This is a genomic window from Vibrio sp. TRT 21S02, assembly GCF_050113675.1.
GTDB lineage: Bacteria > Pseudomonadota > Gammaproteobacteria > Enterobacterales > Vibrionaceae > Vibrio.
This window is the reverse complement of record NZ_JBNJOI010000014.1, coordinates 1-57671: the sequence shown is the minus strand read 5'-3', so window position 1 is coordinate 57671 and position 57671 is coordinate 1. Positions and strand designations below refer to the sequence as shown.

Genomic DNA, 57671 nt, shown 5'->3' with positions numbered 1-57671 from the left:
AATGGGTTCACAAGTAGTGGAATTAGGCCCTGTGAATGCCACCATCCATAAAGTCAATGAGTGCGTCAGTATTGCAGATATTGAAAAGCTGGCAGACATGTACGAAAAAACGTTGGAGAATTTACTCGCGTGATGACCCCACAGCAGCTCACCGGAAAAACCACCTCACACCTCACCGAAGTACTATTCGGTCAAAAAGTATTTCTGATACATCGTGATGTTGAGCAAGATCTACTTGCGCTCCGAACGGCTGCTGTAAGCGCAGGTTTTAACCTTAATATTGCCAGCGGCTTTCGCGATTTTGAGCGGCAAAGAGCAATTTGGAACAATAAGATGGCTGGTAACACAGCCATACTTGACAGCAATAGCCAACCGCTTGATCAAAGCGCCCTCACTGAAGAGCAAAAAATCATGGCGATTTTACGCTGGTCTGCGCTTCCGGGGGCCAGCCGACATCATTGGGGTTGTGAGTTTGATGTATTTGATCGCGATGCCTTACCACAAAATACCCAGTTAAAATTAGAGCCATGGGAATACCTATCCGGACATCAAAGTAAGTTCTATCAATGGTTACAGGAAAACCTGAATCAGTTTGGTTTCTTTTTTCCTTACGCAAACGATCTTGGAGGGGTTGCACCAGAACCTTGGCATATCAGCCACCAATCCGTATCGCAGCAAGCCATGGAACGTTTTTCGTTAGCAATGCTACGTGACGAATTGATCCAATCTCCCATTTGCGGTCAGCAAAGTGTGTTGGATCGACTGGAATCGATCTACAATCACTACATTACTAACATTCACTATCCGGAGTCAGAATGATTGAACTGCTGACGAATCCTTGGGTCATTATTGTGATTGTATTAAGCGTCTTAATCGGTAATATCGCCGCGCTCAAATACACTGCGAAAATGAAATTTCCACTCAAAAAGCCAGATCAAACCTCGTCTTCAACCGAAGAGAGTGAAAGTACAGAACAACAAAAAACGGACAAGCCGTAACAGCTTGTCCGTTTTACAATCTAGCCCTGCATACAACGGCTATTTAAGGTGGTCCCAAGAAATATTCGATACTATGCGACAATCGTCGCACTTAAAGTGGAAAATATCATGCAGTGGTGCGTCTAGTAACCACTCTCCACCACACTTAGGGCACTTACGTGCTTTTTCCGTCGCTAAGTCCTGTCCCCCAACTCGGTATTGATAGTAGTACGTCGGGATCTTCGTAATGTATTCAATGCGGCCCCGTAAATCCCAGCCTCGACGAAACAGCACACTCTCGGTATCGCAAATCTCGTGTAATGCAGCATGTTCAGCACGACACGCCCCCGCCATTTGTAACTCATCACACGCTTGCCATTCCGTTTGCCACTTGATCACCGCTTTGTGATCACCATTGAGTGTCGGTGCATTGCGATAAAGCGGTATCGGTAGTAACGATTCACCACTACGCAGTGGTGAACAGGTATGAACATAGGTGGTATAGAGGACTTGCCAGCTTGGCGTTTCTTCTTCCGCAGCTTGCTCGGAGTTTAAGTCACGCCCAAGTAACCGGACCTTTGGCGCCAATAAACTCGCATCCGCTAAGCGGTTAAGACAAACTTTAACAAAATCGGAGTGATAACGTGGGTGCAAGCTGTCTTGCTCTGGGCAAACCACACGAACAAAAAACTCCCCATCCCCCATAACTACCGGAAATTCACGTCCCAGAACTTGTCCGTTATAGCGCAACGCATCCATCAAACCATTGATGGCTTTATCAACTGCAGATACGGTAGTGTTATCAAAACACTCAAACTGTAGCTCAACAACAAACATCCAATTACACCACTGGCTCTAATTTGGTTAAAAAGTCAGCCAGTGTTTCAGCTAATACGTCACGTTTATCGGTGCCTAATCGTTCAAGCACAACATTTCCTGTGATATTACAGATGGAAATAACATCGAGCTCCGCATCTGTCGCGGCAATAAAGACCGTCGGTTTGAGTTTAAGGCGACGCTGAGTGACCAAGTGGCCAAGTATATTCTCTTGCAAACGAACAAAGTCGTCGTCATTCCATACCTGTAATAAGGTTAACTCATTCCCCTGCCAAGTCGCGTTCATATCGGCACTATATTGGCAGCCGTAGAACGCTTTAATGTCTTCGTGCAAGGTTAGCTCAATACCCTTTTCAACATTAGTGAAATCCGCTTGCTGCTCTCTTGCGTATGCTTGCCACTCCACGCCTTCATCTCGCTTGTTTTCAATGCAAGGTGAGATAAGATCAGCCAATTCTTCACTCACGGGTAGCGACGCATGAGTTTTCTGATACGCTTCTGTGAATTTTTGACTGAATTCGGTAAGGGCTTGGATCGCTTGCTGCGTCATTCGACACTCCAACTGTGATTTGTCCGGACACACTCAGGCAAGAGTTAATGACAGCCTGAATGGGATTGCGTAAAATTCTCGGTATTCTAATCCAATTCGCGATAAAAAATGAGCAAATATTCTGACGCTAAAGAACTTGCTGGCCTAACGCTGGGTCAAAAGACTGAATACGCAAATCAATACGACCCTAGCCTACTGCAACCTGTACCGCGTAGCCTAAATCGGAACGACCTCAACCTAAATGAAACGCTACCTTTCAAAGGTTGTGATATCTGGACGCTGTATGAGCTATCTTGGCTCAACTCTAATGGCTTACCTCAAGTGGCAATAGGGGAAGTCGCGATCCCTGCTACTAGCGCAAATTTGATTGAATCAAAGTCATTTAAACTCTATCTCAACAGCTTTAACCAAACTCGTTTCACTACGTGGGAAGAGGTTCAAGCCACCTTAACCAAAGATTTATCCCACTGCGCAGGTGAAACCGTAGAAGTACTAGTGAAGCCAGTAACTGATTACAGCAATACGCCAATTGTTACAATGCAAGGGGAATGTATCGATCAACAAGACATCACCATTACAGGTTACGAATTCGATGCAAGCTTACTTGAATGCTCAACAAGTGATGAAAAAGTGACCGAGTCACTTCATAGCCACCTTTTAAAATCAAACTGTCTGATTACCAATCAACCAGATTGGGGAAGTGTCGAAATTCAATACTGCGGTAAAAAAATCGACCGAGAAGCTTTGTTACGGTACATTGTTTCTTTCCGTGAACATAATGAATTCCATGAACAATGCGTTGAGCGAATCTTTACGGATATCATGCAATATTGCCAGCCTGAAAGCTTAACGGTTTACGCTCGCTACACGCGTCGAGGTGGTTTGGACATCAACCCTTACCGTTCGACTGAACAAGTGAAACCGGAACACAATCAACGCATGGCTCGTCAATAAGGAAATAAGAATGCGAATTCTGCGCTGGGAGCTTTGGCTCTGTTTGCTTTTTGGACTACTTTCAACCTCTGCTACGGCGGCCAACATCTACTCATCTCAAATGTTGACGGAAGCCGATAACCTAGTTGAAATCGTACCCAATCAAGCCAAATTGCTCACAACCACTTACCTAACTCAGCGCAGACTTTCCGCACGCGGAGAGAAAAGTCCTTCTTCGATTTCTCGAGACGAAACCGACAGCCGCCTTCGCACTCCCGGTAGCACCATCGATGCATTAAAAATTCTTGCCCAAGCAGAATTTAACTTAGGCAATACAAGAAACGCATTACTCAGAATTCAAGAGGCAGAACAACTAACCCAAAAATACCAGCTCCCCTACTTAAGCCTTGATGTTCAATTGCTTAAAATTCGGCTTCGCTGGCTCAATGATCATGACGCATTCAAAGCCAATGTCGCCATCGATGAACTAGAACAAGCATATCAAAACATCCGAAATCCTGAGCAACTGGCTAAGGGCCTTCGTTATGACTTAACCATGTTCAAGGCAGAAGTGGCTTCAAGAGATGGCGACCTCGCTTTGGCGAATCAGCTCTATTCGTCGCTTAAAGGTTATTTGACCCAATCAGACTCCGCAACACGCCTGATCGATTACCATACCCAAGTCGGCAAACACTATCTCATCAATAAACGCTACAACCGTGCGTTGTTTGAGCTATTAATCGCTTACTGGAAAGCGATCGAAGAAAATGCTAGCCGTGAATTAGCAAAAGTTAACCAGCTACTTGGTCAGTTGTTTTATGAGCGCAGAGTCCTTGATAAAGCCAACGATCACCTTTCTCAGGCAGCCGACTTTTACGATAACTATGAGCACTCCCCTGTTCTACCTACCATTTTAAAAATGATGGGAGACACTTATTACCATCAGGGTAAATTTAATTTAGCACTGGTCCATTATTTTAACGCTATCGACCACGAGCGTATTCAGCAAAACTTAGAAAGTGTCATTGAGCTTCGCCTTGCATTAGCTGCGACCTATTTGCAATTGGTCAACTATCCGTTGGCTGAACAGTACCTCGTTCGAGCACAAGACTTGCTTGAATTTACTGATATTCCTTCCTTAAAATCACAAGCTTTATTGTTGGAAAGTGGCCTCGCTTATCATCAAAAAAAACCTGAATTAGTGACAGATAAAGCACGCCAAGCCTTAGCCATTGCGCAACAAGTCGATGATATATCCAAACAAAAAGATGCATATCAATTGCTGTACTTAGGCTATGAGCTCAGTGGTAAATACGATCGCTCCTTAACTTACCTCAAAAAGTTCAATGCACTAACCAATATCGAGAAAAGACAACTCGACTTGATCAGTGAAGATGCATTCCGGCAACAAAAAGAATTTGTAGAACAAACGCTGCACTTAGTTGGCCAGAAAGAACAACTTGCCCAGACGCAAAGTGAATTCCAAAAATTCCAACAAATCTCCTTTGCTCTCTTCCTGTTCTGTGCCGTTTTATTTATGTGGGTACTGAGACGTGGCCATGTAATGCGGGTACAAAAAGACGAAATCGCGATTCTAAATGAAGACCTGTTTACCCATTCTCGTTCCGGACTGCGAAACCTACGTATGCTCAATGCAAAGCTGCCAGCTTCATTGGAACAAAGTAGTCATAAGTTTGAAAAGTGGCACGTCGGTGAATTGATCCATGAACCTCTCAATGACCGATTGCGCTTTGTTATGATAGACGTACCTTTCTTACGCAACATGTATCTGCAATTTGGCTATGCCGAAGGGTTAAAATTAGAGAAAGCATTTGGTGATTACCTTAACGAGCGTGTAGAAGCACCTGCGAGAATTTATCACTTCTCGGATGCAAACTTGCTTTACGTAGAACCCAATGCAGACGGCAATACCGATCCAGAAGTCATCTGTAACAAGATTCAGCAATGGATTTTAGAGTTTGCACCAAAACGCTCACTCAATAGAATTGTTCGTATCGGTATGGCTGATTATCCATTCCTACCTCGCGCCTACACAGCCATTAATGATAAGGAACTAGTTGATATTCTACTTATGTCGACAGGTGCCGCGCGAACATTGAGTATGAAAGAGCACTCAAGTCAGTGGGTTTATCTCAAAGCAATAGAAAACGCGCCCGCCGCGAGTCTTGCTACTGGTAACATACGCAAGGCTTGTAAACACTCGATCAATCAAGGGCTGATCAAGGTGCATTCCTCCTATAAGAATGAGGAGAGCATCAAAAAACTACTAAAAGATGAATAAAAGCTCATCAAACGAGTGTTGTAGGCAGTGACGTAGTTATTTTATTTGATATTATCAACAGATTAATAAATAAGATCGACACGGATCCGTTAGTCGTAAAGTTTAGGTTTCATGGGCGTTCTCGAAACAGATATCCAGTCTCAACTACACAACCTTAAGTCTCAGTTAGAGCAGGTTCGTTTGACACAAAGAGACACCTCGTTCAAGTTTAAGCGAGAGCAAGAAGTATTGAGGCGTATTGTCGCTTCTCTGAGCACGGCATGTTCCAGTGACAACCCAAAGCTGACACAAGGCTTAGTGGATCTACGTCAATCAATAGAACAACAAACTGATGTCAGTTCACTGGTACCCAAACTTGCGGTGCTCGAACGTCTCTTAAAACAACAGACTTTGGCCATGGAAAAACAGACGCTCCACCTTGATTCCCAAATCAAGCACAGCGGAGAGACCTTACTTCGTGTAACGGGCCTACCCGCCAAGATCAAACGTGATCTTAGAGATTTACTCAGCTATTCCGGCGGTATTGAGCAGCCGAAGACAGAACAAGCCTTAAAACTGCTGGCCATTTATGAGCGTGCCATAAAAATTATCACGGCAAATCCAGATACCTCATTAAGCGAAATTAGCGACAACGCTGATCGGGAATTGATGCTCCGCCTTTCAGAAGAGCTACAGCATTTGATCACTGAGCTGGATTTTGAAGGAGAGTCTGGTGATTTATTAATTGATATACGCGCGAAGCTTTTGCTTGGTGTCAGTACTAAAATGCTACTAGAGCTGACTCTGCAAACTCTGAAGCTGGTGATTGATGGCACAAACTACGAACGTAAAGCTTCAGAACAGTTTCTAGAGCAGATTAATACTTCCTTATGCTCTAACCTCAAAGCCTCAGAACAAACCGTCGATCAAAGCCAAAGCTATTTCTCTCATCGTCAGGAAATGAATCAGGAGCTACAAGCACTGATTGGCGATACACAGCACACCGTTAAACAATCGGAAACACTCAACACTCTGCAACACAATCTTCATCCTATATTGGAACAGCTTTCTTCTTTAGCAGAGCGTCTTCATCATGCTGAGCAACGCGAGCATGCACTGATTGAAAGAATGGCGTACAGCAAAAATCAGCTGGAAGCGTTATATGAAGTGACCCAGGATTATCGCCGTCGGCTTGAAGATCAGGCACAAAGAATGTTGCTTGACCCACTAACCAAAGTCTATAACCGCAGCGCCTTTGGTGATCGTCTAGAACTGGAATACCGTCGATGGATACGCTCTCAACATAACCTTCGTGTTGTCTTACTCGATATCGATGGATTTAAAAAGATCAACAACAGCTTTGGCTATACTGCTGGTGATAAAGCCCTAAAAATCATTGCTCGAACTATTCATAAAGAGCTGCGCGACAGCGATACATTAGCAAGGTTCTCAGGAGAAGAGTTTATTATTCTGCTGCCAGAACAAGCTGATAAAGAAAGCTTCAACGCTATACAGCGCATTCAACGCCAAGTCTCAAAATTACCGTTTAAATTCCGCGATCAGCACCTGACGATCACTCTATCGGCCGCAAGCACTGCCTTTAAGGAGTCAGACACGCCTGAAGAAATTCTTGAGCGGCTTAACCTCGGCCTCTGTGAAGCCAAACGGATTGGCCCAAGTCAACTCATCTGGAAATAGTGACTTTTCTTATTGCATCAATCGCCCCACAATATGATTGATGCAATAAATTCAAACAGTTAAGTTTTCTAACCACGTTATCTCTGCTAATCTTAATTTTACCGAAACCAATTTATTCGGTTTCTAATTCGTTTGTTTCCTCTCGATAAGGAGGTCTTTATGATCACTCATATCAGTCCTGCCGGTAGCATGGATTTGCTTTCTCAACTAGAAGTTGAGCGCCTTAAAAAAACGGCTTCCAGTGATCTGTACCAACTGTACCGAAACTGTACATTAGCTGTCTTGAATTCCGGTAGCCATACCGACAACTCAAAAGAACTTCTTGATAAATATAAATCTTTTGACGTTAACGTGGTACGCCGTGAACGGGGGATCAAGCTTGAATTAAGCAACCCTCCAGAACATGCGTTTGTCGATAGTCAAATCATCAAAGGCATTCAGGAACACCTGTTTTCTGTGTTACGTGACATCGTTTATGTCAACATGCATTTAGCTGACAACCAGCGTCTGAATCTCACCAATGCTATCCATATCACCAACCTTGTCTTTGGTATTTTGCGTAATGCTGGCGCGCTTACTCCCGGTATCGAGCCTAATTTGGTGGTTTGCTGGGGAGGACACTCAATCAACCCCATTGAATATCAATACACACGCGAAGTCGGCCACGAGCTTGGTTTACGTGAACTCAATATCTGTACGGGATGTGGCCCTGGTGCGATGGAAGGACCGATGAAGGGGGCTGCAATTGGCCATGCGAAGCAACGCTATGATGAGCAGCGCTATTTAGGTTTAACCGAACCATCAATTATTGCCGCTGAGCCACCAAACCCAATTGTCAACGAACTGGTGATCATGCCTGATATTGAGAAGCGCCTTGAGGCCTTTGTGCGCATGGCCCACGGTATTGTGATTTTCCCGGGGGGCCCAGGGACAGCGGAAGAACTGTTGTACATTCTTGGCATCATGATGCATCCAGACAACGCAGAGCAGCCTCTGCCTATCGTCTTAACAGGGCCAAAAGAAAGTGAAGAGTATTTCCGTTCAATCGATCGTTTTATTGGCGATACATTAGGGGAAGATGCTCAAAAACATTATGAAATTGTGGTCGATGACCCCGCCCGAGTCGCTCAAATAATGAAGCAGGGCATGAGTGAAGTTCGCCAACACCGTAAAGACAGTGGTGATGCCTACAGCTTCAACTGGTCCCTCAAAATTGAACCAGAATTCCAGTTGCCATTTGACCCAACCCACGACAACATGGCAAGCCTCGATTTACATATGAATCAACGCCCAGAAAATCTTGCCGCTGCATTGCGTCAAGCCTTCTCGGGCATTGTTGCTGGTAATGTTAAAGCCGAAGGTATTCGAGAAATTGAGCGTAAAGGGCCTTTCATTTTAGATGGCGACGCTACCTTGATGAAGAAAATGGATAAGCTATTAAAAGACTTTGTTGAACAACATCGTATGAAGCTTCCAGGTGGCAGTGAATACGAGCCGTGCTATAAAATCGCCAACACCGATTAGCAGTAGCAATCTACTACTGATTCATTACAATAAGGGCTATTCAGCCCTTATTTTTTATCACTATGTCTTTACATCTGGTCATTATTGATGCCCTCAACCTCATTCGTCGAGTTCACGCTGTTCAACCAGATCCAAACAACATAGCCCGTACGATTGAAACCACCTCTCGCACACTGAAAAAAATCATTAAAGAAGCCAAGCCGACCCATATCGTCGCTGTCTTTGATCACCACCTTCAAGATCGAGGTTGGCGAGTTGAAATCCTACCTGAGTACAAACAAAACCGAAAACCGATGCCAGAGCCGTTACTTAACGGTTTAGAATCAATTCAAGATGCGTGGTGGGCATTGGGGATCGACTCTCTACTTTCTGATGGGGATGAAGCCGATGACTTGGTTGCAACATTAGCCGCTAAGGTCGCCAGTCATAATGAGAAGGTAACCATCATTTCAACTGATAAAGGGTATTGTCAGCTTCTTTCTCCCACACTACAAATTCGCGATTACTTTCAGCATCGTTGGCTTGATAAACCTTTTATCGAAAAAGAATTTGGTGTTAAGCCAGAACAACTCGCTGATTTCTGGGGCTTAACGGGAGTAAGCTCAAGCCAAGTACCTGGCATACCCGGAGTCGGGCCAAAAGCGGCTAAAGAAATACTGAATCAATTCGATACCATTGAACAAGCGAACGAATCAACATCACTTGCGGCTAAGTATCGTAAGAAATTTGATGAGCATTTTGCATTAGCGCAAAAATGTAAGCAGGTGTCCGCATTAAAAACGGATATTGAACTGGGTTTCAACTTACAAGATTTACGTTATACCGGTGCAAATATTCAAGATTAAAGTACTGTATACGTATTGAGGCGTTTATAGTGCTTTTCCTGAAGATTATAAACTCGTCATATCTATAAAAGTTACTTATATATCAATCAATTAAACTTTTTCTTTTTCCGAGTTCAGAAAATGTTCTGCTTCTTCAATCGCTTTATTTAAATAACCTTCAAGTTCAGCGATTAATAAAGAAACGCTCTCAGACTCATCTTCAATTGCTTTTTCAAGTCGACAAGCAACATCGCGTAACTGATGGGCGCCTAAACTACCACCCACGCCTTTTAAACTATGCGCTTTGCGTACCGCTGAACCTCGATCTTTCTCCAATAAGATCTCAATATCACTGACATCAGACTTGTGGTCTTGCACAAACACATCTAACAACATGCGAACTGAATCGGTGTCACCATTGAGTGACTCCAACATCTTGCTAAAATCGATTTGTCTTCCAACAGCAAGCTTAGGTTCTAAAGCGGTAACAATTGCCGGTTCCTGTTTGTTCACATCCTTGTGTTCATAAACCTTAACCTCTACTTCCGACGGCTCATTCAATGTCGCTCTTGTATGCAGTTGAGTGAACACATTGGGACGGTAATTAATAATGAGTTGTAAGAGTAAGCAAAATAGACTCACGGCTAATGATGCAAGTAGGAAACGCGCTAGAATCGCGTGATATTTTTCTTCGAGCTGCGCCATCTCTTTATGGATAGAGTGTGTCACTAGCTTCTCTGTCAAATATTTCCCTTGTGCAAAACCACCTAAAACAGATGACGTTTTCGCAAGTAATTGTTGTAAATCTTTTCTCTCTAACTCTGGTAATGTCTGTGAAAGATTAAACAAACTATCCAAAGCTCGATAGACTTCCGGACTAGATTTCACAGAGCTAAACATGGCTTCAAAAACAGAGGCACTTAATTGTAAGTACACGCGCTGCAGTTGTGGATCATCGCGGTACTTTTTCCTGACAAATTTCACCTCGTCCGTCAGCTCTACGAGAGCAAGATCATTGGCAACAAAGGCGCGCGCCTGCTCAAGAAAACGATCTGTGGTGTAGATTAGCTGATTAACATCAGGGGCTAGGAACTTAGTTTCGTATTCACTTTCGATTTGAAGGCGCAGCGCATAAATTAACTGAAGCTGTAATTCATGATCATCTGCGGAACTTGATCGATAAGGGGTATCAAATGCCATGGATGAACGAAAGTCAGCAATACTATTGCCCAACTCTTCGACTGAACGCATCGCTGACGCATTAGAGTAATACAATGCACCCAGAATGCTCATACTGGTAACCCAGATAAGCAAGACAAACCAACTGAGCTTTAGATATTTTGATTCCATTATGTACCTGCGATAAATCCATCTGATACAAGCATATAATGAAAATTGAGGATATGCAGGGTCGAAACGTTAAAACTGCCGTTACACTTCAAACCCTGCAAAGATAATGCGGATACAATTAGCGATTTCGCGTTAGCTGATCACGAAGGTTTGGTGGCGTTCCTTTAATGGTTAACGTATCAGTTTCAGGGTCGTAAAACACTCGTTCTCCCAGAAGGAGGCTATCGAAATTAATGGTTAGTCCACCACCAGCACCAACGAACTTAGTCAGTTTTCTCACGGTAGAGCGGTCTCCCGGAAAACTCTCTTCTAACTCGTACCCTTGCTCTTGTGTGTAGTCTAAAAAGCTCGTGCCATCTTGTGATGGAGGTAACTCTCCAGACAACTCTCTCACCTGAACTTCTTCTCCAGATTTGATCTGTTCATTACAGTAGTCAAACACTTGCTTCTTATACTCATTAACTTCTGATTTTTCTAATTTCGCATCAGAGCAAAAATCTTCAACTGCTTGCATCAATACTTGGTTTTGTTGTTTGGTATCCAAACCCACTTCTGCCTGAAGAAAATCGAGGAAAAAGTCTGCAACTTTACGGCCAACTCTCCCTTTAATGTAGGTAAGATAGCGGTTTGACTCTTTATCATTCTCGTAACTGGACAGGTCAATACGAGCAGCAATATCCATCTTGCTCAAATCCAAGTAATCAGTCGCACTAATTTCAAGTCCTTCAGTGACTTTAAGGCTTTGGTTTGAAGGAATAATGCCCACAAACAAGTAATCAGTGGCTAATGCCTGATATTCAGCAAAAACCAAAATACCTTCGTCTGCAAAGGGATATTTAGATAACTCATCTTTCAAGCGATTAGCGCTCATTTGTGAGAAACCATAAAAATCTTGATTGCCTTGGCGAAGTTCTTGCAACCAGTTTTGAAAATCGCTGTCAGACTGGAAAGAACCAAAGCCTTTACCAGCCTTTGAGTTGAAAACGCGATGCAGCTCAGCAACTAGATTTTCAGTTGACGTATCATTGCTTAAAGATTCCGCACGGAAGTTAACCATCAACTCGTCTGAATCATTTTTGCGAAGCTGATGAAGAATAACGTTTGATAAGTGAAGGCTCATGATGAAAATTATCGTCGTTCTAGGTTTCAGTTGTCAGGCATTGTAGGTTATCATAGGCCGCTTTACTATCATCATTAGAGTCTTTATGCCGATTACATCTAAATACAGCGACGAAAAAGTTGAGTCGATCCTGACTGAAATTGCAGCCGTTCTTGAAAAGCATGGCGCAGGTCCAGATCTTTCGCTGATGATCGCAGGTAATATCGCTACCAACGTTTTAAACCAAAACGTAGCGGCCTCTCAACGCAAGGCGATTGCTGAAAAATTTGCACAGGCTTTGATTTCTTCTATCGAAGAAAACATCCACTAAATTTAAAACCGGATAACAGAACAATACATGGTAGATAACGGAAACACATACGGAGAACGCGTATCCCGTTTAGTTGGTTGGGGGCACTGGTTTGCCTTCTTTAATATTATCGCAGCGATGCTGATCGGTACCCGTTATATCACGCAATCACCTTGGCCTGAAATGCTGCTTGGACAGTTTTATCTCGCGCTATCTTGGGTCGGGCATTTTGGGTTTCTGGTTTTTGCACTTTACCTGTTAGTTCTGTTCCCGCTTACCTTCTTAATACCGTCACGCAAGCTCTTTCGCTTGGTGGCGGTATGTTTTGCCACCGTTGGTTTAACCCTATTACTCATTGACACTCAAGCTTATCAAACCATAAATCTGCACTTAACACCTGTGGTATGGGAAGTATTATTCAATGATGAAACCAGCACGGTAAGTGCCGATCTTCAGCACCTATTTGTCGTACTTCCGCTGATCTTCTTATTGCAGCTCGCGCTATCCGAATGGGTATGGCGCAAACAACGCAAACTTTCACACAAGCACGTTGGCCGTCCTATCGCTGCTATTTTCTTTGTTAGCTTTATTACCAGCCATCTGATTTACGTTTGGGCCGATGCGTACTTTTACAATCCAATCACGGCGCAAAAAGCTAACTTCCCACTTTCTTATCCGATGACTGCCAAATCGTTTATGGAGCGTCATGGTTTACTTGATCGCGATGAATATCTCAAGCGCCTACAAGAAAGTGAAAGTAACGTTGATTTAGTCAGCTACCCTCTCGAAAAGATTGAGTTTGACCGTCGTGCAAACCCACTCAATGTTTTAGTGGTCAGTGTGAATAACCTACGTGCGGATTCTCTAACTGAAGAAACGATGCCAAACACTTTTGGCTTCGCTAACAATAATCAAAACTTCGTTAACCATTACAGCTCTAGTAACGACAGTTTTGGCGCGTTTGGACTCTTCTACGGCCTGCCAAGCAGCTACGCGAGTAGCATCAAAGCGCAAGCATCTAAGCCAGTGTTAATTGATACCTTAGAAAAACAAGACTATCAGTTTGGTTTGTTTAGTGGCGACAACTTTGAAGAAAGTCTCTATGCAGAAACCGTGTTCCGCGGTATGAAGTTTACTGGTATTGCATTCACTGATGTACAAACACCAGACGAGCAAGCGATTGAAGCATGGGCGGAATGGGCTCAAGACGCCAACAAACCGTGGTTTGGTTTTATTGAGCTAACAACGCTTGATAACTTTAGCCAGTATGCCAAAGGAACAGGGTCTACTACCGATAAGCTTATCGCTGGTTATCAAGCCTCTGCACAAAGTGCAGATAAAGAGCTCGAAGTCTTATTCGATAAAATCGCTCAGCTTGAATTAAGCGAAAACACCGTGATCATCATTACCTCTAATCACGGTACTGAATTCAATGAAACGAAGACAAACAGCTGGGGCTCAAATACCAACTACAGTCGCTATCAACTACAAGTACCGATGATTATCCATTGGCCAGGAAAAGTTGCCGCGACTTACAGCCACCGTACAAGTCACTTAGATTTTTCTGTCACCTTGTTGCAAGATTTGTTGGGCGTCTCTTCAAACCCGAATGACTTTAGTAGCGGACGCAACCTATTTGATGAACGCAGTCGCAAATGGATCTTGGCAGGTGATTCTCGTGAACTGGCTCTGATCACCAATAAAGACACGACTGTGATTGATAAGTTTGGTAACTACAAACTGTACGACAGCCAATACAAACGCTTAAAAGATGAGAACCCGACGCTGCCAGTATTAATGCAAGGTTTGACTGAACTGCAGAGATTTTATGCGAAAAGCAATTAAATCAGTGCATTAGGTCAATTCAATATTGACCATTACGGGTTTGTTGTTTAGATTAGTCTTCATCGGACTGTAGCGCAGCTTGGTAGCGCACCGTCATGGGGTGTCGGGGGTCGCTGGTTCAAATCCAGTCAGTCCGACCATTACACCTAGAAAAGAGAGCTTTGGCTCTCTTTTTGTCTTTCTATACCTTAGTTTTCATCGCCTAAATTCCTTTTTGTTTTCAATTGTTATTGTTCGGCTTTAAAACGTTTAGGAGTGGTTCCTGCATGCTTCTTAAACGTTAACGTAAATGCTCGCTCTGACTCATAGCCAACCTGCTCCGCAACTTGGTCGATTGATAACAACGACTCTCGCAATAGCTCTTCCGCTTTTTGCATTCTAAGGTTGGTCAAATATTGAAACATTGGCCGTCCAACCAATGCAGCAAAGCGATTTGCAAATGCCGCTCGTGACATACCTACTTGATTTGCAATTATCTCTAGTGTCCAGTTTTTATCGGGCCGATCATGCAGTAATCGCAATGCATGTGAAATGCGCCTATCTGTCAGAGCTTCCAGAAACGGACTTGCTTTCTCTCGACCAAAATTAATTCGGATGAGCTCAATCAGAATAATTTCGGTCAGCTTGTTAACAATAAGCTCTGAGCCCGGTCCCTGTGCCATATATTCCGCACTTAACTGATCAAACGTACTTCTCAACCATACATGCTGTGCTAAATCCTTACTGTGTACGATTGTTACACGCGGAAAGACATCTAAAAGAGGGGTTGTTGCCGTACGAGTAAAGCTGAATGAGCCACATAGTAACAGAGTCGGTTCTTCATGATTCTCACCGTCTACGGGCGACAAACTCGACAAGACATGATCTTGACCTGGCCCGAGAAAAATTAAATCTCCAGTTTTTAACCGTTCGACATCATCACCGACTCTTGCCCAGCAGGCTCCTTTTCGAATCATGTGAAAACTTGCATGCTCCAAGCCATGAAACTCTTTGCGCCAAGGCGCCTCTACTTGACTACAAAAATACACACTGCCAGCAACGCGAATTGCTCGCAAGATATCACTCATGACTTCCATCAGCACCACACCCTGTACGATCAATGTATTAATTAGAGATTATCATGCATAGATAGTATTTCATACAAACGATAAATTACTCCTACACCAACATCACGGAGTAACAGCATGAGCCAAATTATCCTTTACACCAAACACTACTGCCCTCACTGCAAAGCCGCAAAACTCACCTTGAAGAACATGGGGCTAGCCTATCAAGAAATCGACGTAAGTGATTCACCTTCACTCTTTAACGAAATGACCAAACGCAGCCAGCGTAAGACTGTTCCTCAGATCTTTGTTGGCACTCAACATATCGGTGGTAATCAAGACTTGAATGCCAGTATTCACAACGGACACTTTGAACAGGTGTTGGCTCGTGAAGGCGTTAACCGATAACAAATCAGATTATTACGGAGAATTTATTATGAATCATATTCACAGCACACAAGCCAGACAAAGCGATTGGGCTTATTCACTTGACCACTTTGCCAACCAAGCGATTCGTTACTCAATTATTATTGTATTGGCATGGATTGGAGGTATGAAATTTACAGGTTACGAAGCAGGTGCTATTGAAGGTTTAGTTGCATCAAGCCCACTAACTAGCTGGCTTTACCATGCTTTTAGCTTGCAAGGCGCCTCTAACCTGATTGGTTCAGTTGAAGTCGCTACCGCTCTGGCTCTATTACTTGCCCCTTACCACAGAGTATTTGCGCTAGTTGGCGCTGCCAGTGCCGCGATCACTTTCGCTGTAACCACGAGTTTCCTGTTCACGGCACCGGTAACCGAAGCGAGCCTCGGCGGTTTTCCAGCAATATCAGTCGTTCCAGGACAATTCCTATTAAAAGATATTGTGCTACTGTCTGCAGCCTTATCCCTGCTCGCAAAAGCCCTTCTACGCGATAACTAAACTCACTGAACCTAGAGAGCTACGGCCCTCTAGGTTCTAAATATAGAAAAATAACATCAAACCTCTCTCACATTATCATTCGCAAATGACGTTACTTCCTTGTACTACTGACTCTTTTAGTGCTTTCAGACCGCCAATCTAACAAACTGGAGCATAGAAAAGATGGATGCTGGTTACTAAATATCCGGAATGGTTAATGTAGACCTTTATTTATCTAAATGTGCTTACTATTAAAGCAAACAGTAACTTTAGGGGTTTACAAGTGTTTCAAAGCTTTATATTATGCGCCCCACACGGAGAGATGGCTGAGTGGTTGAAAGCACCGGTCTTGAAAACCGGCATACGTTAATAGCGTATCTAGGGTTCAAATCCCTATCTCTCCGCCACATTTGAAAAGCCCGCTAAGCAATTAGCGGGCTTTTTGCATTCAGATGAAAACACCACATCAATATCAAATCCCCCTAAAATTACGACATATTAGACTGTCTTATATTCGATATTGAAATCATCCACACAAACGCTAAAAGAGTCTTTTGTTTTCATTTATCCCTATCTAAGCTAGGTTACAAACCCATATAAAAACACAATAAATTGTATGAAATTTGGTATAACACGCCAGCACTTATTACAGATGAGAAAAATACATGCATGAAGAAATGATTGGCTTAACGCTTGCGGGCCTTGGTGTTCTTGGTCTTGGATGCCAGTGGCTAGCATGGAAGCTAAAACTTCCAGCCATCTTATTGTTATTAATAGCAGGGTTAACCATTGGTCCTTTTACTGGTCTGTTTGAACCTAACACACTTTTTGGTGATCTTTTATTCCCACTCATTTCCTTATCTGTAGCAGTCATTCTATTTGAAGGCAGTCTGACGCTGAACTTCAAAGAAATACGAGAAGTGAACAAAACGGTCCAAAGCATTGTGACACTGGGAGCTCTAGTCACTTGGGTAATTACTAGCTGCGCCACGCATTATATTCTTGGCTTTGATTGGGCCTTAGCTTGGTTATTCGGTAGCATGACCGTGGTAACGGGGCCGACCGTTATTGTGCCGCTACTCAGAACTGTACAACCGAAAGCAAAACTAGCAAATATTCTCCGTTGGGAAGGAATTTTAATTGACCCAATCGGCGCTTTATTCGTCGTGATTGTGTACGAATTTATTGTATCAAGCAGTAAAGTCCACAGTGTTGAAGTCTTTGGTATCATCATTGCTGTAGGCTTAATCCTGGGAGCGCTCGCTGGCCAGTTCATTGCCGTTGTGCTGCGAAGACACATGCTGCCAGAATATCTTCAACCTTTTGCTGTTTTAGCTGTGGTACTGGGTGTATTTGCAGGCTCTAATGCCATCGAATCAGAAGCCGGGCTTTTAGCCGTCACAGTGATGGGAATGTGGCTAGCGAATGCTAAAGACGTCAACATCCAACACATCCTCCACTTTAAAGAGAACCTGACTATTTTACTGATCTCAGGCTTATTTTTATTGCTTGCTTCTCGGATTACATTAGATGACTTCCATGCGCTAGGCTGGGCTGCCGCATTGCTCTTTGTTGTGATTCAATGCATTGCTCGCCCAGCTTCTATCTTTATTTCAACATTCCGCAGCCAACTGAGCTTCAAAGAGAAAGCCTTCCTAGCATGGGTCGCACCTAGAGGTATTGTCGCTGCTGCAATTTCTTCTCTTTTCGCCATTAAACTCACTCAAGCCAATGTCGAAGGAGCCCAACTATTGGTCCCCCTCACCTTCATGGTGATCATCGGCACCGTTGTTCTACAAAGTATTTCCGCAAGACCAATGGCTAAAATGCTCGATGTTGCAGAACCTTCGCCGCGTGGATTTATGATTGTAGGTGCCAACGATGTGGCAAGAACGGTTGGTTTAGCACTGCAAAAATACGATTGTCGAGTTGTGGTGACAGATTCAAACTGGGATTATATCAGCCAAGCGCGCATGTCTGGGCTTGAGACTTACTATGGTAACCCTGTGTCGAGCCATGCCGATGAATACCTTAACTTAATTGGTATCGGTAAAGTCATGGCGATGACACCAGACAAGCATTTAAATGTGATGGCAGGAATGCATTTCCTCAATGAGTTTGGTGAGCAGAGTGTTTACGGGCTGAATGGCAATAAAACAGGGAATGATAAACATATTGCAGCAGAGCAACGCCATGGTCGAACCTTGTTTGCAGAATCTACCAGCTACAAAAAGTTAGCAAGCCTAATTAACCAAGGCGCAGAGATAAAGCACACAAAAATTAGTGATGCATTTAGTTTCGAGGATTATCAAAACCAGTATAAAAATGCACTCTTGCTACCGCTATTTGTTGTTGATGCCCGTAATCAAGTGGCGCTGTTCAGCACAGCCAAACAACCTGAGGTTAACGCTGGATCAACCATTGTCGCTTTGATCAAAGAGAACGAAAGCAAAGACGAGCTTCGTTAGTTAGAAAATCGATTTTCTCTATACGTGTGTTTCATCATCAACCTACAGCTGGTTGACCTTTTCTTGAGCACCTTGGATATAACACCCAAGGTGCTCACTATATTGATTGCTCATCACTTGATTCACAATAAACAGCATGTCAGAAGGGAAAGTACGCAGCCCTGAAAGCTGATTTAAATCGACCCATTCAATACACTGAATGAACTCTTCATCATTCATCCCATTCAAGTTGCTCAGCGTAATCTCCCCCTGATAAGACTCAACGTGATAAAAAAACTCAGCGTTAAATCGCTCTAATGTCGTTTCATGAAACTCACGCACAGCAATAAGCGATCCGACATTAATCTCTAATCCTGTTTCTTCTTTAAATTCTCTTTGTAAACACCCTTTGGTACTAATATCAGTTGCTTTAAACCCACCACCCGGGGGAATCCAATATTCGCCAGAAAAATCTCTGACTTTCAAAAGCAGAATCTTGTTGTTTTCAATCAAAATACCCGCAGCACGAATGCGATGTTGCATATCCACTCTCAATTAAATCCATACAATGTCATTGGTGTATTTATTGATATAAAAACACAGATAGCAAGTTGTTCCAATTGTTTCGCCAGCGTCTAAGATCTTATTCAAGATTACATCTCAATATATAGAATACTCATTAAAAACGTCCGCCTCATCCCCTCTCTAAAAGTCACACTGATATGATCCGCCGCAATACGTAATCGAGTTAGCCAAGAGAGAGTAAACGTGCATTTTAGATATGATATAAATGGTCTCAGAGCCATAGCAGTTATAGCTGTGGTTCTTTTTCATTTTGAACCTAGTTGGATTCCTGGAGGATTTGCTGGCGTTGACGTCTTTTTCGTTATTTCTGGCTTTTTGATGACAGGAATCATCTTTCGCGGACTTCAAAATAATGACTTCTCGATAGCTAAATTTTACGTTGCGCGTGCGAATAGAATCATACCTGCATTGGCTACTCTATGCTTGTTTTTGTTAATTTTTGGTTGGTTTTATCTAACACCAGGAGACTATGAAGTACTCGGGAAACATATTGCGAGCAGTGTTAGCTTCCTATCGAACGTCGTCTACTGGAAAGAAGCCGGATACTTTGCTTCTTCTTCACACGAAAAGTGGCTATTACACACATGGTCTCTGTCTGTCGAGTGGCAGTTTTATATTATTTATCCAATCGTATTAGTACTGCTATCTAAACTAATCTCTTTAAATAATATCAAGCGTCTATTAGTTATTGGTTCAGTCATCAGTTACGGCTTAAGTGTTTATGCAACACATAGATGGCCTGACCCTTCATACTTCTTACTCCCTACTCGCGCATGGGAGATGATGTTAGGTGGTGTTGTTTTTCTTTACCCAATAACCAATTTACAAGATCAGAAAAAACGCTGGATGGAGTGGGCTGGATTAATGCTCATTTTGCTCTCTTACGCTTTGGTTTCATCTGATATTCCATGGCCAGGCCATTTTGCTGCAATTCCAGTATTAGGGGCATTTTTAATCCTTGCTGCCAATAGACAAAATAGTCTAATTACTAACAACATCGTTTTCCAAAAACTAGGTAAATGGTCTTACTCTATTTACCTCTGGCATTGGCCAATCGTAGTTGCTGGCTACTATTTTGGTATCGAAAATTGGTGGGTATATGGACTACCGCTATCAACTTTTTGTGGTTACTTGAGCTTTAAATTTATCGAATCGATCAAATTTCCATCCTTTAGCCAATGGCGTAGCTTATTTAGTGTAAAACCCGTATGGATGGCAGCCTTCATTTTTGCACTTAGCTTACCTATTTTCTTAACTCAAGGTCTTAATATTAAACAGAGATACGCAGCGAACACACCAGAAGCTCAGCTAATTGATAAATACCAAAGATCCAATTATGCCACCGACTTTTTCTATCAAGAAATGAGGCATGAATGTAACTTTTTTGATGGTGTTCATGTCAAACCTGAAGGCATTTCATCTAGCTGTACACAGAGCAGTGATAAACAAGTTGGCCTATTTGTATGGGGAGACTCTCACTCACAAGCACTGGCTCATGGGTTTAGAGAAGAGTTTAACGGAAACAACTTCTATCAAGTGGCAAGTTCTGGCTGTCAACCATCGTTGGAATCGGATAATCGTACGATGGGAGAAGCAAAGTTAGCGTGTGATCGCTCAAATAAAAAAGCGCATGAGGCAGTTATCCAATTAAACCCTAAAGTCATTCTATTTGCTCAACGAAACGAACATGATAAGAATGACTATCTAGAAATTATTCGCCAACTTCGTCAGGAAGGTGTTACCTCCAAATTTGTGTTAGTAGGCCCTGTACCACAATGGCAACCTTCACTACCAAGGACTATAGCTAAACGCCACATGGACCTGAATGAAACTAAATTCAACGATATTGGTTTTGAAAAAGATTTATTGAGAGTCGACGACTACCTTGAAAAACAATATAAAAACAGTGAATTAGACTACATTTCTATCCTCAATCAGCTTTGTGATGAAAACGGTTGTTTGGCAAAAGTCGACCAACAAAATACGCCATTGGTGTGGGACTATGGGCACCTTTCCTATAAAGGGTCTGAATATGTTGTAGACAACATCATCTATCCAAGAATAAAACAGTATCTCTAACGCTAAAGCCCACTACCATTTGTAGTGGGCTTTTTTCTTAGCTGAAACACGGCTTTAATCAACTGCATATGGAGCGGGACCAACGCTCTGTGATCACTGCGATACCCTCCCCCGACAACACAAGCAATAGGTATTTCTTTCATCTTGGCAAGATTCAACATAAATTCATCACGAATGTAGATCCCCTGCTGTGATACGTTGAAATAACCTAATTCGTCATCAATATGAATATCTACGCCAGCATCATAAATGATGAGATCAGGTTGGTGGATATTCACTGCCATTTCAACCACAGAACGAAAGTGCGGTAAATATTCATCATCGGTAACAGCTTTTGGCAAAGCAATATCGAGATCAGAGTTCGGCTTTCTTGCCGGAAAGTTTTTTTCACAGTGGAAAGATAAAGTCACAATGTCATCATTGTCTGCGCACAACGTCGCAGTCCCATCACCATGATGAACATCACTATCGACAATCAAGACCTTATCGACGCCATCTATGCCCAATGCATGATTTGCCGCTAAAACCAAGTCGTTAAATAAACAAAACCCACTGCCAAAATCATAATGTGCATGGTGGTAGCCACCACTTAGGTGAATTGCAATCCCACGTTCTACAGCTAGCTCTGCTGTTAAACAGGTTCCACCTGATGAGAGCAGTGTTCGCTCAATCAAACATTCACTCCACGGAAAACCAATTCGACGCATTTTTGCCGCGGGAAGTAACCCTAAACTCAGAGCATCGACGTACTTAGAACAATGCGTTTTAGATACCGTATCGATTGTCAGTGGCAAAGGCTCAACAAAAGAGAAAGTATGACACCAAGCAGGGTTGTCTTTACTCACCAAACAAATTTCGTCGTACAACAGTCGGTACTTGTTTATTGGATATCGATGCCCTTGAGGTAACGGCAGTTGAGAATAAATGGGGTGGTAAATTAATGGGATCATGAAAAAGTATTGCACATCTCAGTTATACGCATGTTATCAGCTTGCTAAACGATAGCAATTATGATTTATTGCTAACAATTATCATTTACACAACCGTATTATTATGACTCCTTCTCGGTTTTTTCTAATTTTAGGTGTGTTAACCGGTAGCTTAGCCGCTATCGGCCTGTTTTCGACCATGCTTATCTCTTCTTGGCTGATGATTGACCTTGTAATCTTGAATTAAGACAATAACGAAAATTTCAAAAAGCGGAACTAGACCATGAGTACTGTCTTTATCACCGGAGCAAACCGAGGTATCGGCTTTAGCCTTGCCAAAATCTATCTAGAAAAAGGTTGGCAAGTTCATGCAACTTATCGAAGTAACACTCATGCTAACGAGCTGTTGAGCCTCATTGATCAGTACCCTAAACTACATTGCCATCAACTCGATATTACCAATTATAAAGAGGTAACAAAGCTTTCATCGCAGCTTCCTCAAATCGATTTATTGATTAACAACGCAGGATACTATGGTCCAAAAGGGTACGGTTTTGGTCATACCAATGTCGATGAATGGAGAAAAGTATTCGAAATCAACACCATTGCACCACTCAAACTGGTGGAGTCCTTCTGTGAAAATATGCGAAATAGTCAGATAAAGAAGATTGCTTGTTTGTCTTCAAAAGTCGGTAGCATGACCGAGAATACTTCTGGTGGGGGCTATATTTATCGCTCTTCAAAAGCGGCTTTAAACTCTGTGGTTAAGAGCTTAAGTAATGATCTTACACCTCAGGGCTTCACGGTTTTAGCTCTTCACCCTGGCTGGGTACAAACTGAGATGGGTGGACCAAATGCATTAATCGATACTGAAACGTCTGCGAGCGGTTTAATAAAAGTCATAGATAACGCGACAATCCAACACTCCGGTGAATTCTTAAATTATGAAGGCCAGACGATTCCTTGGTAGTCTCAAGCTTGCCTCGTTAATGTGTCGTAATTTCGGTACTTTCTGCTGATATAACGTTAACTTGATTGAAATTAGAACATTTTGTTGCAAATTGGATCATGCACATTATCTAGTTACATAAGGAGAACAATAATGTCCGCAGATAAAGATCTCGTTAATTTCAGCGAAGAACACGAGCTAAACTACTGCCTGAGAACAGCAGAAAAACGTCAAACTCAAGCAAACCGTGATGCATTAATTGAGCTAGGTAAAAAAGTGAAAGAGAAGCTGGATAAACGCGTTCTTTCACCACAAGAAGTGATTGCTGCCATCAAAGAAAATTCGGCTGACTTCGAATAATGATGTTAAGCCAGCCAATTATTTGGCTGGCTCAAACCCAAACTACTTCTTTGAACTTCCTTTTCTCGCATAAGTCCGTTTTTTCTTTTTGAATGCAGGCCGTTCTACTTTGGGCAGGTATCGCAATGATTCAGGTACGGGGCTTGTTTTGACTTGTTGCATCAAAGTCGTGATTCTTTCATGAAGCGCTTGCATAAATGGCTGATACGCGTGGTTTCTCTCAGCCATGCCTTGAAGTTGGTGCTCCCAATGTGCTGTCATATCAGGATACGTCGACTCTACTGGCAAAGCATGAATTAATCCGCGCCCGGCTTCGCTACTCAAAATACTTTTCCCTTGTCGCTTCAGTAACTGGCGCTTAAACAAGGTATCCAGAATACCAGCTCGTGTCGCTTCTGTGCCCAAGCCATCTGTTTCTCGGAGGATCTTTTTCAGCTCTTTATCTGCAACAAAACGAGCGATCCCCGTCATCGCTTGTAATAATGTCGCCTCAGTAAAATGCTTTGGTGGTTCTGTTTTTCGGTCTTTAATTTCACCTTCACGGCACGTTAATACTGTGCCTTCAGCAAGAGGAGGAACGGTGTCAACACCAGTATCTTCGTCATCCACCTTTCCCATCAGTTCTTTCCATCCCGCCGACACTAGTTGTCGCCCTTTAGCAATGAATGTACCGCCAGCAATATCAAACACTAACTTAGCTTCAGCATAAACCGCAGGCGGATAGAACTGCATTAAATACTGCCTAGCGATCTGTTGATAGATTTTCATCTCATTGCCAGATAAGCCATTCATCGCCGCTTTTTTTGGAGTCGGAATGATCGCATGGTGCGCGTCCACTTTTTTGTCGTTCCAAGCTTTCGATTTAAGCGTTAAATTCGCACCATTAACTGCACCACTCAGCTCTTTCGCGTTATTGTTAATGGCATCACACACACTTGCCGCTTGGCTATAATGCTCTAATGGCAAATAGCGACAATCTGAGCGTGGGTAAGTGATCAATTTGTGTTTTTCATACAATGCCTGACATGTATCCAATACTTGTTGGGCACTCATGCCAAAACGTTTAGCAGCATCAATTTGCAACGCCGAGAGGGAATAAGGTAACGGCGCAGACTGTTTTGTTTGTTTTTGCTCTGACTCCACTACTTTCGCAGGTTGGTTGGCAATTCGACTAGCAACATTTTCCACCAGTTTTCGATTGAGTATCCGCCCTTCTTCATCTTGCCAAGGCTTACACGCCTCGCTTGGTTTCCATCGTGCGCGAATGTCAAAAGATGAACTTCCGTCTTGATAAGGGATCAGCGCATGAATTGTGAAATAATCTTTGGGGATAAAATTTTCTATTTCTTCATCACGACGAACCACCAGCCCCAGAACCGGTGTTTGGACTCGTCCAACCGACAGCACGCCTTGATAACCCGCTTTTTGCCCAAGTAAGGTATAGGCACGAGACATATTCATACCATACAGCCAATCAGCACGAGAGCGTGCTAATGCCGAAACGGAGAGTGGAATAAAATCACGATTGCTGCGCATTTGCGTTAGCGCACGTTTTACCGCAGGTAGGTTAAGATCGCTGATCAGGAGCCTTTGGGTGGCTTCTTTTTTGGTTTTACTGACTTTGCAATAATCCAACACCTCATCAACCAGCAATTGTCCTTCTCGGTCAGGGTCTCCCGCATGAATGATTTGCGAACTCTCTTTTAAGAGCTTGCGAACCACGGTGAGCTGCTTACTGGCGGATTTTCTCGGACGAAGCTGCCACTGTTCTGGAACAATAGGCAAGTCAGCCATATTCCACTTTTTGTATCTCTCGTCATAAGCGTCTGGTTCAACTTGTTCTAGCAAGTGACCAATGCACCAAGTAACCACATCACCGTTACCACAACGTATGAATCCTTGATCGTTTTTCTTTGGCCCAGAAAGTGCAGCAGCAATCGCGCGGCCAAGGCTTGGTTTTTCGGCAATAAACAGACGAGACATAAACAAGTGGTTATACAGATACAATAAGGGCCACATTATCGAATGTGGCCCTTAGAAATCAAGAAAAACTGTAAATTTAAACAGTATTATTCTTCATCAGATGCTGTGCGAGCTGCCGCTTCTTTGATTAATGGTTGAAGCTCACCTTTTTGGAACATTTCGATGATGATGTCACAACCACCAATTAGCTCACCTTCAACCCATAGTTGTGGGAAAGTAGGCCATTGTGCGTATGCCGGTAGCTCTGCACGAATATCCGGGTTTTGAAGAATATCAACGTAAGCAAATTTTTCGCCACATGCCATTAGGGCTTGCGCCGCTTGAGAAGAGAAACCGCAGCTAGGAAGTTTTGGTGAACCTTTCATGTACAAAAGGATCGAGTTCTCTGCGATTTGCTGTTTGATTTTATCAATAGTTTCCATTGCTTCCTCTTAATGGAGTTACTGCAAGTATCCCGACATATTAAACCATTCAGCAAAAATAAAAAAACTTAGATTCTGTATGGTTTTATGCCATAAAGAAATTTCATATATAAAATTACATTTCTATCTTTTAATAAAGTAAAAACTTGCTAAACTGTAGCGCAAGTCAGTCAAATTGACAGTGCTGGGCCAGAAAGCCGAGCATCAAATAATAACATTTGGAAGCAATCGGAAAGAGTCCAACTCTTTCATACATAATGGAGAATCGAGCAATGGCATTTGAACTACCAGCTCTTCCTTACGCGAAAGACGCGCTAGAACCACACATCTCAGCTGAAACTCTAGATTTCCACCACGGTAAGCACCACAACACTTACGTTGTGAAGCTAAATGGCCTGATCCCTGGCACTGAGTTCGAAGGCAAAACACTAGAAGAAATCATCAAAACTTCGACTGGTGGTGTATTCAACAACGCAGCTCAAATTTGGAACCACACGTTCTACTGGCACTGCCTAGCACCAAATGCAGGTGGTGAACCAACAGGCGCAGTTGCAGACGCAATCAACGCAGCATTCGGTTCTTTCGAAGAGTTCAAAGCGAAGTTCACTGATTCTGCAATCAACAACTTCGGTTCTTCATGGACTTGGCTAGTTAAGAAGGCGGACGGTTCTCTAGACATCGTGAACACTTCTAACGCAGCAACGCCACTAACAGAAGAAGGTACTACTCCACTTCTAACTGTTGACCTTTGGGAACACGCTTACTACATCGACTTCCGTAACGTTCGTCCAGACTACATGAATGCTTTCTGGGCACTTGTTAACTGGGACTTCGTTGCAGAAAACCTAGCGAAATAATTCCCTCTCCTTTAGGATTTGGATTTAGTCGATTAAAAAGCCAGCACTTAGCTGGCTTTTCTCTTTTCTATCGGGTATTTAATCTCAAGTTCCTCATCACTGTGTCGATACATAGGCATCAAGCGAGGAAACATGCAAACTCAGATTCATACTCTAGATAAAGCCAGCATCATTAGCGAACTTCAGTTCGGTAACGGTATCAACCATGCCGTGCACGAAGGACGCCGTGCTGATTTTTCTCTGATTATGTCGATGTTTTCTGATGACGTTCGTGATAACACCCCCGTCGAATTAGTTGATGAGCAGGAAACTACTGAGCAGCTGTTACGAAAACGTTTCGAGCTACAACCACCACAGCAACTCCGTTCAGATCAACAGTCATACCCAGTTTCCGCTAAGCAAGCTGAACTGTTTCACAACAGCGGTTTACCCGGCGCAAAACTTCACCATTATTTGGCACCTGAAGTACTCGCATACATGCCAGAAGAAACGTTTAATCTCCCTGAAGAAGTTTATCACAACCTATCTGGCCACCAACGTCGCCACCTAGCAGAGAAAGAGCCCCGCACTGTTATTCCCGCAGATTTATACAATCAACTAGTGAGCGCACAACGTAGCTTCCATATTCAAGCTCAGGCCTGATATTCGTCTCATTTCTTCATACTTATTCAATTGCAAATCGAGTTTATGTGAATAAGTGCAAATAATTGCATTAATTCGCAGTTCATGCACAAGTTATTTGAGCTTATTCACACCTAAAACACAGCTATTCAACCATGATATGTGGACATATTGAGGACAGGGAAGAAACGCGAGAGGATGCTATGGACATAAAAAAAGCCGTAATATTAATAACTTCCGCTGGTTCACTGTTAGGAGGCACTCTCGCGATGCATTTTGCTTCACTCGGAGCCAAAGTCATCCTATGTGATAAAAGCTCAAGCCAACTAAAAATGAATTTTAAACACTGCCGAAGTGTCTCTGAAGAGGTATATCAATACGCCATCAAAGATTATTCGTTGCAATCGATTCATCAGTTGTTCGAATTTATCGATCGAGAATTGCAGCATTCACCGGACGTACTGATCAACAGTCTCACCGCAAATCCGATGCCGCGAATTCTTGATCACAACACTGAATCCGCCTTAGCCTTTACCCTAAAACTTTCGAATATGGCCAGCACTCTGTTCACCTTTGGTCAGGCAACAGCTGAAAGGATGCGATTGGAGAAAAAGCAAGGTGTAATAGTGAATGTGATCTCCCATGAGGATTATCACGATCTTTCAGGGTTTGATAACGCAACATCAATGGTTGCAGGCTTTACTCAAAGCTGGGCTAAGGAACTCACTCCTTTCAACATTCGTGTTGGTGGCGTGATCCCTTCCCTTAACTTGCAAGATGAAGAGGTTAAGTGGGCAGAAATTCAAGATGAACTGATCCGTAATACAGAGTACATCGTTTCCAATGACTATTTTAGCGGCCGGGTGATGGCCGCATAAATCACGAAATCAGATTTTAGAGGCGACGAAGCAATGACATTGATGCCTCTTCAATTAAATCGAGCACTAATTCAAATCCCTGATCTCCACCATAATATGGGTCAGGGATTTCTTCATAATCTGACGCGGCATGAGAAAGAAACAGAGATAACTTGTGTTGCAAGTGTGATGGGCAATCTGCTTTAAGATCGTCTAAGTTGGCACGATCTGCCGCTAAAATAAAATCAAACTCTTCAAAATCCTGTGGAACAACTTGCCTTGAACGAATTCCTTTAAAAGAATACCCCCTTAGCTCACCAGCAGCTTTAGAACGCGGATCAGGTGGATTGCCTGCGTGATAACCGATGGTTCCAGCCGAATCGATTTCTACATCGATACCGAGTTCTTTCGCTTTTGCACGTAACACAGCCTCGCCTGTCGGTGAGCGGCAAATATTGCCCATGCATACCACCAAAATAGATACTTTTTTCTTTCCTTTCATTTGAGTCAATCCATATTTAAACGCATAGCGAAATCAAAGGTGCCATATGCTCTCGCATTAAAATTAGTCCGTTGAATTTTATTTTGGAGCGCTATTTTATACTAAAACTTCATTGTATAAGCAGCCGCTAAAAGCCTACATCACTCTCAGTAAATGCAAGATGTAAACCTCATCCTTTGGGCTTAAAATCTCTGATTTACTTGTATGCTACAAGTTCGCAGTAATGTCCTCTGTACTTACAGCTTTCGACACGTTCCACATTTTTAAAGCCAGCTTGTTTTAACATATCAATAAATACATCTTCCTGAATCAGGTGGGAATATTTTGTAAATTGGTATACATCACCAGCAATTGAAATGTTCACATCCCACTTGCGCTTCATCATTTCTTCATCATGGGTAATCTTTTCTTTTACATGAACAGGAATACAATTAATGGTCTTCTCTTCGTGCTCAATCACAAGAGGATCATCGAAATTGAAGTGTTTATCTGAAGGAATATCGATATATAAACACCCTCCATTTTTAATCGCTTTATATATCCCATTGATCGCCTTTTTAACACTATTTAGATCACTAACACTTTGATGCGATTCCCACATATCTGAGTATACGATTGAGTTTCCTCGACACAACACCAAATCAAAGGACTCTGGTAGCTTATAGCCCAACTCATCCCATTGAATTTTCAATGGACTCGTTTGAACATCATCTATCAATGCGTTTTCACTAAATCTGCGTAACATATCTTTGCATGCATCTGAGCACACAATGTTGTAGCCAGTTCTTATTAAATCGATGACTCCAAACCCAGTGCCCACTGAACAGTCTAAGACACTACCAAAACGATACGGCTTGATGATTGACTCTAATGAATCGACAAGCGTATCTCTACAAGTGACGGCATCTAAGTAATAGTCAATTTGAGCGGGAAATGACAAAGGCTTCATACAGTAACTCCTAGCTCTTCAGATTTCAGCGCACTATCAACCCAAGATTTCAACTTATCTCTGTCTATTTTACTGTTATGCCTTTTGTCAGTTGGTAACAATGTCGGATAGTACATAATATTCGATAGCTCATAGCCTAAGCCAACAAGCTTATTTATGATTAATTCTGGTTCAAATAGGCCTTGCTCAGATTTTGGTATTACTACCGTAATTTGTTGTTCGTTATTCCAAATCACAGCACAAGAACTAATTCCACTGTGCAAATTGATAAATTGCTCGATTGCATCTGGGCAAAAATAGCCATTCTTGGTAGCAATGGCATACTTTTTACGAGTCATAAACCAGACCACTCCATTGTCATCAACGTAACCAAGGTCCCCCATTTTATGCCAAATATCCGGGCTTTCAGGAATTTGTACCTTTGTCAGTTTCGTTAAATCGGGTCTCCTAAAGTATTCGCTTGTTACCCGCTCTCCCGTCACAATTATTTCGCCAATTGTATTGGTACTAAGAGGTCGAGCCACAGGCGATTCACAATCTGCTGATATTATTCTCATTTGAATACCATCGCATACAGTGCCCAATGGAATGCCTTCACCTAACGCAGTTTTACTCCGCGATAAAGCCCTAAAATCACGATAATGGATCAAGGTGAGCGGTAACAGTGCTTCCGTGCTCGCGTATGGTATATATATATCCCCTTGAGTTAGTAGCGCATTCAACTTGCTCAACATGTTCAAACTCAATGATGCCCCAGCGGTAGAGATGATTTTTATGAAGTCTATACAGGCAGACTTGTTCTCTAGGTGCTCAATGACGCGCTCCCAAAAAGCTGGTGAAGCAAAGATATAATCGCATCCATACTGTTCCATTTGACTTAAGATGCTACCAACGGGCATTAGGTTAGGTTGAAGGGAGTTTGTCTCAGGAATGATGGCCTTTCTACCGTTGTATATGGTCGCTAACGCCAAATATGGAAAGAGCACAAATTCTGTCTCGATTATCGAATGAAATCGATTTAACTCTTGAGCCTGTGATTTCAATTGTCCAATGGTCCACGGCACACCCTTAGGACGCCCTGTTGTTCCTGTAGTGTATAGCAATAAACATACTGCTGAATCAGAAACTATCGCTTCAGAGTAAAGAGCTGGTTCAGTAGTTAATAATTCCTTTAATGAACACGTGGTAAAGCCATCAATTTTGTTATCGCTCAGCCACAATACGGGCTTTAATTCATCAACACACTCTACTAGCTGACTCTTTTCTTGAGTAACATCCACTAGGCTTGGAATTGCTCCGATCATAAAACAACCATATAAAACAGCGTAATAATCCGGTGACGCGGCCAATGACATGATTATATGGTCTTCTTTACGCACGCCTAATGCCCACAAGCGGCCAGCCACTTCTCTACTCGCTGCTAATAATTCAGAAGCTGTGATTGTGTTACCTGAGGCTCCCTCTACAAGAACAATGGCATTGGTTTCCGTGGAACGAAGTGCAAGAGATTCAATAAACGGGTTCATATATTACCTATACATTAAATTTAGCTGTGAACCTTATACTCACTTGCACACATATTCTGCTTGTTATTTTTAGACCTTGTACGTACCTAAAAGAAAAGAGGAATTAATACTTTAATGAATTACAAAATAGCTTATAGAGCGAAATAGTCAGCATTTTAAAATACCAAGAGTATTCATCTGCCATTAGTGATGAATACAGATACGGAGCACCATATGAAAATCAAAATAGTATTTGATTTGGTTTTTACTACTAATACAACGAGATCACTAATTCGTGGCAAATAACAGAACAAAGTTAAACATGCTTTTGGCTAACGATGCACTACAGAGCTATCCATACCATCACTAGGTTTCTCATCTTTTATCCCTGATTAATCGAAGGTTTTTGGCCCTGCTGACTTCGGTTATCATAAAGCTAGCTATTCTAAGATAAAAAGGATTTACCGTGACAGAACAACAGAATAAAGATGAAAGGCATAAGGCTAGGCAGCAGAAAGTCAAAGAGAAAGTTGACGAGAAAATTGCAGCAGCTCAGGAAGAAAAAGGCCTACTTTTAGTCATTACTGGCAATGGCAAAGGTAAATCAACCTCTGGGTTTGGTACTGTTGCTCGCGCTGTTGGTCACGGGCTTAAATGCTCTGTCGCTCAGTTTATCAAGGGGACATGGGATAACGGTGAACGCAACTTACTTGAGAAACTAGGCGTTGAGTTCCAAGTGATGGCGACTGGGTTTACGTGGGAAACACAAAACCGCGATGCCGACACTGAAGCTGCACAGAAAGTCTGGCAGGAATGTAAACGCATGCTTCAAGATGAGTCAATCGATGTGGTTTTGTTTGATGAGCTGACCTACATGGTGAGCTACGACTATATTGATCTTGATGAAGTGGTTAATGCCCTCAATGCACGTCCTAAGATGCAATCAGTCGTGATTACTGGCCGAGCGGCTCATCGCACACTAATCGAAATGGCCGACACGGTTTCTGAAGTGCGCAATGTCAAACATGCTTTTGAATCCGGCGTTAAAGCCTTAAAGGGTGTTGATTGGTAAAACTCGGCTTCAACAAGCAATAAAAAAGCTGGCTCTCGCGCCAGCTTTTTTTAGTTTCATTCAAACGAACAAGACTTAGGCTAGTTAAATAAACCCTTGATTAAGCTATTTACGGCTTCTTTCGTCTTCTCATCTTTGATCTTTTCACCCAATTTTTCATCGAGCTTTTTAAGACCACGATCAATCTCTTTTTCTGCTTTTTGTTTTAACACATCATCCAAGACTAATTTGAACTTCGGCTCTGCCCACTGACCAGACACATTGATTGGGATGGTAATGTCACGTAATTCATCAATATCTTTACCTCCCTGCCCTTCTAGAGAGCCAACAATCGAGGTACTGATAGTGAAATCAACCGTTTCATTGATGTAGTTGGCGCTGCCCTTACCTCGAATACGCAGTAGAGGCGATTGCATGTTCAGGTTGTCTGTCGAGACGTTCCCTTTATTCAGTTTCAACGTCGCTGTCATTGCACTGAAATCGGTTTTCTGAACACCTTGTTTATCATCCAGCGACTTGCCTTTGATCTTGGCGTAGTTTTCACGAATCATCTGCGCAACGTTGATACCATGCACTGCTCCATCTGCGAAATTAATCGCAATCGTTCCTACTAGGTTTTTCTTAATACCCGTTGGCGTTAAGCTGCGGCCTTGAACATCAACATCAATGTTACCAGTACCTTCCAGCTTGTCGTTGTCAACCACATCTTTGAGTAGTGGCAAAACCTGCACACCTTTGATGCGTTTTTTGGCTGTGTAAGACGCAGGAGACTTACGTGCATCAAGTCTGGCATTCGCGCTGATTGAACCTTGATATAAGTTAGAGGTAAATGACTTCAGCTCTGCAATACCACGATTAACCGAGAAGCTAGCCTTCACATTTTGCATCTTCGCGTTATTCGCTTTGAACTTATCGATGGTGATATCACCCATAACATCTAACGTTTTCAATGCAGAAAGGTCTGGTTCAACTTCTTGAGCTGGTTTTTTAGGTGATGTTTGAACGGTTTTAGACTCACCTGATTCAGAGTTCGCTTCAGTTGCTTTACTTTCTTGCGCTTGACCTAAACTTAGGAATTCATCCAAATCAATATTCGGACTGTGCAGTGAAAAGCGAACCTTTGGAATCTCTGCCAGTGTAATATCAGCTTTACCATCCAGTGCAATTGCGTTTGCTGTCAGTTTTTCTAACACAAAACTCAAATGGCTTTTGTTCAAATCAAACGTAAGATCTGACGCCATATCCACCTTCATTGGCGACTGAGGTAGAGTATCACCGACCAATTGCCCATCCAGTGTTAATGTATTAATTGCAACTTTAGAGATTGCTTTATCAACGTTCAGTTTCGCCGCACCTTTGATATCAATATCTAAGCCCGACGCCTGACCTTTCACGGCATAGCTTAATGAATTAGCTTTATCGAACTCGAAGGTATCCAGCGTAATGGCCGCACTATCAATTCGAGTTGTGGGATCAGCAAAGGTGGTGTCCAATTCGATATTACGCAAAGCGTATTCCTGCATCCCTTTTGCCAATTTAAACTCGGCTTGACCGGAAGCAGTGAATGTTTGTTGATTGTTGTTACCTTTGACTGAAAATTCCGCCTTCGTCCACTGACCAAAAGCAAATTCAGACAGAGACAAAGAAACATTTTCCAGCTTAGTAAAGCTACCAGCCTGCTTGTCTTGCAGTTCAAGCAGTGCATTACTTGCCGTGATACCTGCAAGGTTAATTGTCCAATCGGAAGCCGCTGAAGCACCGCCTTCTGATTGCGGACTTGCAGCAGCTTCAGCTTGGGTTTCAGTAGCAGGCTCTGGTTGCGTAGATTGAGCTTGAGTTAAGACATCAATATTTCGACGCCCATCTTTCAATGTTTCAAGGTAAAACTCTGCGCCGTTTAGTGTCACGTTACCGATTTCCAACGCTTTACTCAGCAATGGAGTAACAGAAACATCAATTCCAACCGAGTCGACTTTGAATAGATTTGGTTGGCTGAACCCTTGCGGATTCTTCAGTTCGGTTTTACCAAGCTCAAAACCAATCGACGGGAAGAATTGCCAACTGATATCGCCTTCAATGACAAGATCGAGCCCGGTTTGTTTTTTCGCTTGTTCAACAATCAGCGGTTTAAATTGATTTGGGTTAACAAGCAAGACCAGTGCAAGCAGAGCAGCAATAATTGCAACTACTGGCACGGCAATGAAAAGGAATAATTTCTTCATTTCGCATTATCCTTGCTGAATATGGAACCTATTAATTAAAGTAGCGCCCCAAAAAAAGAAAGTGGCACTTAAAGTGCCACTTATCTATGAAAAAATAAAGTTTTGCGGTCTTAATATAAATTAAGCTTTCAGAAGTTTTGCAATGTGAGCTTTTAGTACATCAATCGCAATACGGTTTTTGCCACCACGAGGAACAATGATGTCTGCATACTGTTTAGACGGCTCAATAAATTGCATAAACATTGGGCGAACCGTTTCTTGATACTGTTTCAGAACTGACTCCATGGTGCGGCCACGCTCTTCTACGTCGCGTTTCACACGGCGAAGCAGACAAATATCCAGCGGTGTATCCATAAATACAGTCGCATGCATCAAATCGCGAAGACGAGGATCGGTTAGAAGAAGAATACCTTCTAGGATGATCACTTTTTTCGGTGTCATCGTCGAAGTGGTCTCTATGCGGGTGTGCTCAGAATAACTGTATTCAGGAACCTCAACAGCTTTGCCTTTCGCCAATTGTTCTAGGTGCTGACAAAGCAAATCATGGTCTAGTGCGCTCGGGTGATCGTAGTTGGTTTTTACACGCTCTTCCATGCTCAGGTGGCTTTGATCGTTGTAGTAGCAATCTTCCTTAATCACACCGATTTGGTGATCGCCTACTTTTGCGCGGAGTTCGTTATAGATAGTACTCGCGATAAGGCTTTTTCCAGAAGCTGACGCGCCAGCAATACCGACGATGATACATTGATTATTATCAGACATTATTCTTGCACCCGATGATTAAGAATGGTGGTGGCTAAGGGTTTGCAGGCGCAAAACATTGGCCTAATAGTTCTGAGCAAACCCCAAATAAACCGCCTGATTATAGGGAGTTCATCCCACAGATACCAGCCGCAATCAGATTAAAATGCCACGTTTTTTATAATTGGAATAACCAAACAAAATGCAAACGTTTTCGTTGCATAAAACGTTATTGCACCATGGTAAATAAAATCGATTCTGGTTTCGCTTTTCCTTGCCAATAGAGCCGGCTGCACACATTCTGAGCCAATTCGAGATACTGTTTCGCATGCTCAGATTCCGGTCTCGATGCCACCGTTGGTTTACCGCAATCAATATCTTCACGCATGGCAATATGCAATGGAATTTGTGCAAGTAAGGATAAACCATAATCTGCGGCCATTTTTTCAGCGCCGCCAGCCCCAAAAATGTGCTCTTTTTCGCCGCAATGACTGCATATATGATAGCTCATATTTTCGACCACTCCGACAACTGGCACATCCACTTTGGCAAACATCGCCGCTCCTTTACGTGCATCCGCCAACGCTAGATCTTGCGGTGTTGTTACAATGACCGCTCCCGTCACTGGAATTTGCTGAGCAAGAGTCAGTTGGATATCTCCCGTTCCTGGCGGCATATCAATAACTAGATAGTCCAGTCCGGGCCAATCCGTTTCGTTGATCAGCTGTGATAGCGCCTTTGATGCCATTGGACCACGCCAAATAGCCGCTTCATCTTTAGAAACCAGATAGCCAATAGAATGCGTATAGATCCCATGAGCCTCAACTGGCTGCATCCACTTATTATCGCGAACCTCTGGAGTGGCTTGAGTTTGCCCCATCATTAGCGGGACAGAAGGTCCATAGATATCGGCATCCAACAGCCCAACTTTTGCCCCCGATGCAGCAATCGCTAACGCTAAATTCACTGACGTCGTTGACTTACCAACACCACCTTTTGCCGAAGTGACTGCAATGATGTTTTTTACCCCTTTAACCGTCGTTGCAACATGGCTTTCTAACGCTTTAGGCAATACTGAAATTTGAAAGGAGAACGGAGCAACCTCCCCTTTTTGCTGGGCGACTTCAATCCATGTGGATAAAACTTGCACTAATGTATTTGCTGCAAAAGGGAGTTCAATCTTAAATTGATTGGCTTCCACCGAAATAATATTCGCAACCGATGCCCACTCCGGTGCTAAATTTGGGTGCTCGAATTGATTTAACCAATCACAAAAATCTTGCTTTGAATTGAATTGACGCATAGGTCCTCCTTATGCACCTAATCGTAACACTCCACCTAGGGATACTGAACCCTGAAAAAACTAAGGTAATCCTTACTTTGACACCTTGGAGTCACTGGTGGGATAAGGTAGTATTACTCTCTATTTTTTTATACACCTCAAGAAGCGAATATTAAGTATGGCAAACGATCCACGCAAATTACTGGTAACTTGTGCCCTTCCGTACGCTAACGGTTCGATTCACCTAGGTCACATGCTTGAGCACATTCAAGCTGATATCTGGGTTCGCTACCAACGCCTACGTGGCAACACTGTAAACTTCATCTGTGCTGACGATGCTCACGGCACGCCAATCATGCTAAAAGCACAACAGATGGGAATTACGCCAGAAGAGATGATCGCTGCAGTAAGTGAAGAGCACCAAAAAGACTTCGCTGGCTTCGATATTAGCTTCGACAACTATCACAGCACACACTCTGAAGAGAACCGTGAGCTGGCTTCGCACATCTACCTAGAGCTTAAGAAAAACGGTTTTATCTCTAGCCGTACCATTTCTCAGCTGTTTGACCCAGAAAAAGAGATGTTCCTACCGGATCGTTTCGTTAAAGGGACTTGTCCTAAGTGTAAGTCAGACGACCAATACGGTGATAACTGTGATAACTGTGGTGAGACTTACAGCCCAACTGAACTGATTGATCCTAAATCAGCGGTATCTGGCGCAACACCAGTAATGAAAGACTCTGAACACTTCTTCTTCGACCTGCCTCAGTTTGAAAGTATGCTAAAAGAGTGGACTCGCTCTGGTTCGCTACAAGCTGAAACAGCAAACAAGATGCAAGAGTGGTTTGAGTCTGGCTTACAGCAGTGGGATATCTCGCGTGATGCGCCTTATTTTGGCTTTGAGATCCCTGGTGAGAAAGACAAGTTCTTTTACGTATGGCTAGACGCACCGATTGGCTACATGGGTTCATTCAAAAACCTATGTGACAAACGTGACGATCTAAACTTCGATGAGTACTGGAAAAAAGACAGCACGGCTGAGCTTTACCACTTCATCGGTAAAGACATCGTGTACTTCCACTCGCTATTCTGGCCTGCAATGCTAGAAGGTAGCGGTTTCCGCAAGCCAAACAACGTATTCGTACACGGCTACGTAACAGTAAACGGCGCGAAGATGTCTAAGTCGAAAGGCACCTTCATCAAGGCGGCTACATACCTAGATCACCTAGATCCAGAATGTCTACGTTACTACTACGCAGCTAAACTAAACAGCCGTATTGATGACCTAGACCTTAACCTTGAAGACTTCACTCAGCGCGTTAACGCTGACGTAGTGAACAAGATCGTCAATCTAGCTTCTCGTAACGCAGGCTTCATCACTAAGCGTTTTGAAGGCAAGCTATCGGCAGAATTTGCTGAACGTGAACTTTATAACGAGTTCGCTGCGGCAGCTGATCGCATCGCTGAGCTTTACGAAACCCGTGAGTTCGGCCGAGCAATCCGTGAGATCACCGCACTAGCTGACAAAGCAAACCAATACGTTGATGAAAAAGCACCTTGGGTTGTGGCGAAAGAAGAAGGTAAAGACCAAGAGCTACAAGACATTTGCTCTGTGGGTATCAACCTATTCCGCGTTCTGATGACTTACCTGAAACCGGTAATGCCAGAGCTAGCAGCACGCACTGAAGCCTTCCTAAACCAAGAACTAACTTGGGAAGGTGTTGCTGCACCACTAACTGGTCACGAGATCACTAAGTTCAAAGCACTGTTCAACCGCATCGATCCTAAGAAAGTTGAAGCGATGGTTGAAGCATCTAAAGAAGACGCAGCAGCAGAAGTTGCGGCGAAAGAAGCGGCAGAAGCAGCAAAGAACAAAGCAAGCCAAACTGAACTAGACAAAGATCCAATCGTAGAAGAGATTGAATTTGACACTTTCGCAGCCGTTGATATGCGTATCGCACGTATCATCTCTTGTGAAGAAGTGCCAAAAGCAAACAAACTGCTTAAGTTCCAACTCGACATCGGCGGCGAAACTCGTCAGGTATTCTCTGGCATCAAGTCAGCGTACAAACCAGAAGAGTTAGAAGGCAAGCTAACGGTGATGGTAGCAAACCTGAAACCGCGTAAGATGAAGTTTGGTATGTCTGAAGGCATGATCCTAGCTGCGGGCCCTGGTGGCAGCGACCTATGGATTCTTGAACCGCATGAAGGTGCTCAGCCTGGTATGCGTGTAATGTAAGCAAGGCTTAGCCTTCTACAATACGACCGACTTAATCCCCGAAGCAGAAATACTTCGGGGATTTTTTACTTCTGTTGAAATTGCCTATTCTCTGTTAGAGTCGCCTCCAAAATCGACTATCAACCTAAATCCGCCGACGAACGGTTCTTCGGCGCACTCCCTTACTAGGATCCCTTGTGACTAATAATGAAATCTTACGCCGCATCCAGCACTCACTAAATTTGAAAAACACTCAAATCATGAAGACTTTTGAGCAAGCAGAGACTACAGTAGCGCCGAACCAAGTTAACGACTGGCTAAAAGCAGATTCGGATAAGTCTGTGACTAAGATGAAAGATAAAGAGCTGGCTCTGTTTCTGAACGGTTTTATTAATTTAAAGCGTGGTAAGAAGGAAGGCGAACAGCCAAAACCCGAACAAAAGCTTACCAATAACATGATTTTCATGAAGCTGCGTATTGCACTGAACATGAAAGCGGAAGATGTATTGGACGTGCTTGAACTGATGGGTGTGAGTCTGAGCAAGTACGAGGTTGGCGCATATTTCCGTAAACCAAACAATAAGAATTACAAAGCGTGCGACGATCAACTGCTGTGCGACTTCTTAAACGGTGTGCAATTTACTAATCGTCCTGATTCAGAAGAGTTTGTGGCATAACGAAGTCTTTCATCCAAATACAAAAAAACCTCAATCTGGTCAGCCATGATTGAGGTTTTTTCTATTAGAAAGCGCCGACTAGCGCCCTACCCTTAAAGCATTTTACGAGCCGCTTCTACCACCACTTTGATTGAGCGTGCTTCAGTCTCTTTTAGTGTTGAATGATCTGGGATCTCTTTTTGCGTGCGGTTGATGATAACACCAGCCACACAGCCCGCTTTTAGACCAGAGCTTGCACACATAGTAAGAAGAGTTGCAGACTCCATTTCGAAGTTCAGTACGCCCATGTCTTGCCATTCTTGCATAGAACCTTGGAAACGCTTCACAACGCGGCCAGAAAAAGTATCGTAACGCTCTTGGCCTGGGTAGAAGGTATCACTTGAAGCCGTAACACCCATATGAACAGTTGCACCAGATTCTTCTACTGCTGCTTTCATTGCAGTAGCAACATCAAAATCAGCCACTGCTGGGAATTCCATTGGAGCAAAGTGTAGGCTTGCACCATCTAGGCGAACAGAACCTGTCGATACAATCATATCACCCACATTCACGTGCGGCTGGATTGCACCGGTTGTACCAACACGTAAGAAAGTACGAACACCAAGCTGCGCTAACTCTTCAACAGCAATCGACGTAGAAGGGCCACCGATACCAGTAGAACACACAACAACAGGTTTACCTTCAAGCTCAGCACGATAAAGCGTGTATTCACGATGGCTTGCTAGAAAAACTGGATTTTCCATTTCTTCCGCAATTTTCTGAACACGCGCAGGATCGCCCGGGATGATCGCCAATGTAGCACCAGCAAGATCGGCTTCTGTTACACCAAGGTGGAAAACAGCTTGAGACATAAGGAAACTCTCCATTATTGTGGCGAACTGATACAGTTTTTATTCACTCTCTGTATGGTTTCGCTCTTAAGATTCATAGGGTACAGACATACTCTAACGAACCTACACAGAATAAAGAGTGATTAAGATCTCACTCAGAGCAGCAATAATTCATCGCATTTCAAATAAAAACGGTTTACATCACACTTTATCGCAAAGAGTGCGTATTCATTACATATGAAACGAGGTAGCCAGAGTACGAAGACTCTGGCTAGATTTGGGGAGGTTAGGTTCTGTTGCAATTAATCATTTCGAGATTTGAATTGGAGCAAGCGAAGTGCATTGAGCGTCACCAAAGCAGTTGCCCCACTATCGGCCAATACTGCAACCCACAAACCTGTGATCCCAAGCAAGCTGGTCACAAGAAAGACACCTTTAAGGCCAAGTGCTAACGTGACATTCTGCCGAATAATAGAGAGTGTTGCGCGAGACAGCTCGATCATCGCAGGCAACTCCACCAGCCGGTTGTGAGTGATAGCGGCGTCGGCTGTTTCCAAGGCCACATCCGTACCACCACCCATGGCAATCCCGATACTTGATGCTTTCATTGCTGGAGCATCATTGATACCGTCTCCAACCATCGCGACATAAGAATCACTGGACAGTTGCTCTACATAGCGGACTTTATCTTCAGGCAACAAACCTGCTTTAAAATCGATACCAATTGCAGAGCTCATCGCGCGAGCACTTCTTGGGTTATCTCCCGTCAGCATAATCGACTGAATACCTAATTGCTTGAGAGCATTTACAGCATTGGCAGAATCTTCACGTAGCGTATCTTGCCATGCAATAAGTCCGATGACCTCACTATCCGCTTTGATCACAAGAACAACCGTTTTTCCCTGTTCTTCAAGAGTCTCAACGCTCGTAATCAAAGCGTCTGATAAATCAAAATCAATTTTGCTTGGAGCCAGAATTCGGTACAAAACACCATCGACTTTACCAGACACACCACTTCCAACAAGCGCTTGTTTTTCGGTGGCCTCTGGAATATCGATACCAGCAGATTGTACTCGTTTCACCAAAGAAACGGCCAAAGGATGACTAGAGCCCATTTCAATCGCAGCACTTACTCTTAAAACTTCATCAACTTCTAGCTCACCTTGTGACAAGACGTCCGTCACCTGTGGTTTACCTTTGGTTAATGTGCCCGTTTTATCAAATGCAATCGCTTCAATTTTACCAAGCTGTTCTAAGGCCGCTCCACCTTTAATCAACGCGCCTCTTTTTGCTGCAGTGGCTAAACCTGAAGTAATTGCCGCAGGTGTTGAAATCACCAAGGCGCAAGGACACGCAATCAATAAGAGGGCTAAACCACGATAAATCCATGTTTCCCATGGCTGAGCGTAAAGTAACGGAGGCACAACAATCACTGCTAACGCAACAAGCATCATCAATGGCGTATACCAACGACTGAACTTATCTAAGAAACGTTCTAGTGGCGCTTTACGGGATTCCGCTTCCTCAATTAGGTGCAAAATGCGATCGATTGCGTTCTCACCTTGCTTTGAAGTGATGGTCAATCGCACGACTTTATCGACAACGACAGCACCAGCCATAACTGACTCACCTTCATAACGCTCTACAGGAATCGATTCGCCAGTCAGTGCACTTTCATCAAAACTCGCTAATGCATCATGTAATTTGCCATCTGCTGGCATGCGACTTCCTGGTGATACTTCAATAATATCGTCAGGTGACAATTCACTTACGGCCACTTCAACACGTTGTCCATCGATGATCTTAGTCGCCTTTTCAGGAACCAGCTCCATCAACGCTTGCACGCCGCTTCGCGCTCTGGATGCTGCAAAAGCTTCTAGCTGCTCACCGATAAGAAATAACAGCAATACCATTGCCGCTTCAACGGTTTCACCAAGATACAAAGCACCAATGGCTGCAACACTCATCAAGGTCTCAATCGCAAATGGCGTGCCTGATTTCGCTAATGCAATGGCTTTTTTACCTATCGGATAGAGGCCTGCTAAACAGGTAAAAATGAACAACCATTCGCTAACTTGGGGAAGACTGGGTTTCAAAATAGCGGCAATTGCCATCGCAGAGGCAATAGAAAGAATATTGGCATTTTGCTTGATGAAATGACGCCAACCCTTTGGTTGAATCGTTTTCTTTCGTTGGGAAGTGGTTGTAAAAGTGAAACCAGTATCGACAATTGTTTGCTCAACAGCATTCGCTACATCGACATGATTCGATTTGATCACCAGTTTTTCTGTTGCGAAAAGTACTTTTGCTTCAAGAACGCCTTCAACTTTGTTAACTGCGGTTTCAATTTTTCTCGCGCAAGATGGGCAATCCATCCCCACGACAATCCAACTGTAAGTAAACGATGCACTAGAAGAACTTAAGGAGTCACTTTCCTCATCGGCTGGGTCAGTACTCGTTCCGCACGCCGATGATGAACAGCAACCCGAGCTTGCTGGCTCTGCTCCTGCCATCTGGATAGAACTGATTTTCGGGCTCGAACATGAGCCATGTTGAGATGGATTCAATGTCACTTTATCAGAGCGACATGCTTCGTGTTTAGTACACATTGTTAGGCCTCCTTAATTTGCTGACACTGTCATCATAAACCTTGGAGCCTACTCTAAGGTCAATTGTTTTTATGTCTTTTATGGTAGGGAGACGTCAAAACATCGCTGTCTGCACCCGCTTCATCAATTAACACCGCATCATGCGTACAGAAAGGCTGTGTGTTCACACAAGTCACGGAAGGATCATCTTCCCGCACCATATCTTGCCCTGGCATTAATTCAGCAATATGTTTTTTCAGCACCACCAATGAAATTAAGCCAAATACTACTGTGCCTACAGCCTGACCATACAACACTCCTAAGGCGCCAAACCATAAAGCGCCAAAATAGACAAACGGCAAAGTTCCTAGTGTTGCTTTACCTAAGTTTAATGCCGTTGAGTAAAGTGGCTTACCCAAATTGTTAAACGATGTATTGGCCACAAACATCATGCCATTGAAGATAAAGCTGAGTGCTACATAGGTACAAAAGGCTGTCATGATAACAGCAGCATCACCCTGTAGATTGAACATCTCAATCACTAAACCTTGAGCAAAATAGAGCACAGCGCAAACCAACAAGGTGTATATCGTGGTTACAAGTAAAGAGTTGTTTAGCGTTTCTTTGACGCGATCAAAACGCTCTGCACCAAAATTCTGCCCAATGATGGGCCCAACGGCTCCAGAAAGAGCGAAGATAACAGCGAAACAGACAGGCGTTAAACGGCCAATAACAGCAAAGCCAGCGACAAAATCTTCACCAAACTTAGCGATAGAAGAAGTAACAATGGCATTACCAACAGGCGTCGCAAGGTTAGTAACAATCGCAGGCAGGGCGATGGTTAAAATGGATCGAATATTTTGATTCCAAGTCACAAACGAAGGAATCGCGACTAAATTGTGATGCTTAATAAGTGGGTAAAGCGAGAAGAATAGAACAGTAAAGCGAGCAAAAACAGAAGCGGCGGCGGCCCCTTCCACATTCCAGCCAAAGCCAAAAATGAATAGCGGGTCAAGCAACGCATTTGCAATCCCTCCGGAAAGCGTCGCCCACATCGAACGCTTAGCATCACCCGCAGCACGTAGCCCTGCCCCAGCCGCCATTGCTAGCGCAACAACCGGGCCACTAGGCAATAGAATTTCTAAGTAGGCTTGCGCTCGCTCCGCAGCAAAACCCTGTGCCCCAATAGCGGCAAGCAGTTCTGGGATGTAAGCATACATAACCGCAGCAACAATACAGCTAATCAAAAACGTGGTCATCAATACGCTAACGGTAAGCTGGCGTGCCTCATCAAGCTTCTTTGCGCCCAAAGCTTTTGATACCAGTGCGCCCATAGCAATGGAAGAACCAATAGAAATGGAGGTAGAGAAGAATACCAATGTACCAGCAAAGCCGACGGCTGCGGCTAATTCGACTTGCCCTAGCATACTGATAAAGAGCATATCGAGTAAGTCGACGACAAACAGAGCCATTAAGCCAACGGACCCAGCACCTGACATCACCAAAATGTGCTTCATGGTTGAACCTTGAGTAAATTTGGCATCTTGGTTCGACATACTCTCTCCTACAGATAAAAGAAAAGGCGCTCAATGCGCCTTTTTCATCAATTCACCGTATCACACCGGATGTTGGAAGCATTCATCAATGTTCTTCCCTATCGCTTTTAAGACATCACGACGCGTGATCATTCCCACTAGTTTACCATTATCAATCACAGGGTAAACTTTAGGTTTGCCAACTTTCATCATGTCGGCGAGTTCAATGATCGACGCCTCCGGAGAAACAGACAACACTTCTTGGTGCATACAATCACCGACAATGTGTGTGTCTTGACAGAAATAACTCACCTTTACCAATTTCTCAAGCAGGTCTTGCTCGGAAAGGAAACCAATCACTTCTTCCTTGTTGTTAATAACCGGACCACCTAAATGTTCCGTCTTTAAAAGCTTATCCAGAGCCGCACTTAAAGGCATTTCCGGGGTAAAAGTCACCGCTTGTAACTTCATGTAGTTTTTAACTTTTAGCGATTCCATATTCGTCTCCTTTATACACAGCGACCACTGCCTATAACGTAATTGTTGCCTAATTTCTTGATTTTACTAAATGGATATCTACTATTTTTGCAATAGGTGAAGCCTATCACTGTATCCATATGCCAATAGTGGAAGGGAAATCACTGCTGTTTAGTCACATCTTTTTCAGCAAGCCAGCTGCTAATTAGAGAAACGCCAAATGGAACAAAGTAAGTCAGAACCGCCTTATAACTATTAAATAGAGCCGTCATAAACAGCGCGTCGTATTGGTTAATCAGGTTTAACAGGCTCCCTACAATAATCGCAATGACTAACGCCCTTTTGATTGATGTTGAATTCATTGCCATTCCTTTGTTTTTCCTACACACAAAAAAGGAGCATCTCTGCTCCTTTCATTATTTTACTGCCCATCGCTCAGCGGCTTTGGTATCTGAATCTCGAGAATCCACCCAACGGGTCGAGTCTGTTGTCCGTTCTTTTTTCCAAAACGGCGCTTTTGTTTTCAAGTAATCCATAACAAATTCGCTCGCTTCAAATGCCGCACCTCGGTGTGCGCTAGACACACCAACAAAAACAATTTGATCACCAATATCCATATCACCGACTCGGTGTATCACACGGATTTTTTCAACTGGCCAACGCTTTTCAGCCTCATCACAAATTTCAGCCAACGCCTTTTCTGTCATTCCAGGGTAATGCTCTAAGGACAAACCAATCACATTATCCCCCAAGTTCATATCGCGAACTTTACCAACAAAAGTCACAACGGCGCCGGATGATGTACCCTCAGCAAGCAATTGATATTCGTCACCCACAGAAAAATCAGCGTTCTGAACTGCAACACGAGAATCCATCTTATCCTCCTGTTACTGGCGGGAAGAAAGCAACTTCATCGCCATCATTGAGTTCAGTTTCAAGTGGTACAATCGATTGGTTCACGGCAGCAAGTAGCTTTCCAGCTTCCAGTGCTAAAGACCATTTGCCTTCACGCTCTGCTAAATGGGCACGCAATGCCTCAACGGTTGCAAAGCTGGCTTCTAGTTCAATTTGATCTGTGCCCACCAATTCACGAGTCTGGGCAAAAAAGAGTACTTTGATCATACATCCACCTTAAAGTGACCAGACTTACCGCCGGTTTTTTCTAGCAGCCGAACTTGCTCAATCACCATGTCTTTCTGTACCGCTTTGCACATATCGTAAATGGTCAATGCAGCCACTGATGCAGCTGTCAACGCTTCCATTTCAACCCCGGTTTTACCGGCCAATTTACAAACAGATTCAATACGAACCTTGTTTTCTGATTCGATTGCTTCGAGTTGAACTTCCACTTTAGAAAGTAGCAGCGGATGACATAGTGGGATCAGATCCCACGTTTTTTTCGCAGCTTGGATACCAGCAATTCGCGCAGTAGCAAAGACATCACCTTTATGATGTTGACCGGACACGATCAATTGCAACGTTTCAGGTGCCATGTGAACAAAAGCTTCCGCTCTTGCTTCACGAACAGTTTCCGCCTTTGATGAAACATCCACCATGTTTGCTTCACCAGAAGCGTTAATGTGAGTAAATTGGCTCATTACCTCCTCCCTTATACTGAAAGGTGAGGCATGAAGTTACATGGACGATGACTCGCATCAAGCTGTTGTTTGATGATTTTAGTCCAACCCGTGCGACACGCACCTGTAGAACCAGGCATCGCGAAAATAACCGTATGATTTGCAAAACCAGCAATAGCTCGTGACTGAATGGTTGATGTACCGATCTCTTCGTAAGAAACCTGACGGAACAGTTCACCGAACCCTTCTACCTCTTTATCAAACAGGGGTTTCAGCGCTTCAGGTGTACTATCACGAGAGGTAAATCCCGTACCGCCAGTGATCATCACCGCTTGTACATTTTCATCAGCTATCCATTGAGAAACAATCGCACGAATCTTGTACATATCATCGATGACAATCTGCTTATCTACAACGTTGTGACCCGCTTCTTTTGCATTCTCGACAAGGTATGCACCAGAGGTGTCATTTTCTTCTGTACGTGTGTCTGAAACGGTAAGAACAGCGATATTTGCTGGTTGGAATTTACTTTCTGCGTGACCCATTTGTCCACCTATCTAAATTATTTGGGAAGTTAAGCTAAGCACCGCTCAGCTTTAAATTGATTTGTTGTATTAGCCGCCGATTGATGCCAAGTGCGGGGTCATTCCCGTCTTTCCATCATGAAGGAAATGACTGACTGATTTCGATTGTAATTGAGCTTGGATACGCTCTATCAGCTCACTTTCTTGGCCATCGGTTTGAAGTAAGTCGCGTAGCTCCACACCATGCTCACCAAACAAGCACATATGAAGTTTGCCCTTTGCAGAAACGCGCAGACGGTTACAACTTTCACAAAAGTTCTTTTCGTACGGCATGATCAAGCCAATTTCACCTTGATAATCTGGGTGAACGAATACTTGAGCAGGACCATCATTTTTGGCACGCACTTTTAAGATCCAACCATTGGCAATCAGTTGGTTACGAATAGCAACACCGGAAACATGATGGTTATTAAACAGCTCATCCATTTCACCAGTTTGCATTAGCTCAATGAAACGAAGTTGAATTGGACGATGCTTGATCCAGTTGAGGAAAGCAGGCAGTTCACGGTGGTTTAGATCTTTCATCAATACCACATTAACTTTCACTTGTTCATAGCCCACTTCAAACGCGCGATCGATCCCCGCCATCACTTGAGTAAACTTATTTTCTCCAGTGATTTGGTGGAACATTCTCGGGTCTAAGCTATCCACACTAACATTAATATTGGTTAAACCCGCTTGTTTCCACTCAGCGACCTGTTTTTCCATCCGATAGCCATTTGTCGTTGTGGCTACTTTGGTGATCCCTGGTGTTGATGAAACTTGGTGAATAATGTCAGTAAAGTCTTTCCGTAGGCTTGGTTCACCACCCGTAATACGAACTTTGGACGTTCCACAATCGGCAAACGCCCGAACCACTCGCGTGATTTCAGGTAGCGATAAAAAAGATGAGTTTTTTTGCCCCGAAGGTTGATAACCATCAGGCAGGCAGTAAGTGCATTTAAAGTTACAGACATCTGTAACAGACAAGCGCAAGTAATAAAACTTGCGATGGAATCTATCTTCGAATTGTTGCGCCACGGAACACCTTTCCAAACACGGGAGGCCTAATCATTTCCAATTATGCCCTTGTGACAACATGTCACTGGCTCACCACGCCTATCCTTAGACTTAGCTTGATGAGCTCGGAGTTATGGCAACTGTTTGAACAACAGTAGCTATTAGATAAAATACTTAATATTTGTGCGTGTTTCCACCTTTCAGGTCAAAAAAAGCTGACAACAGCTCAATTTACCACTAATTGCGTATTCCCTATCAACGCAATACACTAAATTATAGATGGTTATTTCTAAATAAGTACAAATTCGATGGCTCTGTATTCATCTAAAAAAGTCGTAGCTATTGGTGGCGGCCATGGACTTGGTCGTATGCTAGCAGCTCTAAAATCTTTTGGCTCAAATGCGACAGGGATTGTCACAACCACAGATAATGGCGGTTCAACAGGACGCATTCGTGACTGTCAGGGCGGTATTGCTTGGGGAGATACTCGCAACTGTATCAACCAATTAATCACCGATCCTTCCATCAGCTCAATGATGTTCGAATACCGCTTTAAAGGCGCTGGCGAACTCGATGGTCATAACCTCGGTAACCTCATGCTAACGGCATTGGATAACCTATCCGTTCGTCCTCTTGATGCAATTAACTTAATTCGAAATATGCTCAAGGTCGATGTCAATATTGTTCCTATGACAGAACATCCAACCGATCTCACCGCATTATCGGTGGACGGTAAATGGGTCACCGGAGAAACAAGTGTTGATGAAATGGAAAACGACCTTCGCCGCTTAGATTTAGATCCTGAAGTACCAGCGACAAAAGAAGGTGTGTTGGCCATTGAACAGGCCGATTGCATTGTACTTGGTCCCGGTAGCTTTTTGACCAGCATCATGCCACCTTTGCTACTTCCTGAGGTTGGACGCGCAATCAATAACAACGTGAAAGCTCAAGTCGTTTTTGTGGAAAACTTGTCCCCGGAATATGGTCCTGCTGGACGAATGTCTCTGAAAGAGAAATTAGAATGGTGTGAGCGTGCGTGTCAGGGAAGAAAAGTCGATGTTGTACTAGGGGACACACCCCACCCAGATCTCGCCGAATGGAACTGTGTCACCAAAGAACTCGCCTCACCCAACCGGGACTGGCGCCATGATAGAAGCAAGCTGCAACAAGCAATCGAGTCTCTATTGCGCGACTAATTGTGCGTAATGTTGATAAGTCAGCTTAAGCAGCTCAATCATTTTCTCTTTGCTGTCTGATTGATTAAAGCCTTGGCCAGTTTTCGCATGTGTATCAATTTCAATAGCATATTCGCACAATACCTCAGCGCCAAAACTGGCTGCGCTGCTTTTTAACGCATGGCTTATTTCCTTTAGATATTGGGTTTTATCCTCAGGATCCGCTTGCAGATTTTCAATATAATTAGATAACTCACCAAGGAAAATCTGCAACAGCACTGGTACATTTTCCTCACCAATTTCTGAGGCAAGTCGATTTATCTTTTCTTGATTAAGTACTTCCATAGCGGCTTACTGAGCTTCCTTCGTGTTCCAAGCTTGGAGTTTACGATAGATTGTTGACGGACTAACATCGAGGTAACCTGCAGCTTTAGGAATATTCCCATCGCAGGCCTCAATAGCTTGTTCAATTGCATTTTTTTCTGTCATCCACAGCGGGAAAATGTCGTGTACTGAAACGGCTTCTTTTGCTTGAATCGGCATACGGATTTCATTTTCTCCCGGAATGTTCAATGGCGGTGGCAACATATCAAAGCTGATATCTTTTCCGTTATTAAGCACCACCACGTTACGTAATACATTTTGCAGCTGACGCACATTCCCCGGCCATTCATAACGGGTGAAGCGCTCAACTACATCTGGCGTCAGACGAACAAAGTCTTTACCTTCCTCTTTCGACATAAAGCCTAATAATGAGTAAGCAATTTCTATGACATCATCACCCCGTTCACGCAGTGGCGGTAAATGTAAAGGAATAACATACAATCGGTAATATAGGTCTTCTCGAAAACGCCCTTCTTGAACTTCCTTCCAAGGATCACGGTTCGTGGCACAAACAAACCGTACATCAACGCTTTTCATTTTCGATGAACCTACTTTCTGAAACGTACCTGTTTGGATAAATCGCAATAACTTGGTTTGCAGATCTAAGTCCATTTCACACAGTTCATCCAGAAACAGAGTTCCTCCGTCAGCCAATTCTGCCGCGCCTTGACGATCGGTGGCTGCACCGGTAAATGCCCCTTTGACGTGGCCAAACAACTCACTTTCGATCAAATCTTTTGGTATCGCGGCACAGTTAATAGCAATGAATGGCTTGTCTCCGCGACGGCTCGCTGCATGGATGGCCTCAGCACACACCTCTTTACCCGTACCACTCTCTCCGGTAATGAAGATACTCGCCTTACTGCTCGCTGCTGAATCTATAGTTCGATAGACCGCTTGCATCGTCTGGCTGCTACCGATAAAACCCTGATAGCTTTGATTTCCCGGATTACCAGCTTCATTTTTTAATTTGGTCGCTTTACGAATTGCGTTATTGACGGTCACACGTAGGCGGTCAGCTTCACACGGTTTAATCAAAAAGTCTTGTGCACCATGACGCATGGCTTCTACTGCTGTATCGATGGAACCATGTGCCGTCATAAAGATCACTGGTACATCAGGATCTCTTTGTTTCACTTCATAAAGCACATCCATCCCGGTCATATCAGGCAAGCGCAAATCAAGCAAAATTAAGTCTGGTGTACGCGCAGAAACACTTTCGATAGCGTCTCGCCCTGTCCCAACGATATTGATATCTATCCCAAGTGGTGTGAGGTACGAACGATACAATGCCGCAACAGAAGCCGTATCTTCCACCATCAATAGATATTTTGACTTTGTAGAGTGAGATGAATGTTGCATAACCTAGCCATTATTTTTTTGCATTCTGTATGAATAATTGCATTGCGCGTTGCATTTTGCAAACTTATTACTCATTTGAGTCCATATTAAACGACTTTAGAATACATTATGCACAATAAAAATGGCACGATATCTGCTAAAACACTATTGACCCTCAAGGGTCACCTAGCCAACTGACGTTGTTAGTGAACTTAGTATTCACAAATTGAAGCCAATAGACATTTTTGCTATTGGCTATTTTTTTGCTTAAAAATCCCCACTTCGTAATCAGACCAAATTAGCTATTTGCAATAAACTGCTGGCGCAATTTGTCAATTTGATCTCGTTTCTCCGCCGCTAATTCAAACTCTAGATCCTGAGCATGTTGATACATTTGAGCTTCGAGTTTACTGATCTCTTTCTCAAGCTCTTGAGGTGACAACACCTGATATGACTGAGAAGGCTCTGCAACTTTAGAAAGCGGAACCGCTTTACTACTACGCTGTTTCCGACTTTTAGCGATATCACCAAGTTCCATAATATCTTTAACATTACGTTTTAGCGCCTGTGGCTGCATACCGCGCTCTTCATTATAAGCTTGCTGTTTTTCGCGACGTCGATTGGTCTCATCCATTGCTTTTTTCATCGATTTTGTAATTGAGTCGGCATATAAGATAGCCTTACCCTCAATATTACGTGCCGCACGACCTATAGTCTGAATCAGTGAGCGCTCTGAACGTAAAAAGCCTTCTTTGTCTGCATCCAAGATTGCCACTAACGATACTTCAGGCATATCTAGGCCTTCTCTCAGTAGGTTAATCCCAACCAACACATCAAACTCACCTAAACGCAAGTCACGAATGATTTCGACACGTTCGACCGTATCAATATCAGAATGCAGATAACGAACTCGAACATCGTGCTCAGTCAAATACTCTGTCAGATCTTCTGCCATACGTTTTGTTAATGTGGTGACAAGTACGCGCTCGTCTTTTGCTGAGCGAATTCGGATTTCCGACAACAAGTCATCGACCTGAGTCGCAACCGGACGTACTTCCAGTTCTGGATCCAGTAGCCCAGTTGGACGCACTACCTGATCAGCAATTTCACCTGCAGACTTATCTAGCTCATAATTTCCAGGGGTTGCGGAAACAAAAATAGTTTGGGGGGCCAGTGACTCAAATTCATCAAATTTAAGAGGTCGATTATCTAGCGCTGACGGTAAGCGAAAACCAAACTCCACTAAGGTTTCTTTTCTCGAACGGTCCCCTTTATACATCGCGCCAATTTGTGGCACTGTCACATGTGATTCATCAATAATAAGTAAACCATCATGAGGAAGGTAATCAAATAATGTCGGAGGCGGCTCTCCCTCACTTCTGCCACTGAGATAACGTGAGTAGTTTTCTATTCCCGAGCAAAAACCCAACTCGTTCATCATCTCAATATCAAATTGTGTTCGCTGACTTATGCGCTGCTCTTCGAGTAATTTGTTGTTCTCCAAAAGATAGCTCTTACGCTTTTCGAGCTCGACTTTAATGCTCTCAACAGCTTCAAGAATACGCTCTCGCGGCGTTACATAGTGGGTTTTCGGATAAATGGTAAATCTAGGGATATCTCTTTGCTTAACCGCACCTGTCAAAGGGTCAAAAATGCTGATGCAATCAATCTCGTCATCAAACATTTCAATGCGTACAGCGTCTTGATCAGATTCTGCAGGAAAAACATCAATCACTTCACCACGGACTCGGAATTGCCCCCGTTCAAAGGCGACATCATTTCGGCTGTATTGCAGCTCGGCTAAACGACGTAAAATATCGCGCTGGTCTAAAATATCGCCTCGACGGATGTGAAGCATCATTTGCAGGTAAGACTGTGGATCGCCCAAACCATAAATGGCTGAAACAGAAGCAACAATGATTGCGTCTTTACGCTCTAATAAAGCTTTTGTCGCAGACAAACGCATTTGCTCGATATGGGCGTTAACAGAGGCATCTTTTTCTATGAATGTATCTGTGGTCGGAACATAAGCTTCAGGTTGATAGTAGTCATAATAAGAAACGAAGTATTCAACGGCATTGTTGGGGAAAAATGCTTTCATTTCACCATAAAGCTGAGCGGCCAACGTTTTGTTAGGGGCAAGCAAAATAGCAGGACGCTGGGCCTGAGCAATTACATTAGCGAGAGTAAATGTTTTTCCTGAGCCTGTTACACCCAATAGGGTTTGATGAGCCAGGCCGGAGTCTAAGCCGTCGAGCAATTGGCTTATTGCCGTTGGCTGATCTCCTGATGGCTGATAATCAGATACCAACTCAAAAACTTTACTCATAGTAACCTCTGGTGATGTCATTCAATGTCTGTTTATTTTGTCTGTATAAATATACAGACTCAAGTGGTATTAGGAAAATTAATCGCTGTTTTGCACTTTTTGCTTTCTCACAACTAGATCCTCGCTATTGAACCTGTTATTATGCCTCCCCCTCGAAGAGTTTGCCCGAAAAATCCGACAAAACTTTCCCACAACTTACTCACATTTTTACTGAAATCATATTAGAAATACTCCTTAAGAAAGCTAACCCGTAAGCAGTAAATTCAATTAAGAATGATCATAAAGCATTGAATATCAATTAGTTAAAACACCATAACGTTTAGTTATAAAATAAAGCGAAAACTTTAACTTAAGCACACTATTTTTTTGCTCAAGCTTAATTAACACACTTATCCACAATTTTGGTGGATAAGTAAAGCAACCCTAATAACGATAAGGCTTACGAGAAAGTAAAGTATTTTTTTACGGGAAATGAGGTTAATTTGCTGCAGTTTAGTATTGACTTATCTCTGGCTCCTAGCTAAGATGCGCTCCGCTTAAAGCAATTCCCCCTTAGTTCAGTTGGTAGAACGGCGGACTGTTAATCCGTATGTCGCAGGTTCGAGTCCCGCAGGGGGAGCCAAATTCAGAAAAAAACCGCATCACCTGATGCGGTTTTTTTGTATTAAGTTTACGTACGGCTTTGTTGTACTGTTTCCAGTTCGTTGTTTTGTAGCGAGGTTTCGGCATGGGACTAGCGTAATTAACTTACTTAGCCGATCAGATCGTAAGTGTCTGATTTAGTTCCCTCGAATTACGCAACAAAGCCTGTTTGCTATCAATTAAAAATACAGTTGCATATATGTGATCCTATTTCTGGTTCACTGACCCTTTCTATCCTTTTTGCCTTCATGGGCTTTTATTTTTTGATAATAGTTTTCACTCTCACTTTTTTTATTCCTAAGTTTTTGTTGTAGAGCTTGCTGTTGGTCAGAGCGTTGCTTTTTTAAGCTATAATTTAAAACCTTTCCTTCTCAGGTTGTTATTGAGCAGCCAAAGCAGGATAATGTCGGGATCGGAATTTCTAAATTACATAACTATGACCGAATATCTTTTGTTGTTGGTGGGCACAGTGCTAGTCAACAACTTTGTACTGGTGAAGTTTTTGGGCCTATGTCCGTTTATGGGAGTTTCTAAGAAACTAGAAACCGCAATCGGTATGGGGTTAGCCACAACGTTTGTACTGACATTAGCCTCGGTATGTGCTTATTTGGTGGAAAGCTATATTTTGCTTCCGCTCGGTTTACAGTACCTGCGTACTATGAGCTTTATTCTAGTGATTGCTGTTGTGGTTCAGTTCACCGAAATGGTGGTACATAAAACCAGTCCAACACTTTACCGTCTATTAGGTATTTTCCTTCCTCTTATTACGACTAACTGCGCCGTGCTCGGGGTTGCCCTGCTAAACATTAACGAAAACCATAACTTCGTTGAGTCTGTTATCTATGGATTTGGTGCGGCAGTCGGCTTTTCTCTGGTTTTGGTGCTGTTCGCTTCCATGCGCGAACGCATTACCGCAGCTGATGTTCCTGCACCTTTCAAAGGTGCATCTATCGCGATGATCACCGCCGGGTTAATGTCTTTAGCCTTTATGGGTTTTACAGGGTTGGTGAAGTTGTAATGAGTTCTATCGTAATCGCAGTTATTGCCATTGCAGCCCTTGCTGCTATATTTGGGGCAATATTAGGTTTTGCCTCTATCCGGTTTAAAGTAGAAGGCGATCCTATCGTCGACCAAATTGATAATATTTTGCCGCAAACACAATGCGGTCAATGTGGTTATCCCGGCTGCCGTCCCTATGCGGAAGCTATTGCCAATGGCGATGCCATCAATAAATGCCCTCCAGGTGGTCAAGCGACCATTGAAAAGCTTGCTGATCTTATGGGAGTAGAAGCAAGTGAGTCTGCACACGAGCTAGACGATATTAAGAAAGTCGCATTTATTCATGAAGATATGTGTATTGGATGTACAAAATGCATTCAAGCTTGTCCTGTCGATGCGATTGTCGGCGGAACAAAAGCTTTACACACGGTAATTAAAGATGAATGTACTGGCTGTGACTTATGTGTGGCACCTTGCCCAACCGACTGTATTGAAATGATCCCGGTAGAAACCACTACCGCAAATTGGAAGTGGCAACTGGACGCCATTCCTGTTGTTGATATTACCGATTCTGCTAAGTCGCAGAATAGTGTGAATTAAGGACTGGTATGTTGTCATTAATCGAACAAATTAAATCTGGTTCACTGTGGGACTTTCCCGGTGGCATTCATCCGCCAGAAAACAAAGCTCAATCACTTAAAACGCAATTGACTCATGCAAGTTTACCTACGCAGTTGATCTTGCCAGTCAAACAGCACATAGGTAAGCCAGGGACAGTGACCGTTTCCGTCGGTGATCGCGTCTTAAAAGGCCAACCACTCAGTAAATATGATTCGAGCTTTATGTTACCTGTCCACGCGCCAACATCTGGGATCGTGACAGCTATAGAACCTCGCACTTCAGCGCATCCTTCTGGCTTAACAGAGCTTTGTGTTGTTATCGAGCCTGATGGCAAAGATGAATGGGCAGAGCGTAAAGCATTCGACAATTTCAACCAACTCTCACCAGATGAGCTGATCGAAATAATACGTCAAGCCGGTGTGTCTGGTATGGGTGGTGCCGGCTTCCCGACAGCTAAGAAAATTCAGGCGGGCTTGGCTCGCACCGAAATTTTAATCATCAACGCTGCTGAATGTGAACCCTACATCACCGCGGACGATATTTTAATCCAAGAGCACGCAGATGAAGTTATTCGTGGTATCGAAATCGTCGAGCACATTCTTAGTCCAAAGCTGACAATTATCGGTATAGAGGATAATAAACCGCTCGCAATCCAAGCTCTGGAAAGTGCGGCGAAAGACAAAGATATTGTAATTCGCGTCATTCCAACCAAATACCCATCCGGTGGTGAAAAGCAGCTAATCAAGGTGCTTACGAATAAAGAAGTTCCTAACGACGGTATCCCTGCTGACATTGGTTTATTGGTACAAAATGTAGGTTCTATGTACGCGATAAAGCGTGCTGTGTGTGATGGTGAACCGTTAATTGAACGGGTTGTGACCTTAACAGGAAATGCATTTCAGCAACCTAAAAATGTCTGGGCACGACTTGGTACATCGGTTCAAGCGCTGTTAGATGAATTTGGCTATCAAGCGGATAAAAGACTTCCAAGACTTATTATGGGTGGGCCGATGATGGGCTTCACGCTGCCACATGCAGAGGTCCCAGTTACCAAAACATCCAACTGCATTTTAGCTCCAACTCGAAATGAGATCGTGGCAGACTCATACGAAATGGCATGTATCCGCTGCGGTCAATGTGCTGAAGCATGTCCAGCCTCTTTACTTCCTCAACAACTTCAATGGCACGCAAAAGCCGAAGAGTTCGATAAATGTGAAGAGCTCAATCTCAAAGACTGCATTGAATGCGGTGCTTGTGCATTTGTGTGCCCAAGCGAAATTCCTCTCGTTCATTATTATCGTAAAGCAAAAGCCGAAATAAAAGCTCGTAAAGAAGAAGCTGAAGCATCTGAACGTGCGAAAGCGCGCTTTGAAGAGAAAAAAGCGCGAATGGAGCGCGACAAAGCAGAGCGAGAAAATCGCTTCAAAAAAGCAGCCGATGATCGCAGAAAAGAGATGAAGAAAACGGGTGGTGACGACGCAATCGCTGCCGCTATCGCTCGTGTGAAAAAACAAAAAGCCAACAACGAAGCGGAAACACCAGCAGTCAAACCAGCCGTTGCCGCTGCCATTGCCAAAGCGAAAGCCAAACAAGCCGCAGCTATGCAAGCAGGCGACAGCGAGCCAGATAATTCAGAAATGATGAAGCTGCGTGAAGAACGCAAACGTCAGGCAAGAGAACGTAAAGCGGCTAAGGCAGAGCAACAATCTGCCACTGAAAACTCTAATGACAAACAAGATGCGGTCGCCGCTGCAATCGCTCGTGCTAAAGCGAAGAAAGCTCAAGCACAAAACACTGATGCTTCCAACACCGACAAAAAAGCAGCAGTAGCTGAAGCCATTGCAAGAGCGAAAGCTCGCAAAGCGAAGCAAGAAAGTAAGCCAGTGGCTGAGCCTGAATCTTCACCAGCTCCCATGCAAGAGGACGATCCGAAAAAAGCAGCTGTTACTGCCGCTATTGCACGTGCTAAAGCACGCAAAGCGAAGCAAGAAAGCAAACCGACTGCTGAGTCGGAAGCTTCACCAGCTCCAGCGCAAGAAGACGATCCGAAAAAAGCAGCCATTGCTGCCGCTATTGCACGAGCTAAAGCACGCAAAGCGAAGCAAGAAAGCAAACCGATTGCTGAGCCGGAAGCTTCACCAGCTCCAGAACAAGAAGA

At 43.4% G+C, this 57671-nt stretch carries 54 protein-coding genes, 3 tRNA genes and 1 riboswitch (1 of these 58 running past the window's edge); of the genes, 29 read left to right on the top strand and 28 right to left on the bottom strand.

Going from position 1 to position 57671, the window contains the following annotated elements; translation table 11 throughout:
- The 3 genes in view from dapE to ACQEXU_RS16740 are tightly spaced (each overlapping or abutting the next) and all read left to right on the top strand, a layout consistent with a single transcriptional unit that may run on beyond the window.
- A protein-coding gene (dapE, locus tag ACQEXU_RS16750; protein ID WP_427011676.1) for a succinyl-diaminopimelate desuccinylase crosses the window boundary here: on the top strand, nt 1–133 show its final stretch. 1001 nt of this gene lie to the left of the window's left edge; only the last 133 of its 1134 coding nucleotides appear in the window; its start codon lies beyond the left edge, outside the window; its stop codon occupies nt 131–133.
- The gene (locus ACQEXU_RS16745) at nt 133–819 is read left to right on the top strand and encodes a M15 family metallopeptidase (RefSeq protein WP_427011703.1); all 687 of its coding nucleotides are present in this window, start codon (nt 133–135) and stop codon (nt 817–819) included. The genes dapE and ACQEXU_RS16745 overlap by 1 nt, the downstream gene beginning before the upstream one ends.
- Nucleotides 816–998: a DUF2897 family protein gene (locus ACQEXU_RS16740; protein ID WP_427011675.1), complete on the top strand. Its 183-nt coding sequence runs from the start codon at nt 816–818 to the stop codon at nt 996–998. Before ACQEXU_RS16745 ends, ACQEXU_RS16740 begins: the two co-directional genes overlap by 4 nt.
- A 39-nt stretch (nt 999–1037) precedes the next feature.
- Here the strand turns inward: ACQEXU_RS16740 and ACQEXU_RS16735 are convergent, their stop codons facing one another.
- Nucleotides 1038–1814, bottom strand: a complete 777-nt coding sequence (locus tag ACQEXU_RS16735) for a Zn-ribbon-containing protein (RefSeq protein ID WP_367986971.1) — start codon at nt 1812–1814, stop codon at nt 1038–1040.
- Nucleotides 1815–1818: 4 nt separating this feature from the next.
- Nucleotides 1819–2364: a SecY-interacting protein gene (gene syd / locus ACQEXU_RS16730; RefSeq protein WP_427011674.1), complete on the bottom strand. Its 546-nt coding sequence runs from the start codon at nt 2362–2364 to the stop codon at nt 1819–1821.
- A 108-nt stretch (nt 2365–2472) separates the two neighbouring features.
- Here syd and queF point away from each other — a divergent pair, with 108 nt between their 5' ends.
- From queF to xni, 5 genes are all read left to right on the top strand, one after another.
- Nucleotides 2473–3318: an NADPH-dependent 7-cyano-7-deazaguanine reductase QueF gene (gene queF / locus ACQEXU_RS16725; protein ID WP_427011673.1), complete on the top strand. Its 846-nt coding sequence runs from the start codon at nt 2473–2475 to the stop codon at nt 3316–3318.
- Between the two features lie 10 nt (nt 3319–3328).
- Entirely contained in the window at nt 3329–5599 is a 2271-nt protein-coding gene (locus tag ACQEXU_RS16720) for a tetratricopeptide repeat protein (protein ID WP_367986974.1), read from the top strand.
- A 111-nt stretch (nt 5600–5710) separates the two neighbouring features.
- Complete coding sequence (locus ACQEXU_RS16715) at nt 5711–7276, top strand: GGDEF domain-containing protein (protein ID WP_427011672.1); 1566 nt, start codon at nt 5711–5713, stop codon at nt 7274–7276.
- Nucleotides 7277–7435: 159 nt separating this feature from the next.
- Nucleotides 7436–8800, top strand: a complete 1365-nt coding sequence (ppnN, locus tag ACQEXU_RS16710) for a nucleotide 5'-monophosphate nucleosidase PpnN (RefSeq protein WP_427011671.1) — start codon at nt 7436–7438, stop codon at nt 8798–8800.
- A gap of 62 nt (nt 8801–8862) precedes the next feature.
- On the top strand, nt 8863–9645 hold the full coding sequence (gene xni, locus ACQEXU_RS16705; protein WP_427011670.1) for a flap endonuclease Xni: 783 nt from the start codon (nt 8863–8865) through the stop codon (nt 9643–9645).
- Between the two features lie 90 nt (nt 9646–9735).
- Here xni and ACQEXU_RS16700 read toward each other — a convergent pair whose 3' ends face one another.
- The gene (locus tag ACQEXU_RS16700; protein WP_427011669.1) at nt 9736–10974 is read right to left on the bottom strand and encodes an Hpt domain-containing protein; all 1239 of its coding nucleotides are present in this window, start codon (nt 10972–10974) and stop codon (nt 9736–9738) included.
- A gap of 118 nt (nt 10975–11092) precedes the next feature.
- On the bottom strand, nt 11093–12094 hold the full coding sequence (gene yejK / locus ACQEXU_RS16695) for a nucleoid-associated protein YejK (protein WP_367986980.1): 1002 nt from the start codon (nt 12092–12094) through the stop codon (nt 11093–11095).
- An 85-nt stretch (nt 12095–12179) separates the two neighbouring features.
- Here yejK and ACQEXU_RS16690 point away from each other — a divergent pair, with 85 nt between their 5' ends.
- The 3 genes from ACQEXU_RS16690 to ACQEXU_RS16680 all read left to right on the top strand — a co-directional run bounded on the left by ACQEXU_RS16690 (nt 12180) and on the right by ACQEXU_RS16680 (nt 14368).
- The gene (locus ACQEXU_RS16690; RefSeq protein WP_367986981.1) at nt 12180–12404 is read left to right on the top strand and encodes a YejL family protein; all 225 of its coding nucleotides are present in this window, start codon (nt 12180–12182) and stop codon (nt 12402–12404) included.
- 27 nt (nt 12405–12431) lie between these two features.
- Complete coding sequence (locus ACQEXU_RS16685) at nt 12432–14228, top strand: DUF3413 domain-containing protein (protein ID WP_427011668.1); 1797 nt, start codon at nt 12432–12434, stop codon at nt 14226–14228.
- Between the two features lie 63 nt (nt 14229–14291).
- A tRNA-Pro gene (locus ACQEXU_RS16680) sits at nt 14292–14368 on the top strand.
- An 87-nt stretch (nt 14369–14455) separates the two neighbouring features.
- On the opposite strand, the gene ACQEXU_RS16675 is transcribed toward ACQEXU_RS16680, so the two are convergent.
- Nucleotides 14456–15304, bottom strand: coding sequence for an AraC family transcriptional regulator (locus ACQEXU_RS16675; RefSeq protein ID WP_427011667.1), 849 nt, complete (start codon nt 15302–15304; stop codon nt 14456–14458).
- Between the two features lie 108 nt (nt 15305–15412).
- Between ACQEXU_RS16675 and grxC the strand changes: the two genes are divergently transcribed.
- The 4 genes from grxC (at nt 15413) to ACQEXU_RS16655 (ending at nt 18643) form a co-directional block, all read left to right on the top strand.
- Nucleotides 15413–15682: a glutaredoxin 3 gene (grxC, locus tag ACQEXU_RS16670; RefSeq protein WP_427011666.1), complete on the top strand. Its 270-nt coding sequence runs from the start codon at nt 15413–15415 to the stop codon at nt 15680–15682.
- 28 nt (nt 15683–15710) lie between these two features.
- Nucleotides 15711–16196: a YkgB family protein gene (locus ACQEXU_RS16665; RefSeq protein ID WP_427011665.1), complete on the top strand. Its 486-nt coding sequence runs from the start codon at nt 15711–15713 to the stop codon at nt 16194–16196.
- Between the two features lie 295 nt (nt 16197–16491).
- Nucleotides 16492–16582 (top strand) — tRNA-Ser (locus ACQEXU_RS16660).
- A gap of 258 nt (nt 16583–16840) precedes the next feature.
- Nucleotides 16841–18643, top strand: coding sequence for a cation:proton antiporter (locus ACQEXU_RS16655; protein ID WP_427011664.1), 1803 nt, complete (start codon nt 16841–16843; stop codon nt 18641–18643).
- 42 nt (nt 18644–18685) lie between these two features.
- Here the strand turns inward: ACQEXU_RS16655 and ACQEXU_RS16650 are convergent, their stop codons facing one another.
- Nucleotides 18686–19165, bottom strand: a complete 480-nt coding sequence (locus tag ACQEXU_RS16650) for an NUDIX domain-containing protein (RefSeq protein WP_427011663.1) — start codon at nt 19163–19165, stop codon at nt 18686–18688.
- Between the two features lie 225 nt (nt 19166–19390).
- Here ACQEXU_RS16650 and ACQEXU_RS16645 point away from each other — a divergent pair, with 225 nt between their 5' ends.
- Nucleotides 19391–21286 carry an acyltransferase family protein gene (locus ACQEXU_RS16645; protein WP_427011662.1) on the top strand — a complete coding sequence of 632 codons (1896 nt, stop codon included), beginning with the start codon at nt 19391–19393 and terminating at the stop codon, nt 21284–21286.
- A 2-nt stretch (nt 21287–21288) separates the two neighbouring features.
- Here the strand turns inward: ACQEXU_RS16645 and ACQEXU_RS16640 are convergent, their stop codons facing one another.
- The gene (locus tag ACQEXU_RS16640; RefSeq protein WP_427011661.1) at nt 21289–22236 is read right to left on the bottom strand and encodes a histone deacetylase family protein; all 948 of its coding nucleotides are present in this window, start codon (nt 22234–22236) and stop codon (nt 21289–21291) included.
- Between the two features lie 262 nt (nt 22237–22498).
- Here ACQEXU_RS16640 and ACQEXU_RS16635 point away from each other — a divergent pair, with 262 nt between their 5' ends.
- On the top strand, nt 22499–23185 hold the full coding sequence (locus ACQEXU_RS16635) for an SDR family oxidoreductase (protein WP_427011660.1): 687 nt from the start codon (nt 22499–22501) through the stop codon (nt 23183–23185).
- Nucleotides 23186–23317: 132 nt separating this feature from the next.
- Nucleotides 23318–23524: a hypothetical protein gene (locus tag ACQEXU_RS16630; protein ID WP_367986989.1), complete on the top strand. Its 207-nt coding sequence runs from the start codon at nt 23318–23320 to the stop codon at nt 23522–23524.
- 42 nt (nt 23525–23566) lie between these two features.
- Here ACQEXU_RS16630 and ACQEXU_RS16625 read toward each other — a convergent pair whose 3' ends face one another.
- Both ACQEXU_RS16625 and ACQEXU_RS16620 read right to left on the bottom strand, forming a co-directional pair.
- The gene (locus tag ACQEXU_RS16625; RefSeq protein WP_427011659.1) at nt 23567–25507 is read right to left on the bottom strand and encodes a DNA topoisomerase III; all 1941 of its coding nucleotides are present in this window, start codon (nt 25505–25507) and stop codon (nt 23567–23569) included.
- Nucleotides 25508–25593: 86 nt separating this feature from the next.
- Entirely contained in the window at nt 25594–25929 is a 336-nt protein-coding gene (locus ACQEXU_RS16620; protein ID WP_367986991.1) for a Grx4 family monothiol glutaredoxin, read from the bottom strand.
- A 272-nt stretch (nt 25930–26201) separates the two neighbouring features.
- Here ACQEXU_RS16620 and sodB point away from each other — a divergent pair, with 272 nt between their 5' ends.
- The 3 genes from sodB (at nt 26202) to ACQEXU_RS16605 (ending at nt 28285) form a co-directional block, all read left to right on the top strand.
- On the top strand, nt 26202–26786 hold the full coding sequence (gene sodB, locus ACQEXU_RS16615; protein WP_427011658.1) for a superoxide dismutase [Fe]: 585 nt from the start codon (nt 26202–26204) through the stop codon (nt 26784–26786).
- Nucleotides 26787–26918: 132 nt separating this feature from the next.
- On the top strand, nt 26919–27428 hold the full coding sequence (locus ACQEXU_RS16610) for a VC2046/SO_2500 family protein (RefSeq protein WP_367986993.1): 510 nt from the start codon (nt 26919–26921) through the stop codon (nt 27426–27428).
- Between the two features lie 182 nt (nt 27429–27610).
- Complete coding sequence (locus ACQEXU_RS16605) at nt 27611–28285, top strand: SDR family oxidoreductase (protein ID WP_427011657.1); 675 nt, start codon at nt 27611–27613, stop codon at nt 28283–28285.
- 16 nt (nt 28286–28301) lie between these two features.
- On the opposite strand, the gene ACQEXU_RS16600 is transcribed toward ACQEXU_RS16605, so the two are convergent.
- From ACQEXU_RS16600 to ACQEXU_RS16590, 3 genes are all read right to left on the bottom strand, one after another.
- The gene (locus tag ACQEXU_RS16600; protein ID WP_427011656.1) at nt 28302–28766 is read right to left on the bottom strand and encodes a low molecular weight protein-tyrosine-phosphatase; all 465 of its coding nucleotides are present in this window, start codon (nt 28764–28766) and stop codon (nt 28302–28304) included.
- Between the two features lie 196 nt (nt 28767–28962).
- Nucleotides 28963–29715, bottom strand: coding sequence for a class I SAM-dependent methyltransferase (locus tag ACQEXU_RS16595; protein WP_427011655.1), 753 nt, complete (start codon nt 29713–29715; stop codon nt 28963–28965).
- On the bottom strand, nt 29712–31241 hold the full coding sequence (locus ACQEXU_RS16590) for an AMP-binding protein (RefSeq protein ID WP_427011654.1): 1530 nt from the start codon (nt 31239–31241) through the stop codon (nt 29712–29714). Before ACQEXU_RS16590 ends, ACQEXU_RS16595 begins: the two co-directional genes overlap by 4 nt.
- A gap of 445 nt (nt 31242–31686) precedes the next feature.
- Here ACQEXU_RS16590 and cobO point away from each other — a divergent pair, with 445 nt between their 5' ends.
- Nucleotides 31687–32292, top strand: coding sequence for a cob(I)yrinic acid a,c-diamide adenosyltransferase (gene cobO / locus ACQEXU_RS16585; RefSeq protein ID WP_367986997.1), 606 nt, complete (start codon nt 31687–31689; stop codon nt 32290–32292).
- A gap of 80 nt (nt 32293–32372) precedes the next feature.
- On the opposite strand, the gene ACQEXU_RS16580 is transcribed toward cobO, so the two are convergent.
- The 3 genes from ACQEXU_RS16580 to apbC all read right to left on the bottom strand — a co-directional run bounded on the left by ACQEXU_RS16580 (nt 32373) and on the right by apbC (nt 36558).
- Entirely contained in the window at nt 32373–34514 is a 2142-nt protein-coding gene (locus tag ACQEXU_RS16580) for an AsmA family protein (RefSeq protein ID WP_427011653.1), read from the bottom strand.
- A gap of 120 nt (nt 34515–34634) precedes the next feature.
- The gene (gene udk, locus ACQEXU_RS16575) at nt 34635–35276 is read right to left on the bottom strand and encodes a uridine kinase (protein WP_427011652.1); all 642 of its coding nucleotides are present in this window, start codon (nt 35274–35276) and stop codon (nt 34635–34637) included.
- Between the two features lie 208 nt (nt 35277–35484).
- Nucleotides 35485–36558 carry an iron-sulfur cluster carrier protein ApbC gene (apbC, locus tag ACQEXU_RS16570; protein WP_427011651.1) on the bottom strand — a complete coding sequence of 358 codons (1074 nt, stop codon included), beginning with the start codon at nt 36556–36558 and terminating at the stop codon, nt 35485–35487.
- A gap of 157 nt (nt 36559–36715) precedes the next feature.
- Between apbC and metG the strand changes: the two genes are divergently transcribed.
- Together metG and ACQEXU_RS16560 are read left to right on the top strand one after the other, a co-directional pair.
- Nucleotides 36716–38776 carry a methionine--tRNA ligase gene (gene metG, locus ACQEXU_RS16565; protein WP_427011650.1) on the top strand — a complete coding sequence of 687 codons (2061 nt, stop codon included), beginning with the start codon at nt 36716–36718 and terminating at the stop codon, nt 38774–38776.
- Between the two features lie 176 nt (nt 38777–38952).
- A complete protein-coding gene (locus ACQEXU_RS16560) occupies nt 38953–39432 on the top strand; it encodes a DUF1456 family protein (protein ID WP_427011649.1) in 480 nt (159 codons plus the stop codon).
- A gap of 92 nt (nt 39433–39524) precedes the next feature.
- Here the strand turns inward: ACQEXU_RS16560 and udp are convergent, their stop codons facing one another.
- The 10 genes from udp to moaA form a co-directional block, all read right to left on the bottom strand.
- Entirely contained in the window at nt 39525–40283 is a 759-nt protein-coding gene (udp, locus tag ACQEXU_RS16555; RefSeq protein WP_367987003.1) for a uridine phosphorylase, read from the bottom strand.
- Between the two features lie 281 nt (nt 40284–40564).
- Nucleotides 40565–42871, bottom strand: a complete 2307-nt coding sequence (locus ACQEXU_RS16550; protein WP_427011648.1) for a zinc/cadmium/mercury/lead-transporting ATPase — start codon at nt 42869–42871, stop codon at nt 40565–40567.
- Nucleotides 42872–42930: 59 nt separating this feature from the next.
- The gene (locus tag ACQEXU_RS16545) at nt 42931–44406 is read right to left on the bottom strand and encodes an MATE family efflux transporter (protein WP_427011647.1); all 1476 of its coding nucleotides are present in this window, start codon (nt 44404–44406) and stop codon (nt 42931–42933) included.
- 60 nt (nt 44407–44466) lie between these two features.
- Nucleotides 44467–44883, bottom strand: a complete 417-nt coding sequence (locus tag ACQEXU_RS16540; RefSeq protein WP_367987006.1) for a CBS domain-containing protein — start codon at nt 44881–44883, stop codon at nt 44467–44469.
- Nucleotides 44884–45023: 140 nt separating this feature from the next.
- A complete protein-coding gene (gene nrtS, locus ACQEXU_RS16535; protein WP_427011646.1) occupies nt 45024–45224 on the bottom strand; it encodes a nitrate/nitrite transporter NrtS in 201 nt (66 codons plus the stop codon).
- A 54-nt stretch (nt 45225–45278) separates the two neighbouring features.
- On the bottom strand, nt 45279–45737 hold the full coding sequence (moaE, locus tag ACQEXU_RS16530) for a molybdopterin synthase catalytic subunit MoaE (protein ID WP_427011645.1): 459 nt from the start codon (nt 45735–45737) through the stop codon (nt 45279–45281).
- Between the two features lies 1 nt (nt 45738).
- Nucleotides 45739–45984 carry a molybdopterin synthase sulfur carrier subunit gene (moaD, locus tag ACQEXU_RS16525; RefSeq protein ID WP_427011644.1) on the bottom strand — a complete coding sequence of 82 codons (246 nt, stop codon included), beginning with the start codon at nt 45982–45984 and terminating at the stop codon, nt 45739–45741.
- On the bottom strand, nt 45981–46460 hold the full coding sequence (gene moaC, locus ACQEXU_RS16520) for a cyclic pyranopterin monophosphate synthase MoaC (RefSeq protein ID WP_427011643.1): 480 nt from the start codon (nt 46458–46460) through the stop codon (nt 45981–45983). Before moaC ends, moaD begins: the two co-directional genes overlap by 4 nt.
- 11 nt (nt 46461–46471) lie before the next feature.
- Nucleotides 46472–46984 (bottom strand): molybdenum cofactor biosynthesis protein B, encoded by a 513-nt coding sequence (gene moaB, locus ACQEXU_RS16515; protein WP_239865573.1) that lies wholly within the window; start codon nt 46982–46984, stop codon nt 46472–46474.
- 69 nt (nt 46985–47053) lie between these two features.
- Entirely contained in the window at nt 47054–48043 is a 990-nt protein-coding gene (gene moaA / locus ACQEXU_RS16510) for a GTP 3',8-cyclase MoaA (protein WP_427011642.1), read from the bottom strand.
- Nucleotides 48032–48165, bottom strand: a riboswitch (molybdenum cofactor riboswitch). (Overlaps the previous gene by 12 nt.)
- A 165-nt stretch (nt 48166–48330) precedes the next feature.
- Here moaA and ACQEXU_RS16505 point away from each other — a divergent pair.
- Nucleotides 48331–49218 (top strand): YvcK family protein, encoded by an 888-nt coding sequence (locus tag ACQEXU_RS16505; RefSeq protein ID WP_427011641.1) that lies wholly within the window; start codon nt 48331–48333, stop codon nt 49216–49218.
- Here the strand turns inward: ACQEXU_RS16505 and luxU are convergent.
- The 3 genes from luxU to uvrB all read right to left on the bottom strand — a co-directional run bounded on the left by luxU (nt 49204) and on the right by uvrB (nt 53251).
- Nucleotides 49204–49542: a quorum-sensing phosphorelay protein LuxU gene (luxU, locus tag ACQEXU_RS16500; RefSeq protein WP_367987013.1), complete on the bottom strand. Its 339-nt coding sequence runs from the start codon at nt 49540–49542 to the stop codon at nt 49204–49206. The two genes, ACQEXU_RS16505 and luxU, sit on opposite strands and share 15 nt — an antisense overlap.
- Before the next feature lie 6 nt (nt 49543–49548).
- On the bottom strand, nt 49549–50943 hold the full coding sequence (luxO, locus tag ACQEXU_RS16495) for a quorum-sensing sigma-54 dependent transcriptional regulator LuxO (RefSeq protein ID WP_427011640.1): 1395 nt from the start codon (nt 50941–50943) through the stop codon (nt 49549–49551).
- Between the two features lie 277 nt (nt 50944–51220).
- Nucleotides 51221–53251 carry an excinuclease ABC subunit UvrB gene (gene uvrB, locus ACQEXU_RS16490; RefSeq protein WP_427011639.1) on the bottom strand — a complete coding sequence of 677 codons (2031 nt, stop codon included), beginning with the start codon at nt 53249–53251 and terminating at the stop codon, nt 51221–51223.
- Between the two features lie 546 nt (nt 53252–53797).
- Between uvrB and ACQEXU_RS16485 the strand changes: the two genes are divergently transcribed.
- The 4 genes from ACQEXU_RS16485 to rsxC form a co-directional block, all read left to right on the top strand.
- A tRNA-Asn gene (locus ACQEXU_RS16485) sits at nt 53798–53873 on the top strand.
- A gap of 456 nt (nt 53874–54329) precedes the next feature.
- Nucleotides 54330–54911 carry an electron transport complex subunit RsxA gene (gene rsxA, locus ACQEXU_RS16480; RefSeq protein ID WP_367987018.1) on the top strand — a complete coding sequence of 194 codons (582 nt, stop codon included), beginning with the start codon at nt 54330–54332 and terminating at the stop codon, nt 54909–54911.
- Nucleotides 54911–55492 (top strand): electron transport complex subunit RsxB, encoded by a 582-nt coding sequence (gene rsxB / locus ACQEXU_RS16475; RefSeq protein ID WP_367987019.1) that lies wholly within the window; start codon nt 54911–54913, stop codon nt 55490–55492. The genes rsxA and rsxB overlap by 1 nt, the downstream gene beginning before the upstream one ends.
- Before the next feature lie 8 nt (nt 55493–55500).
- A partial coding sequence (gene rsxC / locus ACQEXU_RS16470; RefSeq protein WP_427011638.1) for an electron transport complex subunit RsxC occupies nt 55501–57671 on the top strand: 2171 nt, incomplete at its 3' end.

Coding starts and splice junctions, on each gene's coding strand:
- ACQEXU_RS16580 (WP_427011653.1), bottom strand. CDS start 34,514: ATGAAGAAATTATTCCTTTTCATTGCCGTGCCAGTAGTTGCAATTATT.
- ACQEXU_RS16700 (WP_427011669.1), bottom strand. CDS start 10,974: ATGGAATCAAAATATCTAAAGCTCAGTTGGTTTGTCTTGCTTATCTGG.
- rsxA (WP_367987018.1), top strand. CDS start 54,330: ATGACCGAATATCTTTTGTTGTTGGTGGGCACAGTGCTAGTCAACAAC.
- moaD (WP_427011644.1), bottom strand. CDS start 45,984: ATGATCAAAGTACTCTTTTTTGCCCAGACTCGTGAATTGGTGGGCACA.
- ACQEXU_RS16740 (WP_427011675.1), top strand. CDS start 816: ATGATTGAACTGCTGACGAATCCTTGGGTCATTATTGTGATTGTATTA.
- ACQEXU_RS16720 (WP_367986974.1), top strand. CDS start 3,329: ATGCGAATTCTGCGCTGGGAGCTTTGGCTCTGTTTGCTTTTTGGACTA.
- ACQEXU_RS16655 (WP_427011664.1), top strand. CDS start 16,841: ATGCATGAAGAAATGATTGGCTTAACGCTTGCGGGCCTTGGTGTTCTT.
- nrtS (WP_427011646.1), bottom strand. CDS start 45,224: ATGAATTCAACATCAATCAAAAGGGCGTTAGTCATTGCGATTATTGTA.
- ACQEXU_RS16620 (WP_367986991.1), bottom strand. CDS start 25,929: ATGGAAACTATTGATAAAATCAAACAGCAAATCGCAGAGAACTCGATC.
- syd (WP_427011674.1), bottom strand. CDS start 2,364: ATGACGCAGCAAGCGATCCAAGCCCTTACCGAATTCAGTCAAAAATTC.
- ACQEXU_RS16640 (WP_427011661.1), bottom strand. CDS start 22,236: ATGATCCCATTAATTTACCACCCCATTTATTCTCAACTGCCGTTACCT.
- ACQEXU_RS16735 (WP_367986971.1), bottom strand. CDS start 1,814: ATGTTTGTTGTTGAGCTACAGTTTGAGTGTTTTGATAACACTACCGTA.
- ACQEXU_RS16505 (WP_427011641.1), top strand. CDS start 48,331: ATGGCTCTGTATTCATCTAAAAAAGTCGTAGCTATTGGTGGCGGCCAT.
- ACQEXU_RS16675 (WP_427011667.1), bottom strand. CDS start 15,304: ATGGAAGTCATGAGTGATATCTTGCGAGCAATTCGCGTTGCTGGCAGT.
- ACQEXU_RS16715 (WP_427011672.1), top strand. CDS start 5,711: ATGGGCGTTCTCGAAACAGATATCCAGTCTCAACTACACAACCTTAAG.
- ACQEXU_RS16545 (WP_427011647.1), bottom strand. CDS start 44,406: ATGTCGAACCAAGATGCCAAATTTACTCAAGGTTCAACCATGAAGCAC.
- ACQEXU_RS16745 (WP_427011703.1), top strand. CDS start 133: ATGACCCCACAGCAGCTCACCGGAAAAACCACCTCACACCTCACCGAA.
- ACQEXU_RS16550 (WP_427011648.1), bottom strand. CDS start 42,871: ATGTGTACTAAACACGAAGCATGTCGCTCTGATAAAGTGACATTGAAT.
- ACQEXU_RS16635 (WP_427011660.1), top strand. CDS start 22,499: ATGAGTACTGTCTTTATCACCGGAGCAAACCGAGGTATCGGCTTTAGC.
- udk (WP_427011652.1), bottom strand. CDS start 35,276: ATGTCTGATAATAATCAATGTATCATCGTCGGTATTGCTGGCGCGTCA.
- metG (WP_427011650.1), top strand. CDS start 36,716: ATGGCAAACGATCCACGCAAATTACTGGTAACTTGTGCCCTTCCGTAC.
- grxC (WP_427011666.1), top strand. CDS start 15,413: ATGAGCCAAATTATCCTTTACACCAAACACTACTGCCCTCACTGCAAA.
- rsxB (WP_367987019.1), top strand. CDS start 54,911: ATGAGTTCTATCGTAATCGCAGTTATTGCCATTGCAGCCCTTGCTGCT.
- ppnN (WP_427011671.1), top strand. CDS start 7,436: ATGATCACTCATATCAGTCCTGCCGGTAGCATGGATTTGCTTTCTCAA.
- ACQEXU_RS16590 (WP_427011654.1), bottom strand. CDS start 31,241: ATGAACCCGTTTATTGAATCTCTTGCACTTCGTTCCACGGAAACCAAT.
- xni (WP_427011670.1), top strand. CDS start 8,863: ATGTCTTTACATCTGGTCATTATTGATGCCCTCAACCTCATTCGTCGA.
- ACQEXU_RS16540 (WP_367987006.1), bottom strand. CDS start 44,883: ATGGAATCGCTAAAAGTTAAAAACTACATGAAGTTACAAGCGGTGACT.
- yejK (WP_367986980.1), bottom strand. CDS start 12,094: ATGAGCCTTCACTTATCAAACGTTATTCTTCATCAGCTTCGCAAAAAT.
- ACQEXU_RS16685 (WP_427011668.1), top strand. CDS start 12,432: ATGGTAGATAACGGAAACACATACGGAGAACGCGTATCCCGTTTAGTT.
- ACQEXU_RS16600 (WP_427011656.1), bottom strand. CDS start 28,766: ATGAAAGGAAAGAAAAAAGTATCTATTTTGGTGGTATGCATGGGCAAT.
- sodB (WP_427011658.1), top strand. CDS start 26,202: ATGGCATTTGAACTACCAGCTCTTCCTTACGCGAAAGACGCGCTAGAA.
- moaE (WP_427011645.1), bottom strand. CDS start 45,737: ATGGATTCTCGTGTTGCAGTTCAGAACGCTGATTTTTCTGTGGGTGAC.
- luxO (WP_427011640.1), bottom strand. CDS start 50,943: ATGCAACATTCATCTCACTCTACAAAGTCAAAATATCTATTGATGGTG.
- ACQEXU_RS16665 (WP_427011665.1), top strand. CDS start 15,711: ATGAATCATATTCACAGCACACAAGCCAGACAAAGCGATTGGGCTTAT.
- ACQEXU_RS16625 (WP_427011659.1), bottom strand. CDS start 25,507: ATGTCTCGTCTGTTTATTGCCGAAAAACCAAGCCTTGGCCGCGCGATT.
- luxU (WP_367987013.1), bottom strand. CDS start 49,542: ATGGAAGTACTTAATCAAGAAAAGATAAATCGACTTGCCTCAGAAATT.
- ACQEXU_RS16610 (WP_367986993.1), top strand. CDS start 26,919: ATGCAAACTCAGATTCATACTCTAGATAAAGCCAGCATCATTAGCGAA.
- ACQEXU_RS16630 (WP_367986989.1), top strand. CDS start 23,318: ATGTCCGCAGATAAAGATCTCGTTAATTTCAGCGAAGAACACGAGCTA.
- ACQEXU_RS16595 (WP_427011655.1), bottom strand. CDS start 29,715: ATGAAGCCTTTGTCATTTCCCGCTCAAATTGACTATTACTTAGATGCC.
- moaB (WP_239865573.1), bottom strand. CDS start 46,984: ATGGGTCACGCAGAAAGTAAATTCCAACCAGCAAATATCGCTGTTCTT.
- queF (WP_427011673.1), top strand. CDS start 2,473: ATGAGCAAATATTCTGACGCTAAAGAACTTGCTGGCCTAACGCTGGGT.
- ACQEXU_RS16690 (WP_367986981.1), top strand. CDS start 12,180: ATGCCGATTACATCTAAATACAGCGACGAAAAAGTTGAGTCGATCCTG.
- udp (WP_367987003.1), bottom strand. CDS start 40,283: ATGTCTCAAGCTGTTTTCCACCTTGGTGTAACAGAAGCCGATCTTGCT.
- ACQEXU_RS16650 (WP_427011663.1), bottom strand. CDS start 19,165: ATGCAACATCGCATTCGTGCTGCGGGTATTTTGATTGAAAACAACAAG.
- moaC (WP_427011643.1), bottom strand. CDS start 46,460: ATGAGCCAATTTACTCACATTAACGCTTCTGGTGAAGCAAACATGGTG.
- uvrB (WP_427011639.1), bottom strand. CDS start 53,251: ATGAGTAAAGTTTTTGAGTTGGTATCTGATTATCAGCCATCAGGAGAT.
- apbC (WP_427011651.1), bottom strand. CDS start 36,558: ATGCGTCAATTCAATTCAAAGCAAGATTTTTGTGATTGGTTAAATCAA.
- ACQEXU_RS16605 (WP_427011657.1), top strand. CDS start 27,611: ATGGACATAAAAAAAGCCGTAATATTAATAACTTCCGCTGGTTCACTG.